The 52,934-nt window shown below is 71.1% G+C and carries 62 protein-coding genes and 3 pseudogenes (1 of these 65 running past the window's edge); 30 read left to right on the top strand and 35 right to left on the bottom strand.

The genetic code is table 11. From position 1 onward, the window contains the following. The 4 genes from lysA to ACZ3TS_RS25055 form a co-directional block, all read left to right on the top strand. A protein-coding gene (lysA, locus tag ACZ3TS_RS25070) for a diaminopimelate decarboxylase (RefSeq protein WP_467621771.1) crosses the window boundary here: on the top strand, positions 1–872 show its 3' portion. The gene continues 460 nt to the left of window position 1, outside the view; the window shows 872 of its 1,332 coding nt (coding positions 461–1,332); its start codon lies off the left edge, out of view; it ends in the stop codon at positions 870–872. 99 nt (positions 873–971) lie between these two features. Then, the gene (gene kdpF / locus ACZ3TS_RS25065; RefSeq protein ID WP_063797361.1) at positions 972–1,061 is read left to right on the top strand and encodes a K(+)-transporting ATPase subunit F; all 90 of its coding nucleotides are present in this window, start codon (positions 972–974) and stop codon (positions 1,059–1,061) included. Further along, positions 1,061–1,357: a hypothetical protein gene (locus tag ACZ3TS_RS25060; protein WP_467621769.1), complete on the top strand. Its 297-nt coding sequence runs from the start codon at positions 1,061–1,063 to the stop codon at positions 1,355–1,357. Before kdpF ends, ACZ3TS_RS25060 begins: the two co-directional genes overlap by 1 nt. 137 nt (positions 1,358–1,494) lie before the next feature. Further along, positions 1,495–1,884, top strand: a complete 390-nt coding sequence (locus ACZ3TS_RS25055; protein ID WP_467621768.1) for a luciferase domain-containing protein — start codon at positions 1,495–1,497, stop codon at positions 1,882–1,884. Here the strand turns inward: ACZ3TS_RS25055 and ACZ3TS_RS25050 are convergent, their stop codons facing one another. After that, on the bottom strand, positions 1,885–2,331 hold the full coding sequence (locus ACZ3TS_RS25050) for a PaaI family thioesterase (RefSeq protein ID WP_467621766.1): 447 nt from the start codon (positions 2,329–2,331) through the stop codon (positions 1,885–1,887). It lies immediately after the preceding gene. Between the two features lie 65 nt (positions 2,332–2,396). On the opposite strand from ACZ3TS_RS25050, the gene ACZ3TS_RS25045 reads away from it, so the two are divergent. Further along, complete coding sequence (locus tag ACZ3TS_RS25045) at positions 2,397–2,822, top strand: MarR family winged helix-turn-helix transcriptional regulator (RefSeq protein WP_467621764.1); 426 nt, start codon at positions 2,397–2,399, stop codon at positions 2,820–2,822. Between the two features lie 16 nt (positions 2,823–2,838). Here ACZ3TS_RS25045 and ACZ3TS_RS25040 read toward each other — a convergent pair whose 3' ends face one another. Both ACZ3TS_RS25040 and ACZ3TS_RS25035 read right to left on the bottom strand, forming a co-directional pair. Beyond that, the gene (locus tag ACZ3TS_RS25040) at positions 2,839–3,183 is read right to left on the bottom strand and encodes a hypothetical protein (RefSeq protein ID WP_467621763.1); all 345 of its coding nucleotides are present in this window, start codon (positions 3,181–3,183) and stop codon (positions 2,839–2,841) included. Further along, positions 3,180–3,683, bottom strand: a complete 504-nt coding sequence (locus ACZ3TS_RS25035) for an inorganic diphosphatase (RefSeq protein ID WP_467621760.1) — start codon at positions 3,681–3,683, stop codon at positions 3,180–3,182. Before ACZ3TS_RS25035 ends, ACZ3TS_RS25040 begins: the two co-directional genes overlap by 4 nt. 225 nt (positions 3,684–3,908) lie before the next feature. Between ACZ3TS_RS25035 and ACZ3TS_RS25030 the strand changes: the two genes are divergently transcribed. Continuing rightward, positions 3,909–4,373: a TIGR03668 family PPOX class F420-dependent oxidoreductase gene (locus ACZ3TS_RS25030; RefSeq protein WP_467621758.1), complete on the top strand. Its 465-nt coding sequence runs from the start codon at positions 3,909–3,911 to the stop codon at positions 4,371–4,373. A gap of 43 nt (positions 4,374–4,416) precedes the next feature. Further along, complete coding sequence (locus ACZ3TS_RS25025) at positions 4,417–4,842, top strand: CBS domain-containing protein (RefSeq protein WP_467621755.1); 426 nt, start codon at positions 4,417–4,419, stop codon at positions 4,840–4,842. Between the two features lie 54 nt (positions 4,843–4,896). On the opposite strand, the gene ACZ3TS_RS25020 is transcribed toward ACZ3TS_RS25025, so the two are convergent. Further along, entirely contained in the window at positions 4,897–6,099 is a 1,203-nt protein-coding gene (locus ACZ3TS_RS25020; protein WP_467621752.1) for a hypothetical protein, read from the bottom strand. 546 nt (positions 6,100–6,645) lie between these two features. Further along, a complete protein-coding gene (locus tag ACZ3TS_RS25015; RefSeq protein ID WP_467621750.1) occupies positions 6,646–6,846 on the bottom strand; it encodes a hypothetical protein in 201 nt (66 codons plus the stop codon). A gap of 377 nt (positions 6,847–7,223) precedes the next feature. Between ACZ3TS_RS25015 and ACZ3TS_RS25010 the strand changes: the two genes are divergently transcribed. Both ACZ3TS_RS25010 and ACZ3TS_RS25005 read left to right on the top strand, forming a co-directional pair. Further along, positions 7,224–7,919 carry a PAS domain-containing protein gene (locus tag ACZ3TS_RS25010; RefSeq protein WP_467621747.1) on the top strand — a complete coding sequence of 232 codons (696 nt, stop codon included), beginning with the start codon at positions 7,224–7,226 and terminating at the stop codon, positions 7,917–7,919. An 88-nt stretch (positions 7,920–8,007) separates the two neighbouring features. Continuing rightward, positions 8,008–8,496 (top strand): phosphatase domain-containing protein, encoded by a 489-nt coding sequence (locus ACZ3TS_RS25005; RefSeq protein WP_467621744.1) that lies wholly within the window; start codon positions 8,008–8,010, stop codon positions 8,494–8,496. Positions 8,497–8,506: 10 nt separating this feature from the next. On the opposite strand, the gene ACZ3TS_RS25000 is transcribed toward ACZ3TS_RS25005, so the two are convergent. After that, positions 8,507–8,722 carry a dodecin gene (locus ACZ3TS_RS25000; protein ID WP_467621742.1) on the bottom strand — a complete coding sequence of 72 codons (216 nt, stop codon included), beginning with the start codon at positions 8,720–8,722 and terminating at the stop codon, positions 8,507–8,509. A 199-nt stretch (positions 8,723–8,921) separates the two neighbouring features. On the opposite strand from ACZ3TS_RS25000, the gene ACZ3TS_RS24995 reads away from it, so the two are divergent. Both ACZ3TS_RS24995 and ACZ3TS_RS24990 read left to right on the top strand, forming a co-directional pair. Then, on the top strand, positions 8,922–10,178 hold the full coding sequence (locus ACZ3TS_RS24995; protein ID WP_467621739.1) for an extracellular solute-binding protein: 1,257 nt from the start codon (positions 8,922–8,924) through the stop codon (positions 10,176–10,178). A 563-nt stretch (positions 10,179–10,741) separates the two neighbouring features. After that, the gene (locus tag ACZ3TS_RS24990; protein WP_467621736.1) at positions 10,742–12,550 is read left to right on the top strand and encodes a heavy-metal-associated domain-containing protein; all 1,809 of its coding nucleotides are present in this window, start codon (positions 10,742–10,744) and stop codon (positions 12,548–12,550) included. Between the two features lie 331 nt (positions 12,551–12,881). Here ACZ3TS_RS24990 and egtD read toward each other — a convergent pair whose 3' ends face one another. The 4 genes from egtD to egtA are packed head-to-tail and all read right to left on the bottom strand — an operon-like array spanning position 12,882 to position 17,261. Next, positions 12,882–13,844 carry an L-histidine N(alpha)-methyltransferase gene (gene egtD, locus ACZ3TS_RS24985; RefSeq protein WP_467621733.1) on the bottom strand — a complete coding sequence of 321 codons (963 nt, stop codon included), beginning with the start codon at positions 13,842–13,844 and terminating at the stop codon, positions 12,882–12,884. After that, positions 13,841–14,632, bottom strand: coding sequence for an ergothioneine biosynthesis protein EgtC (gene egtC / locus ACZ3TS_RS24980; RefSeq protein WP_467621731.1), 792 nt, complete (start codon positions 14,630–14,632; stop codon positions 13,841–13,843). Before egtC ends, egtD begins: the two co-directional genes overlap by 4 nt. Then, entirely contained in the window at positions 14,632–15,948 is a 1,317-nt protein-coding gene (egtB, locus tag ACZ3TS_RS24975; protein WP_467621728.1) for an ergothioneine biosynthesis protein EgtB, read from the bottom strand. Before egtB ends, egtC begins: the two co-directional genes overlap by 1 nt. After that, complete coding sequence (gene egtA, locus ACZ3TS_RS24970; protein WP_467621726.1) at positions 15,945–17,261, bottom strand: ergothioneine biosynthesis glutamate--cysteine ligase EgtA; 1,317 nt, start codon at positions 17,259–17,261, stop codon at positions 15,945–15,947. Before egtA ends, egtB begins: the two co-directional genes overlap by 4 nt. Positions 17,262–17,561: 300 nt before the next feature. On the opposite strand from egtA, the gene ACZ3TS_RS24965 reads away from it, so the two are divergent. Next, on the top strand, positions 17,562–18,392 hold the full coding sequence (locus ACZ3TS_RS24965) for a TIGR02452 family protein (protein WP_467621723.1): 831 nt from the start codon (positions 17,562–17,564) through the stop codon (positions 18,390–18,392). Between the two features lie 9 nt (positions 18,393–18,401). Here ACZ3TS_RS24965 and ACZ3TS_RS24960 read toward each other — a convergent pair whose 3' ends face one another. From ACZ3TS_RS24960 to ACZ3TS_RS24950, 3 genes are all read right to left on the bottom strand, one after another. Next, on the bottom strand, positions 18,402–18,848 hold the full coding sequence (locus ACZ3TS_RS24960; protein ID WP_467621721.1) for a type II toxin-antitoxin system PemK/MazF family toxin: 447 nt from the start codon (positions 18,846–18,848) through the stop codon (positions 18,402–18,404). Positions 18,849–18,930: 82 nt separating this feature from the next. Further along, entirely contained in the window at positions 18,931–19,605 is a 675-nt protein-coding gene (locus tag ACZ3TS_RS24955; protein WP_467621719.1) for an antitoxin, read from the bottom strand. A 99-nt stretch (positions 19,606–19,704) separates the two neighbouring features. Next, positions 19,705–20,409, bottom strand: a complete 705-nt coding sequence (locus tag ACZ3TS_RS24950; protein ID WP_467621717.1) for an SDR family oxidoreductase — start codon at positions 20,407–20,409, stop codon at positions 19,705–19,707. 106 nt (positions 20,410–20,515) lie between these two features. Here ACZ3TS_RS24950 and ACZ3TS_RS24945 point away from each other — a divergent pair, with 106 nt between their 5' ends. From ACZ3TS_RS24945 to ACZ3TS_RS24935, 3 genes are read left to right on the top strand one after another with little or no spacing between them, the layout of a single operon-like run. Next, positions 20,516–21,022, top strand: coding sequence for a winged helix-turn-helix transcriptional regulator (locus ACZ3TS_RS24945; RefSeq protein WP_467621715.1), 507 nt, complete (start codon positions 20,516–20,518; stop codon positions 21,020–21,022). Between the two features lie 38 nt (positions 21,023–21,060). Next, entirely contained in the window at positions 21,061–21,480 is a 420-nt protein-coding gene (locus ACZ3TS_RS24940; protein ID WP_467621712.1) for a hypothetical protein, read from the top strand. Further along, positions 21,387–21,764 (top strand): zinc-binding dehydrogenase, encoded by a 378-nt coding sequence (locus tag ACZ3TS_RS24935; RefSeq protein ID WP_467621883.1) that lies wholly within the window; start codon positions 21,387–21,389, stop codon positions 21,762–21,764. Before ACZ3TS_RS24940 ends, ACZ3TS_RS24935 begins: the two co-directional genes overlap by 94 nt. Before the next feature lie 42 nt (positions 21,765–21,806). Here the strand turns inward: ACZ3TS_RS24935 and ACZ3TS_RS24930 are convergent, their stop codons facing one another. Further along, positions 21,807–22,730: a LysR family transcriptional regulator gene (locus ACZ3TS_RS24930; RefSeq protein WP_467621709.1), complete on the bottom strand. Its 924-nt coding sequence runs from the start codon at positions 22,728–22,730 to the stop codon at positions 21,807–21,809. A 140-nt stretch (positions 22,731–22,870) separates the two neighbouring features. Between ACZ3TS_RS24930 and ACZ3TS_RS24925 the strand changes: the two genes are divergently transcribed. The 3 genes from ACZ3TS_RS24925 to ACZ3TS_RS24915 all read left to right on the top strand — a co-directional run bounded on the left by ACZ3TS_RS24925 (position 22,871) and on the right by ACZ3TS_RS24915 (position 25,258). Next, complete coding sequence (locus ACZ3TS_RS24925; protein ID WP_467621706.1) at positions 22,871–23,173, top strand: muconolactone Delta-isomerase family protein; 303 nt, start codon at positions 22,871–22,873, stop codon at positions 23,171–23,173. 236 nt (positions 23,174–23,409) lie between these two features. Beyond that, positions 23,410–24,570 carry a YbfB/YjiJ family MFS transporter gene (locus ACZ3TS_RS24920; protein WP_467621880.1) on the top strand — a complete coding sequence of 387 codons (1,161 nt, stop codon included), beginning with the start codon at positions 23,410–23,412 and terminating at the stop codon, positions 24,568–24,570. Between the two features lie 82 nt (positions 24,571–24,652). After that, positions 24,653–25,258 (top strand): GOLPH3/VPS74 family protein, encoded by a 606-nt coding sequence (locus ACZ3TS_RS24915; protein WP_467621703.1) that lies wholly within the window; start codon positions 24,653–24,655, stop codon positions 25,256–25,258. A gap of 27 nt (positions 25,259–25,285) precedes the next feature. On the opposite strand, the gene ACZ3TS_RS24910 is transcribed toward ACZ3TS_RS24915, so the two are convergent. Next, positions 25,286–25,981, bottom strand: coding sequence for an SDR family oxidoreductase (locus ACZ3TS_RS24910; RefSeq protein ID WP_467621700.1), 696 nt, complete (start codon positions 25,979–25,981; stop codon positions 25,286–25,288). Between the two features lie 373 nt (positions 25,982–26,354). Here ACZ3TS_RS24910 and ACZ3TS_RS24905 point away from each other — a divergent pair, with 373 nt between their 5' ends. Together ACZ3TS_RS24905 and ACZ3TS_RS24900 are read left to right on the top strand one after the other, a co-directional pair. Next, positions 26,355–26,492, top strand: coding sequence for a hypothetical protein (locus ACZ3TS_RS24905; protein WP_467621698.1), 138 nt, complete (start codon positions 26,355–26,357; stop codon positions 26,490–26,492). 180 nt (positions 26,493–26,672) lie between these two features. Continuing rightward, positions 26,673–27,653, top strand: coding sequence for a D-cysteine desulfhydrase family protein (locus ACZ3TS_RS24900; protein ID WP_467621696.1), 981 nt, complete (start codon positions 26,673–26,675; stop codon positions 27,651–27,653). A gap of 85 nt (positions 27,654–27,738) precedes the next feature. On the opposite strand, the gene ACZ3TS_RS24895 is transcribed toward ACZ3TS_RS24900, so the two are convergent. Together ACZ3TS_RS24895 and ACZ3TS_RS24890 are read right to left on the bottom strand one after the other, a co-directional pair. Then, the gene (locus ACZ3TS_RS24895) at positions 27,739–27,969 is read right to left on the bottom strand and encodes a hypothetical protein (RefSeq protein ID WP_467621694.1); all 231 of its coding nucleotides are present in this window, start codon (positions 27,967–27,969) and stop codon (positions 27,739–27,741) included. 26 nt (positions 27,970–27,995) lie between these two features. Beyond that, entirely contained in the window at positions 27,996–29,423 is a 1,428-nt protein-coding gene (locus ACZ3TS_RS24890) for an amidase (protein ID WP_467621691.1), read from the bottom strand. 146 nt (positions 29,424–29,569) lie between these two features. Here ACZ3TS_RS24890 and ACZ3TS_RS24885 point away from each other — a divergent pair, with 146 nt between their 5' ends. Together ACZ3TS_RS24885 and ACZ3TS_RS24880 are read left to right on the top strand one after the other, a co-directional pair. Then, entirely contained in the window at positions 29,570–30,616 is a 1,047-nt protein-coding gene (locus ACZ3TS_RS24885; RefSeq protein ID WP_467621688.1) for a LacI family DNA-binding transcriptional regulator, read from the top strand. Between the two features lie 126 nt (positions 30,617–30,742). Beyond that, complete coding sequence (locus tag ACZ3TS_RS24880; RefSeq protein ID WP_467621685.1) at positions 30,743–32,176, top strand: aldehyde dehydrogenase family protein; 1,434 nt, start codon at positions 30,743–30,745, stop codon at positions 32,174–32,176. Between the two features lie 3 nt (positions 32,177–32,179). Here the strand turns inward: ACZ3TS_RS24880 and trxA are convergent, their stop codons facing one another. Continuing rightward, complete coding sequence (trxA, locus tag ACZ3TS_RS24875) at positions 32,180–32,548, bottom strand: thioredoxin (protein ID WP_467621683.1); 369 nt, start codon at positions 32,546–32,548, stop codon at positions 32,180–32,182. 121 nt (positions 32,549–32,669) lie between these two features. On the opposite strand from trxA, the gene ACZ3TS_RS24870 reads away from it, so the two are divergent. After that, a complete protein-coding gene (locus ACZ3TS_RS24870) occupies positions 32,670–34,100 on the top strand; it encodes a dihydrolipoyl dehydrogenase family protein (RefSeq protein ID WP_467621680.1) in 1,431 nt (476 codons plus the stop codon). A gap of 140 nt (positions 34,101–34,240) precedes the next feature. Here ACZ3TS_RS24870 and ACZ3TS_RS24865 read toward each other — a convergent pair whose 3' ends face one another. After that, positions 34,241–34,903 carry a peptide deformylase gene (locus tag ACZ3TS_RS24865; protein ID WP_467621678.1) on the bottom strand — a complete coding sequence of 221 codons (663 nt, stop codon included), beginning with the start codon at positions 34,901–34,903 and terminating at the stop codon, positions 34,241–34,243. Positions 34,904–35,007: 104 nt separating this feature from the next. Between ACZ3TS_RS24865 and ACZ3TS_RS24860 the strand changes: the two are divergent. Then, a pseudogene (locus ACZ3TS_RS24860) lies at positions 35,008–35,598 on the top strand (PepSY domain-containing protein); the annotation flags it as partial. Positions 35,599–35,817: 219 nt separating this feature from the next. Here the strand turns inward: ACZ3TS_RS24860 and ACZ3TS_RS24855 are convergent. The 3 genes from ACZ3TS_RS24855 to ACZ3TS_RS24845 all read right to left on the bottom strand — a co-directional run bounded on the left by ACZ3TS_RS24855 (position 35,818) and on the right by ACZ3TS_RS24845 (position 37,179). Beyond that, on the bottom strand, positions 35,818–36,165 hold the full coding sequence (locus tag ACZ3TS_RS24855; RefSeq protein WP_467621676.1) for a tetratricopeptide repeat protein: 348 nt from the start codon (positions 36,163–36,165) through the stop codon (positions 35,818–35,820). Positions 36,166–36,244: 79 nt separating this feature from the next. After that, complete coding sequence (locus ACZ3TS_RS24850) at positions 36,245–36,688, bottom strand: MarR family transcriptional regulator (protein ID WP_467621673.1); 444 nt, start codon at positions 36,686–36,688, stop codon at positions 36,245–36,247. Continuing rightward, positions 36,685–37,179 carry a MarR family winged helix-turn-helix transcriptional regulator gene (locus tag ACZ3TS_RS24845; RefSeq protein ID WP_467621672.1) on the bottom strand — a complete coding sequence of 165 codons (495 nt, stop codon included), beginning with the start codon at positions 37,177–37,179 and terminating at the stop codon, positions 36,685–36,687. The genes ACZ3TS_RS24850 and ACZ3TS_RS24845 overlap by 4 nt, the downstream gene beginning before the upstream one ends. Before the next feature lie 170 nt (positions 37,180–37,349). Between ACZ3TS_RS24845 and ACZ3TS_RS24840 the strand changes: the two genes are divergently transcribed. After that, the gene (locus ACZ3TS_RS24840; RefSeq protein WP_467621670.1) at positions 37,350–38,315 is read left to right on the top strand and encodes a pirin family protein; all 966 of its coding nucleotides are present in this window, start codon (positions 37,350–37,352) and stop codon (positions 38,313–38,315) included. A 155-nt stretch (positions 38,316–38,470) separates the two neighbouring features. After that, entirely contained in the window at positions 38,471–38,689 is a 219-nt protein-coding gene (locus tag ACZ3TS_RS24835) for a hypothetical protein (RefSeq protein WP_467621899.1), read from the top strand. Between the two features lie 187 nt (positions 38,690–38,876). Here ACZ3TS_RS24835 and ACZ3TS_RS24830 read toward each other — a convergent pair. From ACZ3TS_RS24830 to ACZ3TS_RS24785, 10 genes and pseudogenes are all read right to left on the bottom strand, one after another. Beyond that, a pseudogene (locus ACZ3TS_RS24830) lies at positions 38,877–38,969 on the bottom strand (hypothetical protein); the annotation flags it as partial. A gap of 52 nt (positions 38,970–39,021) precedes the next feature. Then, a pseudogene (locus tag ACZ3TS_RS24825) lies at positions 39,022–39,387 on the bottom strand (AMP-binding protein); the annotation flags it as partial. Positions 39,388–39,450: 63 nt separating this feature from the next. Then, positions 39,451–40,665, bottom strand: coding sequence for a cytochrome P450 (locus ACZ3TS_RS24820; RefSeq protein ID WP_467621667.1), 1,215 nt, complete (start codon positions 40,663–40,665; stop codon positions 39,451–39,453). Next, positions 40,662–41,897: an NAD(P)-binding domain-containing protein gene (locus ACZ3TS_RS24815; RefSeq protein WP_467621666.1), complete on the bottom strand. Its 1,236-nt coding sequence runs from the start codon at positions 41,895–41,897 to the stop codon at positions 40,662–40,664. Before ACZ3TS_RS24815 ends, ACZ3TS_RS24820 begins: the two co-directional genes overlap by 4 nt. Beyond that, positions 41,894–43,129, bottom strand: coding sequence for an NAD(P)/FAD-dependent oxidoreductase (locus ACZ3TS_RS24810; protein WP_467621877.1), 1,236 nt, complete (start codon positions 43,127–43,129; stop codon positions 41,894–41,896). The genes ACZ3TS_RS24815 and ACZ3TS_RS24810 overlap by 4 nt, the downstream gene beginning before the upstream one ends. After that, a complete protein-coding gene (locus ACZ3TS_RS24805) occupies positions 43,096–43,290 on the bottom strand; it encodes a ferredoxin (RefSeq protein ID WP_467621664.1) in 195 nt (64 codons plus the stop codon). Before ACZ3TS_RS24805 ends, ACZ3TS_RS24810 begins: the two co-directional genes overlap by 34 nt. A 207-nt stretch (positions 43,291–43,497) precedes the next feature. Then, a complete protein-coding gene (locus ACZ3TS_RS24800; RefSeq protein ID WP_467621662.1) occupies positions 43,498–44,241 on the bottom strand; it encodes a TetR/AcrR family transcriptional regulator in 744 nt (247 codons plus the stop codon). Positions 44,242–44,376: 135 nt separating this feature from the next. Beyond that, entirely contained in the window at positions 44,377–44,568 is a 192-nt protein-coding gene (locus tag ACZ3TS_RS24795; protein WP_467621660.1) for a hypothetical protein, read from the bottom strand. Positions 44,569–44,828: 260 nt separating this feature from the next. Further along, positions 44,829–45,023, bottom strand: coding sequence for a hypothetical protein (locus tag ACZ3TS_RS24790; RefSeq protein WP_467621658.1), 195 nt, complete (start codon positions 45,021–45,023; stop codon positions 44,829–44,831). A gap of 56 nt (positions 45,024–45,079) precedes the next feature. Continuing rightward, a complete protein-coding gene (locus tag ACZ3TS_RS24785; RefSeq protein ID WP_467621656.1) occupies positions 45,080–45,391 on the bottom strand; it encodes a hypothetical protein in 312 nt (103 codons plus the stop codon). A gap of 143 nt (positions 45,392–45,534) precedes the next feature. Here ACZ3TS_RS24785 and ACZ3TS_RS24780 point away from each other — a divergent pair, with 143 nt between their 5' ends. Beyond that, on the top strand, positions 45,535–45,753 hold the full coding sequence (locus tag ACZ3TS_RS24780; protein ID WP_467621654.1) for a hypothetical protein: 219 nt from the start codon (positions 45,535–45,537) through the stop codon (positions 45,751–45,753). A gap of 102 nt (positions 45,754–45,855) precedes the next feature. Here the strand turns inward: ACZ3TS_RS24780 and ACZ3TS_RS24775 are convergent, their stop codons facing one another. Continuing rightward, positions 45,856–47,670: an ABC transporter ATP-binding protein gene (locus ACZ3TS_RS24775; RefSeq protein ID WP_467621651.1), complete on the bottom strand. Its 1,815-nt coding sequence runs from the start codon at positions 47,668–47,670 to the stop codon at positions 45,856–45,858. A 529-nt stretch (positions 47,671–48,199) separates the two neighbouring features. On the opposite strand from ACZ3TS_RS24775, the gene ACZ3TS_RS24770 reads away from it, so the two are divergent. Next, positions 48,200–48,442 carry a hypothetical protein gene (locus ACZ3TS_RS24770; RefSeq protein ID WP_467621648.1) on the top strand — a complete coding sequence of 81 codons (243 nt, stop codon included), beginning with the start codon at positions 48,200–48,202 and terminating at the stop codon, positions 48,440–48,442. A 242-nt stretch (positions 48,443–48,684) separates the two neighbouring features. On the opposite strand, the gene ACZ3TS_RS24765 is transcribed toward ACZ3TS_RS24770, so the two are convergent. Next, positions 48,685–49,476: a CAP domain-containing protein gene (locus tag ACZ3TS_RS24765; protein WP_467621645.1), complete on the bottom strand. Its 792-nt coding sequence runs from the start codon at positions 49,474–49,476 to the stop codon at positions 48,685–48,687. 477 nt (positions 49,477–49,953) lie between these two features. After that, positions 49,954–50,994: a C40 family peptidase gene (locus ACZ3TS_RS24760; RefSeq protein ID WP_467621643.1), complete on the bottom strand. Its 1,041-nt coding sequence runs from the start codon at positions 50,992–50,994 to the stop codon at positions 49,954–49,956. A gap of 308 nt (positions 50,995–51,302) precedes the next feature. On the opposite strand from ACZ3TS_RS24760, the gene ACZ3TS_RS24755 reads away from it, so the two are divergent. Continuing rightward, positions 51,303–52,088, top strand: a complete 786-nt coding sequence (locus ACZ3TS_RS24755; protein WP_467621640.1) for an SDR family NAD(P)-dependent oxidoreductase — start codon at positions 51,303–51,305, stop codon at positions 52,086–52,088. Positions 52,089–52,305: 217 nt separating this feature from the next. Then, entirely contained in the window at positions 52,306–52,851 is a 546-nt protein-coding gene (locus ACZ3TS_RS24750) for a hypothetical protein (RefSeq protein WP_467621637.1), read from the top strand. Positions 52,852–52,934 lie beyond the last annotated feature (83 nt).

Raw genomic sequence — 52,934 nt, 5'->3', positions numbered from 1 at the left:
TCGGCCCGGACGGTCACCAGAAGGTCATGGTCCGCGTGGTGCCCGGCATCAGCGCCGGCGGTCACGAGAAGATCCGTACCGGCACGGACGACCAGAAGTTCGGCCTGTCCATCGCCGACGGTTACGCCCAGCACGCCATCGCCCGGATACTCGACCAGCCGCAGCTCCGACTCACCGGTCTGCACTGCCACCTGGGGTCGCAGATCACGAGTGTGAAGCCGTATCTGCTCGCGGTGCGTCGCATGGTGGGACTCATGGCCCGGCTGCACGAGCAGCACGGCCTGGTTCTTCCCGAGCTCGATCTGGGCGGAGGCCACGGCATCGCGTACCGCCCCGGTGAGCAGGCCCTGGACCTCACCACGCTGGCCCGCAAGGTCCGCGTGGAACTGAGCGAGGCGTGCGCCGCGGCGGGGCTTCCCGTTCCCCGCCTGATGATCGAGCCGGGCCGCGCCATCGCGGGTCCGGCAGGCATCGCCCTGTACCACGTATTGTCCGTCAAACGCACGGGCGAGCACACGTTCGTGGCCGTCGACGGCGGCATGAGTGACAACCCGCGCCCCGCGCTGTACGGCGTGCGCTACGCGCCCCGGCTCGTCGGCCGGCACAGCACCGCGCCCATGGCCCCCATGACCGTGGTGGGCCGCCACTGTGAGGCGGGTGACGTCCTTGCCACGGACGTCGAACTGCCGGGCGACGTCCACCCCGGAGACGTGCTGGCCGTCCCGGTTGCGGGCGCGTACCACCTGTCGATGGCCTCCGGCTACAACCTGGTGGGACGGCCGCCGGTGGCGGCCGTACGCGACGGTCACGCCCGCCTCCTGGTGCGCCGGGAGTCCCTGGACGACATCCGCAGCCGGGACGTCGGTCTCTAGCCGCTCGGCTTCCCCGATCCACCTCCGGGCGAGTCGACGGCCCGGCCCTCGCCCGGAGGTGCCCCAAGCCCTGTGCCGAGTACTACGTGTGAGGTCCTTGTGACGGCCGAGAACGTCGTGGGGCTGATCGTCGCCATCGCCCTGCTGGCCTACCTGGTGGTGGCTCTGATCAAGCCGGAGCGCTTCTGATGAGCGCGCCCACTCCCGTGAGGGAGGAACCCGCGGACACCGTGACACCACGCGCCGCGGGCCCGTCGCGCCGGATAGGCGCCGGCCTGCTCGACCCCCAGCAGTTGTGGCCGGCCCTGCCCGCCGCTCTGCGCAAGCTCGACCCGGTGATGCTGGCCCGCAACCAGGTCATGTTCGTCACCGAGATCGGTGCCGCCCTGACGACGGGCCTCGCCATCACGCACCCGGACCGTGTAGCCGGGCGCACAGGCGGGCGAGGAAGGGGAGACTGTCGTCGACCGTCCGCCCAGCCGTGACGACTGCCGTACCGGCTGAGTGCGTGAGCACCGCTGCAGGCAACGGTGCGAGTCGCTCCCTCCCCGTCAACCTCACGTCCCGGTTACAGAACCCTCAACCTCTGGTGTCGGCGCGGTGAGGAGACGACGATGGGGGCATGACTCTGGCCCAGCGCGCCCTGGAGCGACTCGACGCCTGGCCCGACCTCACGGCGGGTCCGGCCAGTTGCGGTACGGGGCGGGCGCTCCGCTCTACGCACAGTGAGATCGTCCACTTCCACACCGACCACGAGGCGGACCTGCACCTCACCAGTGGGGCCATCCAGCGCATCTCCGGCGACCTCGCGGAGTCGACCGCCATCCGCATGGTGCCCGGTTCACGATGGGTGACCGTGCACCTCGACTGCGACGCCGACGTGGACCTGCTGTTGAGCCTGGTCAGCATGGCGCTCCAGGCGCACCAGACGCGGCCCAAGGCCGCCCGCCGGCCCGAGACGTGCAACTTCCGTCGCGTGACAGTGCTTCCACGTGGATCCCGCCCGAGGTGATCAGCTGACGCTGATGTCGATCTCGTTCGCGGACGCCGTCACCGCGATCGTGCCCTGGGCCACCGCGCACAGCTTCTCCACGCCCGTGTCGTCCACCGTGGACAGGTCGCAGCGGCAGACGACCCGCGTGCGGCCGGCCCGCACCACCCGGGCGTGCGCGCGCAGCACATCGCCCGTGGCCGGCCGGAGGTAATCGATGGTGAAGCCGGAGGTGATCAACCCGTTGCCCACCACGCTCCCGGCCGCGAACGTCAGTGCGTTGTCCGCCGCGTAGCCGAGCACACCGCCGTGGACGAAGCCGTACTGCTGGCGCAGTTCCTCGCGGATGTCCAGTTCCAGCGTTGCCTCACCGTCGCCGAAGGCCACAAGCCGGGCGCCGAGCAACACGCTGAAGGGTTGCGCCTCCAGCACCTTCCGGGCCAGAGCCAAGTCCAGAACGACGGTCACACCCAGCTCACTTCACCAGTGAAGTGAGGATGGCGTCCGCCGCGAGTGTCTGTCAACATCGGGCCATGCCCGAGCCCGACCAGCGTCTCTTCTTCCTCCTGCAGCGGGCGGCCCACCAGCTGCGCACCACCGCGGACCGGCGACTGCTGGCCGCCGCCGGGGTCACGACCGCACAACTCGGCGCCCTGTTCGCGGTCCACGACCAGCCGGGCATCACCCAGCAACAACTCGCCCGGACCCTCGGGCTGCGCGAATCGGCGATCACCGGGCTCGTGGGGCGCCTCACCGCGTCGGGGCTCGTCGCCAAGCGAACCCACCCACACGAACACCGGGCGGTCGTACTGGAGTTGACCGAGGCGGGGAGCGGCGCCCTGCAGTCGGCCCGGCCGGAGATCGACCGCTTCAACACGGAGTTGCACGCCCTGCTCGGCGCCGACGGATTCACCAGGACGGCCGCGGCTCTGCACGACCTGGCCCACTGGCAACCCTGAAGTCCGCCGGCGAGCCCTACGCGGACGTCTGTGCGCCCGGTGCCCCACGTGAGGAGGAGTGCCGCAGGTGCGGAAGATGCATGTGCCGGACACGGCGCTCACGGACGGCGTGCTCGGCGGCGCGTGCCCGGGCCGCGAGTTCGGGCGCCAGGACGTGCACCTTGCGGCCCTCGCAACCGGGACAGTCCGCGTTGCCCACGGGTGACTTCCGCACCCGGCCCCTCTCGTCCACATACGCTCGGGAGGTCAGTCCGCTCGGGGCGGTGAAGTACGTGACCCGGAAGACGGCGTCCCAGGTGTGTCCGCAGTCCAGGCAGACGAAGCTGAACGTCGCGGCGGCGGATGTGGGATCGGCCGTCATGATGCGGGTCCTTTCACCGGGCCCGCAGTGGCGCGCCTGCGGGACGCGTCGATCTCCGCGTACGCCTGGTCACGTCCCTCCCAGTGGGAGCCCTCGACCGACTTGCCCGGCTCCAGGTCCTTGTAGACCTCGAAGAAGTGGGTGATCTCCAGCCGGTCGAAGACCGGGACGTCGTCGACGTCCTGCACGGCCGCATACCGCGGGTCGTGTGCCGGGACGCAGAGGATCTTCTCGTCGGGGCCCTTCTCGTCCCTCATGACGAACATGCCGACGGCACGGCACTCGATCACGCAGCCGGGGAAGGTGGGGTCGCCGACCAGGACCAGGGCGTCGAGCGGGTCCCCGTCCCCGCCGAGAGTGTGGTCGATGTACCCGTAGTCGGCCGGGTACTGGGTGGAGGTGAACAGCATCCGGTCCAGGCGCAGGCGGTGCAGTTCGTGGTCCATCTCGTACTTGTTGCGCGACCCCTGGGGGATCTCCACGATCACGTCGAATTCCACGACGGCCTCCTTGCCCGGTCGGTCGGCAGGCCGGTGTGCTTCCAGGGTGCTCCGGCCCGGTGCCTCCGACATCCGGGGCGTGTGGCCCGCCTCTCCGGGCGACCGCCCCGACAGAGGGTGAGACGGTGTAAAGAGCCGGAGGTCGGGTACCCGTCAGCGTCGGAAAGCACACCGGACGGAAACGGGTACGTCGCCGACGCCACCGATCCGGGAGGAGGAGCGGCAGTGCCGCGAATGGCAGAGGACGAGGCACGGCGGCGGTTCGCCGGGTCCAGGGTCGCGCGGCTGGCGACGGTGGATCCCACGGGTCGGCCCCATCTCGTACCGGTCGTGTTCGCCCACCACGGCGACGACGGGATCGTCATGGTCGTCGACCGGAAACCGAAGAGCTCCCAGCGGCTCGCACGGCTGCGCAACATCGCCGTGCATCCGGCCGTGTGCCTGCTCGCGGACGCGTACGACGAGGACTGGGACCAGCTGTGGTGGGTACGGGCCGACGGAGGCGCCCGTGCCGTGCAGCCCGGCGCGCCCGCCGACCAGGAGCGCGACGAGTACCGGGCCGCCCTCGCGCTGCTGACACGCAAGTACCCCCAGTACCGGGACTGCCCGCCCGACGGACCGGTGATCGTGGTCGCCGTACGCCGATGGAGCGGCTGGCGTGCCGCTTCCGAACCCCATGCGGCCGGATGAAAGGGCTGGGCAGTACTCCGACGAGACGATCCGGGAGGTTTCCATGACCAGGCAGATACGTGACGTGATGTCCCGTGGCGCGGTCGCCGTCGAGCCGATGACCTCCGTGGCCCGGGCGGCCCACCTCATGCGCGACCAGGACGTCGGCGACGTCCTGGTGACCTACGACCGCGACCTGTTCGGACTGCTCACCGACCGGGACATCGTGGTCCGGACGGTCGCCGAGGACCGCGACCCCCACACCACCACCGTGGGTTCCGTGTGCACCCGTCCGCCGGTGGTGACGCTGACGCCCGACGACACCACCGACCACGCGGCCGAGCTGATGCGCAGGCACGCCGTTCGCAGGCTGCCCGTCGTCGAAAGCGGTGGCTGCCCGGTCGGCGTCGTCAGCCTGGGCGACCTCGCCGCCACGGAGGATCCCCAGTCGGCCCTGGCCGACATCAGCAGGGCCGACCCGAACCGATGAGGGGGGTCTGTCGCGAGGTCACCGTGGGGCCCTGACCGGCCCGCCTTCCGGGGCTCACAGGGGCGTGTGGCTGGCCGTCAGGAGATAGGTTCCGTAAGCCACGGAGAGCACGGCGAGGGCTGCGCCGAGCAGAAGGGCGTGCCTCGGACGGACTCTCCAACTCCGTGCGAAGGCGAGCGCGAGCGGGATCAGCAGTGGGAACGCGGGCAGCAGGAAGCGGGGTTTCGACGCGTACGGGCCGGAGCCGCACACAGTGATCAGGACGAGTACGCCCGCGTAGACGATCAGCGCCAGTGGGACACGGTCGATGCACAGCAGGCAGAACAAAAGGACGGCCGCCGTGACGATGACCAACGCCAGCGGGTAGACGATCCGGCCGCCGTGCAGCAGCAACGACTTGAGGAAGTGCAGCGATCCGGCGCCGAAGTCGAAGCGGGACTCCCAGGCCCGCTGCACCGTGAAGTAGCCGCCCAGCAGGTCGCCCGTGTGGTCGCCGACCCAGAGCATGAAGCCCACCCAGCCGAGGGGCGCGATCGCGGTGCCGATCCACAGCCCCAGCGGGACGCGGCCGCGCCGCATGATGATCTCCCGCACGGCCACGACGCCCACCGCCGCGGCCACGGCGAAACCGGTGGGCCGGGCCAGGCCCGCCAGAGCAGCGAGCGCGCCCGCCCAAAGCCAGCGGCCTTTCAGCACGGCGTACAGGGACCAGGCGGCGAGCGCGGTGAGCAGGGACTCCGTATAGGCGATGTCGAGGACGACGGCGTGCGGCAGGGCGCCCCACACGCCCACCAGGGTGGTCGCGGCCGCTCGTCCGTACAGGTGATGGCCGATCGCGTAGATGCCGTACGCGGCCACCCCCGCGGCGCTCCACGCGATCAGCAGCGCGGCGGCGCCCGGCGAGAGCGGAAGCACGGTGGACAGGGCACGGATGAGTCCCGGGTAGAGCGGGAAGAATGCCCAGTCCCGCTGGACGGCACCGGTGGAGGCGATGACATGGATGCGGGTGCCGTAGCCGTACTCGGCGATGTGCAGGTACCAGCGGGAGTCCCAGGAGCGGGCCAAGCCCTTGAGCAGCGGCTGGCCGGCGAGGTGGTTCGCCAGGGCGATCGCGGCGATACCGGCGAGGCGGATCGAGGTGAACAGGGCGAGGGCCTGCGCGGCACCGGGCAGGAGCCTGTTCTGCAGGGGGAGGCGGACGCGAGGGGCTGCGTCCCCGTCGCGTTCGGCGACGGGGACGGGCGGGATTGCGTTCACATCTTGACCCTGTGATACCGGCATGCGGTCCGCAACGTGAGGGTTGGCCATGGTTGGGTGATTTACCACTGCTGTACGAGAATCTGACGTGGCCCAGTGCTGAAGCCGGTGAAACATCGTCAGCCGAATGGCCTGGGGTCCCCGCGGTACCGTCCTGGGCGGCCGGGTGCGCCTCGGCCGTCAGCCGGTGTGCCAGGTGACGAACACAGTGGTGGCCGGTGGGCGAACGACCTTCGCTCTCCCCGACCTGCGCGGCCGTGTGCCCCTGCATCAAGGACAGGGCCCCGGAGCCGCCTCCCCGGCCCTCACCCGGAGGTGGCTGACATGGTGGGCGTCCGGCAGCGGTGTTCCGGCGGCGTCGGCCGTGGGCTCCACATTGGCCTGCCCGGTGGCGCCGACGAAACCGTCCGTCTCGGTGGCGTCGACGAAGTTGACGAGACCGGAGGGAACCGACGACGCCCCTCGTCCCGCCGGCCGGGCAGGTCCGGCCGGTCCCGCCGACCTGGCTGGTCCCGCTGGTCCGGCCGGACCCTGAGCCCCGGGCTGCTAGGTCCGGGACCAGGACAGTGGCCGTTCACGCCGGCGGCACTCCTCGGCGTCCGACACATAGCGCAGAGCACCGGTGCGCTCGTCGTAGCAGGCGTGGATCACGTCGTCGGAGCCCGGCCGCTCGGGCGGGGGCGGGTCGGCATGGGCGGGCAGACCGAAGAGCGCGAGCGAGCCCAGAGCGGAAACCGCTCCTGACACGGCCTTCACCCGCAGGCGCACCCGGCCTGTCGCGGCATGAGATCTGAGACGGAACGCGTGGCCTCCGCGAGAGGTGACGAGACGTCAGGCGGCTCCGCCCGGACAGGGGTGGCCGGGCACGCACCGCGCCATTGGGCCAGGTCCCGTGGGACCCGATGGGTGAAATCGAGCAGATCGTGTCATCACCCCGTGGCACGGTCGGGCGACGACACGGCGACGTACACCCACTTGGATCCGCCGCGTTGTCTCGGCCGATGCCTCCCCTGGTCCCGGAGGCCCGGAAGCCCGGGCTGGACGCCCGAACGCCACCTTCACCAAGATGAGAGGTGTCCACACCAGCCCTGTGGCCAGGGCGCGGAGCCAGAAGGAGGAGGCACGTGGATCCCCGGCAGCAGCGCGCGCCTCTGCCGACCGCCATGTCCCCGATACCGGACAGCGGCGCGGCGGTCTTCTGGCGCAACCGCGCGCTGGGCCTGTTCGACCGGCTCCCGCTGCCTACGGCGTACTGCACGACCGACGGCACGATCCTGCGGGTGAACGCCGCGATGGCGGGGGAGTGGGGCACGCTCGCCGGACCGTGGCGCGGACGCAGCATCCTCGATCTCTTCCACCCGGAGACCAGGGACCAGCTCTGCGCCGTCACCGAGGCGATTCGGCTGCACCGCAGGTCGCGGTACACCCTCGCGGTCCGCTGGACCACCGCGACCGGTGTGGAGCGCCAGGGCGAGATGATCGTGGACCTGGTCGGCGAGACGTCCGCCGACGCGCCGGACCTGCTGCTCATGCTCCGCATCGACGAGGACCGCCCTGCCCCGCGGAGCGACGCCGCCGCTTCGGAGGTCAAGGCGGACGAGATAGAGGCCCGGATCCTCGCCCTGGCCGCGGCCGGTTCCACGACGGGACAGATCGCCTCCGCCGTAGGCCTGACCGTGGACGGTGTGAACTACCACTTCAAGCAGCTGTCCCGCCGCTGGGGCGTCACCGGCAAGGCGGCCCTGGTGGCACGCGCGTATGTCGAGGGCGTCCTGGCGCCCGACGCGTGGCCGCCGGCTCCCGCGCGGCGAGGCGGCTGAAGGTTCGGCGAAGGGGTGGTGCTGGGCCGGGCGCCGTCCCGTGCCCGTGAGAGTCTGCCGCGTGGCAGCCCGCCTTAGAGTGGGCCGGGTGACGCACAACAGCCGACCGGTCGCCGTATTCGATCTCGACAACACCCTTGCCGACACCGCGCACCGGCAGCGCTTCCTGGAGACGAACCCGCGTGACTGGGACGCGTTCTTCGCGGCCGCGCCGAAGGATCCCCCGCTGGCCGAGGGCGTCGCGCTCGTGCTGGAGAGCGCGGAGGAGTGCGAGATCGTCTATCTGACCGGGCGGCCCGCGCGCTGCCGGCGCGACACCTTCGACTGGCTCTCCGCCCATGGGCTGCCCGAGGGGCGCGTGTACATGCGGTCCAACGGCGACCGCAGGCCCGCCCGCCTCACCAAGCTGGAGATCCTCCGCGAGCTGGCGCGCGGCCGTGAGATCCGCGTGCTCGTCGACGACGACGAACTCGTCTGCCAGGACGCGCAACGGGCGGGCTTCACGGTCGTACGCGCCCGCTGGGCCTCTCCCTCCGCCGCACTGAAGGACGCGCAGGAGCGGGAGGGGCGTACCTGACGGGTCCCGGCTACTCGCCGTCCTCCAGGCGGAAGCCCACCTTCAGGCCGACCTGGTAGTGCTCGATCTCCCCGTTCTCGATACGGCCCCTGACCTGCGTGATCTCGAACCAGTCCAGGTTGCGCAGGGTCTGCGAGGCACGGGCGATGCCATTGCGGATCGCCTGGTCGACACCCTCGGGCGAGCTGCCGACGATCTCGGTGACCCGGTAGGTGTGGTCGGTCATGCGGGTGCTCCTCTCGGCGTGGCGGCTGTGTCACACGTCACTCCACGGTGCCGTATGGTGCGGCGGACCGCGAGACATGGGGCCACCCCTTGATCTCTGCATTGGTCCATACCAAAACCCGGAGCACCCGCACGAGCCTCACGCTCGTCCCTCACGTCGGGCCCATGTCCCTTGTCCGCAAGGCAGAACAGGACCCTCCGTGAGACGTCGCCTCCTCGCCCTCGTCTGTGTGTCCGCCTTCCTCCTGACCGTGTGCGGCGTCCTGCCCGGCGGCGGGACCGAGCGGCGGACCGTGACGGTGTGGCTGATGAAGGACAGCGCGTCACCCGCGTTCCTCGACCGGTTCACCCACGACTTCGAGCGGACCCACGGCGACCTGCGGCTCGACATCCGCATCCAGCAGTGGACGGGGATCGGTACGAAGGTCCAGTCGGCGCTCGAGCGGACCGACGGCGGCGGCCCCGACGTCATCGAGGTCGGCAACACCCAGGTCGCACAGTACGTCGAAGACGGTGGGCTGCTCGATCTGACACTGGAGTCGATGCGCGACTGGGGCATGGAGCACTGGCTGCCGGGACTCGCCCAGCCGGGCAGCTTCGCGGGGCACCAGTACGGCATTCCGTGGTACGCCGCCAACCGTGTCGTCATCTACCGCAAGGACCTCTTCGCCCGGGCGGGTATCACCGAGCTGCCGAGGACGCGCACCGCGTGGCTCGCCGACACCGCGAGGCTCAACTCCCACGGCGATCAAGGCATTTACCTGGCAGGTCAGGACTGGTACACCCTGTCCGGATTCATCTGGGACGAGGGGGGCGACCTTGCCGTACAGACCTCGACGGGCCGTTGGGAGGGCACGCTGCAGACGCCTGCTGCGCTGCGCGGCATGGAGTTCTACCGGCAGCTCCAGGCACTGGGCTCGGGGCCCGTCGGCGCCGACGAGGAACATCCGCCGCAGGCCGGGGTGTTCACCCAGGGGCGTGTCGCGCAGATCGTGGCCGTGCCCGGACTGGCGCAGGCCATCGTGCAGAAGAACCCCGAGCTGAAGGGCGAACTGGGGTACTTCCCCATCCCGGGCAAGACGGCCGCGAGGCCCGGAGCGGTCTTCACCGCGGGTTCCGACCTCGTGGTCCCCGAGAACACCGACGACCGCCCCGGCGCCACGGCCGTCGTCGCCGCCCTGTCCGGCACGGCCTGGCAGACCGAGCTGGCACGCACGATGAACTACGTGCCCAACAAGACCACCCTCGCCTCGGCGGTCGCGGGCGAGGAGGGCGTCGCGGCGATGGCGGCCGGCGCCGCACAGGGCCGGGCGACGCCCGCCGCGCCCGCCTGGGCGGCCGTCGAGGCGGACAACCCCATCAAGACGTACATGACCAGGGTGCTGTCAGGCGCGGACCCGGCGACCGAAGCGGCCCGCGCCTCGCACCGCATCACCCGGATACTCGCCGACGGCTGAGCGCGTGCGGGCGTCATCGTTCTGGGCCACGACGACCTGCGCGAGGTGGGCCTGCACGATGAATGAGCACGGCGGCCAACCGGGTGATCTGCTCGATGACGCACGCGAGGCGGTCCGCGACGTCCCAGCACCTGGCCGAGCCGCGGGCCGCGGGGCCCGTGAGCACGCGGCGGGAGGGCACACGGATCCACTACCGGGCGGCGCGTGTGCGCGGTCTTCTGGAGGAGGCACAGTCGGTGCCCAAGCCCGACGGCACGCGTCGGGGCCGGACGCCGCAGGAGGCGAGGAGCCTGCGACAGCCACTCAGGAGCGGCCCGCCGTGGTGTGAGCGGCGCTGGGCGGCCTGCGGTGGGCCGGTAGCCGCACCGTGACGAGAAGGCCGCGTCTGCCTTCCCCGTGCCTTGACGTTTTCTGATCCTTGGTTGTCCGCCGTCGAGGTGTGGGTCGGGCGTGGCGGGTACCCGTTCGGCGTGGCTGCAGGCGTGGCGTCCGTTCTCACTCGGCCGGGTCGGATTCTGGCCCGGACGGTGTCCTCGGGCCAGGTGCACGGAACCCTGCCGGCCGTGACCCGCGCCGGGGTTCAGGGAGCGCGGGTGCTGGGCAGGGCGGGCGCCCGCACGGCCGCAAGTGTGGGGTCCGCGTCGGTCAGGACGGTCGGCGGGGTGACGACCGGGGTGACCAGGGCGGGTCTGCACGTCGCCGAGGGCACGGGGCGTGTCGCGGCGTCGGCTGCCCGGCACGGCGGCTTCATGGCCGCCGAAATACCCGAGCGGGCCGTACGGGCGGGGCGTGCTCTGGTCGATCTTCATCCGCGGCGGCACATCCGTCGCGTCTGGACGGGTCACGGGCGTGCGCACATCGAGGTACGGGGGCTTGCGCCCGGTGCCCGCAGGCCGGAGCGGCTGGTCGGCGCTGTGACCCGGTCACTGCGATCGCTCAACGGGGTTCGGTGGGCCGAGGTCAATGCCGTGACCGGCCAGGTCCTGCTGTCGTTCGACGAGCGGAGCGTCGGCATCGACCGGCTTCTGGAGACGGTCAGGGCGGCCGAGGAGGCCAACGGCGTGCAGGACGCGGACTTCCCCTGGGCGCAGCCCGTCACTCCGGGCGACGACGTGCCGGTCGCGGCTGCGGTGGCGGAACTGCTGGTCGACTGCGCCGCGGTGGCCGCCGGAGTCCTCCAGAGTGTCTTCCGTCTGCCGTCGCTGCCCCGGACGGTGCCCGCCGCGGTGGCTGCGCTGGAGCTCGAGCGGGCGCTGCGCAGGCCCTTGGTGCGGTGTATCGGGCCGCACGAGACGGATCTGCTGCTGTCGTTGGTCAGCGCCACCGTCAACGGGCTGTGCGGCGGCTTCGCCATGCCGGCCGTCGACATGGCGGGCCGGGTGCTCCTGCTCGGCGAGATCCGCGCACGGCGCCAGGTGTGGGAGCGGCGGGAGAAGGACCTGTGCCCCGGTCCGGACTGTGTACCGCACACCCGGCCGGCGCGGCACCTGCGCGGCACGGTCCGGCCGCCCGGACCGGTTGAGCGGTGGGAGGAGCGGCTGGCGCCGTTCGCCCCGCTCACCGCCGCGGCGGTACTGGCGGTGACGCGCAGCCCGGGACGGGCGGCGGACGCGCTGCGCGCCGCTGTGCCCCGGGCCGCCCGCTATGGGCGGGAGGGCTTCGCGGCGGCGGTCGGACGCGATCTGGCCAGGCGTGGTGTCGTGCCGCTCGACCCGGCGGCGCTGCGCATGCTCGACCTGGTCTCGGCCGTCGTGATCGACTCGGCCGTCCTGGTGAACGACCGGCAGGCCCCGGAGGGCGGCCCGCTGAACCCGCTGGCTGAGCCACTGCTGGCCGAGGCGCGCTCCACTGGAGCGCGCGTGGTGCTCACCGAGGACGAGCGCATCTGTGCCCTGCTGTCTCCGGCCGACCAGGTCGTCGGCATGGGTGAAAGTCTCACCGACCGAGTGTGCGAGCTGCGGAACCAGGGCGAGGGCGTTCTGGTGGTCTCGGGTACGGACGCGGAGGCGCTGGCCGCCGCGGACGTCGCGGTTGCGGTGCCCGACGCACCGGGCGCCGAGGCGTCCTGGTCGGCGGACCTGGTCTGCGCGGACGGTCTGGCCGACGCCTGGTGCATCCTGCGCGCGGTGACCGCGGCCCGAACGGTCTCCCGAGGTGCCGTCAGGCTGGCGCTCGCGGCGTCCGTGGTGGGGACGCTGTTCGCCGTCGCCGGGCGCAGGCGCGGTACGTTCCAAGCGCTCGCTCCCGTGCACGCCGCGAGCCTCATCGCCCTGCTGTGGGCCGCGGTGGCGGCTCGTCGCGTCACCCGCGGCCCCGCCCCCAAGGCTGTCGAACCGCCCACGTCGCCGAGTACTGCGTCACCGAGCCCGTAGGTACCGCAGCGCGACCCCGATCACGACGGAGTGCGGGCCACCGTCGACCTGGTCCGTGACCGAGGCGACGAGACCCATGTCCGCGCGCTGCTGTCGCGGCCCTCGGCAATGACGGGCTCGCGCCCAGCGGGCTGCGGGTGCGCCGCGACGGCGAGCAGAGCACCGCGCCGCGGGCGGCCTGCACCTGGACGACACGCCGGGCGGCCTCCCTCCGTCAGGCTGCCCGCCGCGACGTCGCGCTCGCCGCCTCGCGAAGCGGGATACTCGAAGACGTCATCGCCGCCGACGGGCGCCTGCCCTGGACCGTCGTACGCCCGGGACGTGCCGCTCCTCAGCGCGCCACGCTCAGCGACAGCGCGAACCTCCCCTCCGCGTCCGTCCACCAGTGCTCCAACTCAAGCCCGGCAGCGGCCAGTTCGCTACGTACACCGTCCTTGCGGAACTTCGCCGACACCTCCGTGCGCAGTTCCTCGCCCTCCGCGAAGTCGACCGCCAGGTCGAGCGCGGGGATCTTCACGCTCTGCGCCGTACGTGCCCGCAGCCGCATCTCGATCCACTCGTTCCCGGCGTCCCACAGGGCCACATGCGCGAACGCGTCGAGGTCGAAGTCGGCGCCCAGCTCGCGGTTGACCACGGCCAGCACGTTCTTGTTGAACTCGGCCGTCACCCCGGCCGCGTCGTCGTAGGCCGCCACCAGCACCGACTCGTCCTTCACCAGGTCCGTGCCGAGCAGCAGCGCGTCCCCGGGTGCCAGCAGGGACCGTACGGACGTGAGGAACGCCGCCCGTTCGGCCGGCACCAGGTTGCCGATCGTGCCGCCGAGGAACGCGACGAGCCGCGGCCCCGGCGTGTCCGGAAGGGTGAGGCCGGCGGTGAAGTCGGCGATGAGCGCGTGGACGTTCAGACCGGGCCGTTCGGCGATCAGCGCGTGCCCCGCCTGGGTGAGTGCGCTCTCGCTCACGTCGACCGGCACATAGGTGTCCAGCCCCGTCAGCGCGTCCAGCAGGTACCGGGTTTTCTCGGACGAGCCGGAGCCCAGCTCGACCATCGTGCGGGCGCCGGTCGCGGCCGCGATCTCCCCGGAGCGGGCGATCAGGATCTCCCGCTCGGCGCGCGTGGGGTAGTACTCGGGCAGCTCGGTGATCTTTTCGAACAGGTCGCTGCCGTGCGCGTCGTAGAACCACTTCGGCGGCAGTGTCTTGGGCATGTGGGTGAGGCCGTGCAGCACGTCGGCGCGCAGCGCGGCGTCCGTGGCGTCCTCGGGAAGGGTGCGGGTGAGATGGAACGGGCTCACGTGCTGGGCTCCTCGGGTGGTGCGGATGCCATGTCGTCGTGGAGGTCCTTGAGCGGGGTCAGCAGGACGTCGGTGCGCGTGGCCGCGAGCAGCGTGCGGTCGGGCACCTCCTGCCAGTGCGGGTCGTCGTCGTAGGGTTCGGAGGCCACGACGGTGTGGTGGCCGGGCTCGGTGAGGTACCAGAGTGTGTCGCCCCACGCGGTCGCGGTGATCGTCTCGCCGTTGGTGAGCAGCAGGTTGAGCCGGGATGCGGGAGCCGCGGCGGCGATCTCCAGCACGGTGTCGGCCAGCGCCTGACCGCTCTCGTCACCGGTGCGCAGCCGGTTGAGCACGAGCGCCCACACGAGCGCCGAGTCGGTGCGCGCCTCCAGCGACAGCAGCTCGGCGGGCGGAAGCGTCCGGGTGAGGCCGGCGACCGAACGGGGCCATCCGGCCACGGCCCCGTTATGGCTGAACAGCCAACTGCCCGCGGCGAACGGGGCCGCAGCGGCCTCTCCGGCGGCACACCCTTCAGTGGCGTCACGTACGGCGGCCAGGAACGCGCCCGAGCGTACGACCCGCGCCAGATCGGCGAAGGACGGGTCGCTCCAGATGGGCCCCATCCGGCGGTAGCGGGCCGGCACCGGATCCCCCTCGGCGTACCAGCCCACTCCGAAACCGTCGGCGTTGACCGTCCCATGGCGCTGCTTCCGCGGTGCCCACGACTGCCGGTACAGGCTGTGCCGGGGCTCCACGAGGCGTCGGCCGAGCGGCTCCTCGGGTCCCAGGAAGGCGAGGTGACGGCACATCAGGCGTCCCTGGCCGTGCGGAACCCGGAGAAGATCTGCCGCCGGATGGGGTAGTCCCAGTTGCGGAACGTGCCGCGGCAGGCCACCGGGTCCACGGCGAACGATCCGCCGCGCAGCACCTTGTACTCGGGCCCGAAGAACACCTCCGAGTACTCCTTGTACGGGAACGGCGTGAACCCCGGGTAGGGCAGCAGGTCGCTCGCCGTCCACTCCCACACGTCACCGATCAACTGCCGTACGCCGAGCGGTGAGGCGCCCGCCGGGTAGCTGCCGACCGGCGCGGGCCGCAGATGACGCTGGCCGAGGTTGGCGTGCTCGGGTGTCGGGTCGGCGTCGCCCCACGGGTAGCGCCGGGAGCGGCCCGCTTCGGGGTCGTGCCGTGCCGCCTTCTCCCACTCGGTCTCGGTGGGCAGTCGGCGCCCCGCCCAACGCGCGTAGGCGTCCGCCTCGTACCAGCACACGTGCAGGACGGGTTCGTCGGGCGGTACCACCTCGGTGACGCCGAAGCGCCGCCGGAGCCATTGCCCGCCCTCGCGGCGCCAGTACAGCGGGGCCTCGAGGCCGTGGGTTTGGACGTGGGCCCAACCCTCCGGGGTCCACCAGCGCTCGTCGCCGTAGCCGCCGTCCTCGATGAACGCCTGGTAGGCGGCGTTCGTCACCGGGACGGCGTCGATGTAGAAGGCGGGAACGAGACGCTCGTGTGCGGGCCGTTCGTTGTCCAGAGCCCATGGCTCGGTCGAGGTGCCCATGGTGAACGGGCCGCCGGGGACGAGGACTTCGGACGGTCCGGTGTACGCGGGCACGGGGGCCGGGTCGGGAGCCGTGAGCGCCTGGGGCCCCTTGCGGAGCTGATGGGTGATCAGCATCGTCTCGTCGTGCTGCTGTTCGTGCTGGGCGATCATGCCGAAGGCGAAGCCCGCCTCGGTCAGGCGCCGTCCCTCGAATCGGGTGCGCTCCAGCACGTCCAGGGCCCTGCCGCGCACTTCGGCGGCGTAGTGGCGGGCCTCCTCGGGCGGCAGCAGCGGGAGCGAGGGCCGCTCGGCGCGCGGGTGCTCGAAAGCGTCGTATATTCCGTCGATCTCGGGTCGCATGGCCTCGCGTCCCGCGACCGTCCGCAGCAGCCACAGCTCTTCCTGGTTGCCTATGTGTGCCAGATCCCAGACCAGGGGCGACATCAGCGGGGAGTGCTGCGCCATGAGGTCGGATTCGTCGACGCAGGTGGTCAGGAGCGCGGTGCGGTCGCGGGCCGTGGTCAGCGCGTCCAGCGCGCGCTCCCGGAGCTTGTCGGGGTCTGTCGGTGACAGGTCGTCGGTCATGTGCGGATGTCCTTCCCGTGGAACCGGGTGTCCTCCCCGCCGGAACGGGTGTCCTTCCCGTGGAGCTCGAGCAGCAGATCGTCGGCCGGGCAGCGGCCCCGGGCCACATAGCGGTCGGTGAACTCCGCGACGGCACGCCGGACGCCGTCGGTGGCACCGAGCCGGGGCAGCGCCTCGGCCGCGGCCGCGAAAGTGGCGACGGCGGCCTCGTGCAGCTCGGGGTCGGTGAGACCGTCGCGGGCGGCAGCGACCCACAGCGGATTGCACGGAGCCGGCAGCGAACCCGCCCGCTCGGCGAGGGGTTTCACGGTCCGGTAGGCGGTCTCGGCAGCCTCTGGGTCGTCGAAGAGCGCGGTCGTCACGGCGAGCGGCACGATCCACCCGTCGTCGCCCGGCTGGGCGTCGATCATGCGGAGTTCGAGATGGCCGCGGGGCCGTATCGGCGGGAACAGGGTCGTGAGGTGGTAGTCGAGGTCGCGGCGGTCGGGCGGTTCGGCGGACCGGGTCCAGTCCCGGAAGCTCAGGCCGTCCGGCACACGCCAGGGACCGGACTCGGCCCGGACGCACATCACGGGCGCGTCCATCACATGCCGGGCCCACGCGGCGCGCGGGTCGCCGCCGAGGGGCGGAGCGCTGCTGCGCCCCGGCTCCATGGCGGCCCACAGGGACTGCCGCGTCGAGCGCCAGCCCGTGGGCCGGCCCCGGGACAGCGGCGAGTTCGCGAACGCGGCGACCAGTACCGCTCCCAGCTGGTGCGCCAGCCACCAGCGCCGCCCGTGCCCGAGGGGGCCCGGCTCCTCGTAGCCGGCGTCCACACACACCTGGACCGAGGCGGACGAGCACATCATGGACCGCCCCTCGGGGCCGGTGCGGTCGAGGTAGCGCTCCATGGCGTCGTAGCGCGGCTCATGGAGGTAGCGGCGGGGCGGGTTCCACGGATCGTGGCCGTAGCCGCTGAGACCTATGTCCGCTTCGCTCAGCAGCGCGCGGACCGCGTCGAGGTCGGCGGAGACGGTCCCTATGCACTCCATCAGGGAGGCGGCCGGAGCGGAGCTGAGCTCCAGCTGGCCGCCGGGTTCGACGGTGAGGGCCGAACGCAAGGGCAGGGACCGCAGAGCGGTGTAGGCCGCTCGGAGATGTTCGGGTGGTACCGGGAGCCACGGTTTCCGCAGCTCGTGGACGAGCCATTCCACCTCGACACCGATCGAGCGGGGCGGCCCGGTCTTGAAACAGATGCCGCGGACCAGCGCCTCCACCTCGGCGTCGGTGACGGCGGAGCGGCGCTCCGTACAGTCACTCACCGAATCGGACATGTCGGGATCCTCCTGAGATTCCACCATGCCTCCGACCCGGTGTCTGATCGTCCGGGCCGGTATCGCTCGTCCCACCCAAGCCCCTCGCGTGGCTTCGCACAAGGGTGCACAGTGCCGCTTTCCGGTGTACTTGCTTCCTGTTCGTCGGGGCGGAATCGGTTGTTCTCGGGGCCGGGAAACTCCGTTGCGGCGTACGACCAGGATCGCTCACCATGCGTTCATGAGCACGACGGGGGAGACCGGCGGTGCGCCGGACGAGGCCGTGCGCGACGCTCTCACGGCGCCCACGGGGGTGGCGCCGTGAGCGCGCGCCTGCGTGGGATCGCGCGGCGGACGGAGGAGATCGTCGCGGCCGGTGCCTACCGCACGTCCGACGGACGTACGGTGACCATCGCCGCGGCGGTCGATGCCGCGCGCACCGGCACGCGGATGTTCGGACCGGACCCGGTGGAAACGCCGCGGGCCGTGCCGGTCACCACGGCCTTCGAGGTGACCGGAGAGAGCAGCCTGGAAGCGGCCCGACGCCTCATCGGCCGTTCGGGTGAACCGGTGGCCGTGCTGAACTTCGCCTCCGCGCGCAACCCGGGTGGCGGCTTTCTGAACGGCGCTCAGGCACAGGAAGAGGCCTTGTGCCGGGCCTCCGCGCTGTACGCGTGCGTCCGTGAGGTGAGGGACTTCTACGATCATCACCGGACGCACCGTGACCCCTTCTACACGGACCGCGTCATCCATTCACCCGCCGTGCCCGTCTTCCGTGACGATGGCGGACGTCTGCTGGACGAGCCGTACACGGCCGGTTTCCTGACCGCGGCGGCACCGAACGCGGGGGTGGTGGTGCGCAGGGCGCCGGAACGCGGTTCCGAGTTGCCGGGCGCCCTGGCGGCACGGGCCGAGCGGGTCCTGGAGACGGCGACCGTCTGCGGCTACCGGCGGCTGGTGCTGGGCGCATGGGGCTGCGGAGTGTTCCGGAACGACCCGGCGCAGGTGGCCGGGGCGTTCCGTGACCTGCTGGTCAAGGGGCGGTTCGAGGGGTACTTCGAGGAGGTCGTCTTCGCCGTGCTCGACCGTATGCCGAGGGCGACGACGAGGACTGCTTTCGAACGCGCTTTCGCGGACGTGTGCGCTCCGTGACCCCGGTGCTCAGTTCCAGCCGTACCGCTCCCGCAGCCGGTGCACGACGAGGTTGAACCGCATCCGGTCCAGCGCGCATGCCTCGCGCCGCATCCCGTCCTCGTGCAGCCGCAGGACGCGGTCGACGTCCACCCATGAGTCGCGCCCCGACCGGTCCCAGGGCCCGCTGCCGATCGGCACCCACTCCCGGTCGCCGTCGTGCCGCTTGCTGGACAACTGCACGGCGAGGAGGGTGCCGGCCGCCTCTCGGGCGACCACGAGGACCGGGCGGTCCTTGCCACGCCCGTCGTTCTCCTCGTACGGCACCCAGGTCCATACGATCTCCCCGGGGTCCGGGTCGCCGTCGTGTGCGGGGGAGTACTCGGTCCGCACCCGCCCCACCTCGCGGGGGTCGGCCTCGGTGGTCGCGGAGTGGCCGTAGCGGCCGGGGATCTCTTCGTCGGCAAAGGCAGTCACGCGGCTCACGTTAGAGCGTCGCCGTCGGCCCTCGTCGAGCGGGTCGACGGTCCTGAAGCCGCGTCAGTTCGTCGCCTCAGCGCTACGGCTGGGGCGGGTTGTCCCGGTCCTGCTGGGACCGCATCTGTTCCCTGAGTGCGTCCGGGCCCTTGTCGACCTGACCGGTCATGCCCTGGGGCTTCTCGTCGACGTAGTCGCCCGCCCTGTCGGCGCCCCTGCGCGTCTGCTCCTCGTGGCCCTTCAGCATCCGCTTGAGCTTGTCCATCACGGACATCGTGGCCTCCTTGCGGTTTTCCCCCTTCCTCCAGCATCGGGGTCCCTGGCCAGGACCGCATCCGCTGCGCCTCACGGACACCAGCGCCTGATCGCCACCGCTGCGACATCGTCGGTGAGCCGGCGATGAGCGTGGGCGGTGAGGTCGTCGTGGAGCAGTGAAGCTGCGGAACGCGACGATCAGGGCCGTGACGAGTATCAGAGCGGCGATTTGTGCCTGGATGTTCTCCGTGGTGAACACACCGCGTGCCACGCCGATGTGGATCTGGGCTCCGACGGCCAGGATGCCGCTCAGCGTCGTCGGACGAGGGCCGGCGAACGCGGCGGTGATGGCGGGAGTCGCGACCAGCAGGGGACCCAGGTGGATGTCCGGCGGTGCCAGGATGTCCACCGTGCACACGGCGGCGATCAGACCCAGCGGGATCAGCGTGAACGCCCGACTGGATCTCGACCCCCGCAGGCCCAGCGGTACACCAAGGGTCACACGCCATGGTCTCACCGCCCCCTTCACCGCACCAACATGCCTGGTCGGCGGGGCGTTACGGTGCCGCCCCCGGCCCGTTGACGTAGGGGGACGGCCGGGTCAGAAGCCGATGTCGTGCAGGCCCGCGATCCCTCCGGCGAGCGCGGCACGGGTCCGCCTGGTGAAGTCGTCGACGAGGATTTCGTCCGCGTCGTTCTCCAGCGCACGCAGCGTCTGCTCGGCCACCTCGTCCGCCCCGATCTTGGGGGCGTCGACCCCCGCGCTGAGGTCGGTGTCGACGAAGCCGCAGTGCACGCCCACGACCAGTGTCCCCTGCTTGCGCAGACCCTGACGGAGCGCGTTGGTCAGCGACCACTGGGCCGCCTTGGAGGCGGCGTAGCCGGGTGCCGCCTCCATCGCCCACCAGGAGGCCGCGGAGAGGACGTTGACCAGTGCCCCGCCGCCGTTGGCCGCGAGGATCGGGGCGAACGCACGGGAGACCGACCAGGTGCCGAAGTAGTTGACCTCCATGGTCGTGCGGGCCGCGTCGAGGTCCCCGTCCAGGAGCTGCGTGCCGCCGCTGCCCTGGCCGGCGTTGTTGATCACGATGGTGACGTCCTGGGCCGACTCCGCAGCCGCCGCGATGCTGTGAGGGTCGGTCACATCCAGGTGGAGCGGTGTGAGCCGGGGATCGGTCACGGTCTCCGGCCGGCGCACCGCCGCGTACACCTTCGCGGCACCGCGGTCGAGCAGGGCCCGGCTCAGGGCCGCGCCGATCCCCCGGTTGGCACCCGTGACCAGAGCTGTTTCTCCATTGATGCGCATGGGTCGGCTCCTTGACTCCGGGACGGGTCGATCCCGCCTCGAGCTGAATTGGTTTATCCAAGCTAACACGTGGTTTGGATTATCCAAGGCATGTACGTTTGGTCGTATGGCCAGAGCGAAGCGACCCGAGATCACGCCCGACCGGCCCCGCTGCTCGATCGAGCGCAGCCTGGCGCTCCTCGGGGATCGCTGGACCTTGCTCATCATTCGGGAGGCCACAGCCGGGGCGACCCGTTTCAGCGACTTCCGTGAGGCCCTCGGTGTCGCCACCGACCTGCTGACGCAACGTCTGGGGGCACTGGTGGAGGCCGGCGTCATGGAACGCCGCGCCTACCGGGAGCCGGGCCGGCGGGCTCGCTTCGACTACCACCTGACCCCGGCCGGGCGCGACCTGACGGTGGTGCTCGGCGCGCTTCAGCAGTGGGGAGACCGGCATCGCCCGCCCGCGGACGGACCCAGCGCCCTGCGTCGCAGCCGTACGACGTTGCAGCTCCTGGATGTCGCGTTCGTGGACGGCAGCGGCACGGCCGTCGATGTCGCGGATGTGGAGTTCGTACTGAGGGACGCTGCCCGTGTGTCGGCGCAGGCGGGGGAGGGTGAGCTGTCCGGCTGACAGCCGGAGGCGGTCGGTGGCTGCCGTCCGGTTGACGGGTGCCTGCCGCCGGCTCGGGCCAGACCGGAACCACCCTCGACGGCGGCTACGCCGAGGTGGTGTACGCGCGATCCAGCGGGCTCGTCCGCATCCCCGACGGCCTGACCGCCGTCGAGGCCGCGCCGTTGCTGTGCGCGGGCCTGACCACGGTCATCGCCCTCCAGCAGGAATCCACCCGGGCGGGTGCCCTGGTGGCCGTCCAGGGCATCGGCGGACCGGGCCATCTCGCCCTGCAGTACGCCCGCAGTCTCGGCCACCGCGTCGCCGCCATCGCGCGGGGGAGTGACAAGGAGAAGCCGGCGCGGGAGCTGGCGCCCACGAATACATCGACAGCACCAGCCAGGACCCCGCCGCGGCGCTGCGCGACCTGGGCGGAGCGGCGCTCATCGTCGCCACCGCCGCGAGCGGCTCCTCCGTGAGCCCTCTGGTCGACGGCCTGGCACCGGGCGGGAAGCTGGTCGTGGTCGGCGCCGCGCCCGACCCCGTCACCGTGTCCACGGCGAGCCTGATCTTCGGCACGCGCACCATCACCGGCAGCCTCACCGGGTCGTCCGTCCAGAACGAGGACAACCTCGCCTACAGCCTCGCGCACGGCATCCGGCCCGCCACGGAAACCATGCCGTTCGAGCGGGCGATGGACGCCTATGAGCGGATGCTCTCCGGCAAGGCCCGCTTCCGCGTGGTCCTCGACGTCGCCTCCTGAGGCACCTGCGGTCCAAGGCGCGGGCGCGGCACCTTGGTTGGTTCAAACCTTGTGGACGTCGTCGTCGGGCAGCCAGGCGTCCGGGGTGTGGATGCCCAGGTCGCCCACCCCCTCGGTCAGCGCGTCGACCACGGCCCGGACCGCGGCGCGCTCGTCATCGCCGCGCCAGACCAAGGACCAGGTCCAGTAGACCTTCGGCGCGATCAGGGGGCGACGCACCAGATCGGGCGGCAGGGGAGTGCTCTGGCCCTTGGGAGAGTTGACCACCGGACGGCGGCTGCGGCGGACGTGGTCGAAGAACGCGGGACCGGTGACGCCGCCGTCGGTGATGCGGACGGCACGAGCGCCGGTGTCCTCGCACAGCCGCCGGGCGAAGGTGTTCCAGGACGCCCAGGACGTGGTGTCCGCGTCGAGGAGAGCGGTCGTGTCCCGCACCCGCACGTCGGTGTCGTCGTCGCCGCTCGAAACGGCGTACAGCCGGTCCGCGCCGATGAGCCGGGCCTTGAGGCCCAGGCGCTTCAGTTCCTCGGTTCGTATCCAGCACACGGCCACGTCGAGGCTGCCGTCGGCGACCCGGGCGGCCTGGGTGTGGGAGGGCGCGACCCAGGCGTCGACGTGCAACTGGGCCACGGTGGCGGTACGGGCGGTCAGGTCCGGGGGCAGCCAGTTGACGTAACCGAGCCGTACCGTCGCGGATCCGGCAAGGCAGCCGGCGCGGCGCTTGAGGTCGTCGGCCCGTTCCACCAGGGCGCGGGTGTGCGGGAGCAGGGCCGCTCCGGCCGGGGTGAGGGACACCGAACGGCGGTCCCGGTCGAACAGCCGTACACCGAGGTCGCGTTCGAGCGCCTTGATCTGCTGTGACAGGGAAGGGCCGGCGATCAGCAGCCGCTCGGCGGCCCGGCCGAAGTTGAGCTCCTCGGCGACCGCGAGGAAGTACCGTAGTTGGCGCAGTTCCACGCTCGCCATGCTACGTCGGTGGGAGGCTGCGCCTACCAGCAGCGAGCCAACCGGTCGTGGCGTTCTGCCTGGTGACGGGCGCACGATGGGGTCATCGCAACGCCCCGGCATTCCGACATCCCGGAGCGCCCACCTTCTTGGAGAAGACCATGCGAGAGTTCCTGGTCGAGATCACCACCGTGGTTCCTGAGGGCACCAGCCAGGCGGAGGTCGACCGCCGTCGCGCCGCCGAAGCCGTCCGCGCCGGAGAACTGGCCGCCACCGGCAACCTCGTACGGCTGTGGCGTCCGGTCGGCGAGATGCGCAGCTACGGCATCTGGCGCGCCGCCGACGAGGAGGAACTGCACGAGAAGGTCCTCGGCACGCTGCCGCTGCGCCCGTGGATGACCCTCACCGTCACGGCCCTCGAATCGCACCCCAACGACCCGGGCCGCACCGATTCCACGTCCTGACCCCTGCTCCACCGGGCATCCGACCGCCACCCCGTGACACGTCCGCGAAGGGTGCGAGGGCAGGCCACGCCCGCAGACATCGGCCCCTGAACAGTCACCCCGAGGACTTCGTCATGCGTGCGCGAATCCAGCGCCCTTCACCGGCCGGAAAAGACACGGCACCCGCCGGGACAGACCCCTCGTCGCACTCGCCCTGGGGCCACGTCGCCCGAGCCGCCGCGGCGCTCGCGGCAGGCATGGGGGTCGGCCGGTTCGTCTACACACCGATCCTTCCGCTGATGCACGCCCAAGCCGGGCTGTCCGCAAGCGCGGGCGCGAACCTCGCCACCGCCAACTACGTCGGCTACCTCGTCGGGGCCCTCACCGGCATCCTGGCCCCTGCGCTGGTCCGCTCACGCCTCGTCCTGCGCGGCTGTCTGATCGTGCTGACCGTCGCCCTGGCCGGGATGTCCGCCACGCACGGCACCGCCGCCTGGCTCGTGCTGCGGCTGCTGGCCGGCATCGCCAGCGCTCTGATCTTCGTCATCGCGGTGAGTTCCCTCCTCAGCCACCTGAGGGAGCACCCCGCCCACCTGCCCGGCTGGGCCTTCGGCGGAGTGGGCGCCGGAATCGCCCTGTCCGGACTGCTGGTCCTCGTGCTGCGCACCGTCGCCGACTGGCAGGCCGCCTGGTGGGCCTCGGCCGCACTCTGCGCGCTCCTCGCCGCCGTCTCCTGGAACCTGCGCCCCGAGGACACGCCCGCACCCGCCGCCGACGCCATGGCCAACCGGCCGAGGACGCGCGCACACCGCTGGTTCGGCGCCCTGTTCGTCAGCTACAGCCTGGAGGGCATCGGCTACATCGTCGCCGGCACCTTCCTCGTCGCCGCGATCGGGCAGAGCTCACCGGGCTGGATCGGCAGCGGCGCCTGGGTGCTGGTGGGCTTGGCGGCCGTGCCGTCCTCGGCGCTGTGGGCCCGCCTCGGACGCCGCTGGTCCCGTCCCGACCTGCTGCTGGCCGCACTCGTCATCCAGGCGGTGGGCATCGCCCTGCCGGCCCTGCTCGGGGGAGTGGCGGCGGCACTGGTCTCAGCGGTCCTGTTCGGCGCCACCTTCATCGGCGTCAGCACCCTCGCCCTGGCCGCGGGCGCCCATCTGCAGTACCCGCGCTCCGTCGCCCTGCTGACCACCGGATACTCCGTGGGCCAGGTCCTCGGGCCGCTGGTCGTGGCCCCGCTGCTCCACCACGGCTACCACGAGGCCCTGATCCTGGCCGGCGCGGTGGTGCTCGCCGCCGCCCTCGCCGCCGGCGTGCTGCGTGTCGGCTTCCCGCACCACATGGCGGTCGTACGGCACAGCGTTCCCGCAGACCGGGCCGCACCGGTGGACGCCTTTCCGGCGCCGACCGACCGCACCTGAGCCGGCCGCGCTACTGTCGGGGCTGTCGGGGCGGTCCGCTCAGCGACGTACTGCCACCGAAGCCTCTGACGTGGAGCCACGCATGACCACTGCACGGGACCTGCTGATCGTCGCCCTGGACGCTGCCCCGGGCCGTCCTGCCGAACCGGGTGATCTCTCGCTTTCGCTCGCGGGAGCCGAACTGGTCGACCTCATCGAGGCCCGGGCCATCACCCTGGACGGGGACCTCATCGTGCCGGCCGACCCACCGGTGACGGACGACCGCCTGTTGCAGGAGGCCGCGTCCTCACTCGTCCGGCAGATGCCCTACGAGTCGGTGGAGGACTGGCTGTGGCGCAGAGGGCGTGACCTGTCCTCGGCCTACCTCGCCGCCTTCGAGGAGGAGGGTCGGTTCACGCGGCAACGCCGCCGTTGGCTGCCGTCCAGGACCGGCGAAGCGGCGCTGGTGGATTCCCCGGCCCGGCGGCAGGCCACGGACCGGTGGGTCGCCGACGAGCCGGTCCTCGCGACTCTCGCCGCGACCATCGGGATCCGCGACGCGCCCGCGGGTGTACTGCCGGACGAGACCGACGAGGCCCTGGCGACGGTCCTGGCCGCCGTCGACGACGCGGTGACGGAACTGACCGCCGTACGACAACGGCGAGCCATCGAGAAGGCTGCCTTCGACAACATCTGGCGTGGCCCGTGAGGCGCACGGCAGGCGGTCGCCGGGCCTTCAGAGGGCTTCGGCGTCGAGGGGGCGGCACAGGTTCGCCTTGACCTCCCTCGTGCGCTCGTCGGCGAGGACCTCGACCCGGTTCTCTGCCAGGGCGCGCATGGTCTGCTCGGCGACGTCCTCGGGAGTGATCTTCGGTGAGTCCGCCCAGGCGGCCAGGTCCGTCTCCACGAAGCCGGCGTGCACTCCGACCACCAGGGTGCCCTGGTCGCGCAGGCCCTCGCGCAGCGCGCCGGTCAACGACCATTGGGCCGCCTTGGACGCCGCGTACCCCGGCCAGCCGGACCGGCCGACCCAGGAGGCCACCGACAACATGTTCACCAGTGCACCGCCCCCGTTTCGGGCCAGGACGGGAGCGAAGGCGCGGGCGACGGCCCAGGTGCCGAAGAAGTTGACCTCCAGCGCCTCGTGGGCACCGTCGAAGGAGCCTTCGAGGAGCTTGGTCTCCCAGCCGCCGACGCCGGCATTGTTGATCACAATGGTGACGTCATCCGCCGTGGCGGCGGCCGCGGCGACCTCGTCGTGCTTGGTGACATCCAGACGCAACGGCGTGACGTCCTTGGCTTCCACGCTCTGCGGGTCCCGCGCGGCGGCGTAGACCTTGGCCGCGCCGTGGTCGAGCAGGGCGCGGGCGAACGCCTTGCCGATACCGCGGTTCGCGCCCGTCACCAGGGCTACCGATCCATTGATGTCCATCGCTCTTCCTTCGGTCCGCACTGTCCCCAGACCACCATCGCGCGCGGCACGACGGTCTGCACCCGTGGAACGTCAGGGGCGCGGGTGCAAGCCGCCGATGAAGCCCTTCAGTCGTCGATGAAGCCGTTCGGGGCCGAAGCCCTGGAAGAGGGCCTCTTCCGTGAACAGCTCAGCCATCGCGTCCACCTGTCACCGTCTTGACTGGTGACGCATCGACCTGTCAACATCGTCACCAGACGAACCGGGAACGGTTCCCACGGAGGATCGCGGACGCAGCCTCCGTTTCCAGACGGCTTCGGTCCACGATCAAGCAGAGGAGAGCGGTAAGACCCGGGAAGACGAGAAGCAGCGTCCGGACTTTGCAGAGGCGGCCATGCGCCGTGCACGCTTCGGGAAGCTTCCGGAGCGCATTCGCCTTGAAGACATGGTGGAAGAGAGGCCGGCCACGGTGCCGGATCCGGCGAAGAACACCTCCAACGCCGACGAGTGGCTCGTACGCACCTGTCTGTGAGCCGAGCGGTCGCCGCTGCGCCGCGGTCGGCCTCCTCGAACCCTCCGAACCTGGGATTCCCATGAAGACACCCAAGAGCCTTAAGATCCTGACGTCGATCATCGCGGTGGTTGTGATCGCCTTCGGCTGTTTCGCGCAGGTCTTCTGACGCGTTCCGGCGCCACCGAGCCTGGAGATTCCGTGAGTGACAAGATCGCCCTTTCGACGTGGCCGACTCCGCTGGAACCCGTGCCCCGGCTGGCGGCGGCCCTGGGGCTGGGCGAGGAAGACCTCTGGATCAAGCGGGACGACCTCATCGGCCTCGGAGGCGGCGGCAACAAGGTCCGCAAGCTGGAGTGGACCGTCGGTGCCGCCCTGGCGGAAGGCGCGGACACGCTGGTCACCACCGGTGCGGCACAGAGCAACCATGCCCGGCTCACGGCGGCTGCGGGGGCCCGCCTGGGACTCGACGTCGTGCTCGTCTTTCCCGGCACACCCGACGGCGCCGCGAACGGCACCGGGAACCTGGTGCTCGACAGCCTCTTCGGGGCGAGGATCTTCTGGGCCGGAGACGGCGATCCCAGCACCCTGGCCGATGTCGCCGACGACGTCTGCCGACGGCTGAGCGGCGACGGGGCCCGCCCCTACCTCATCCCCTTCGGGGGTTCGAGCCCTCTGGGGGCACGGGGATACGTCGAGGCCGGCGAGGAACTCGAAGCCCAACTTCCCGCGCTGGACCACGTCGTGGTGGCGCTCGGTTCAGGCGGCACCATGGCCGGACTGATCGGCGCACTGGGGGAGCGGCGCGTCCTGGGCGTGCACTGCGGAGCGGTGACCGAGCCGGCCCTCACGGTGGCCGACCTCGCGAGTGTCCTCACCCACCGCAGCATCGGCCCGGACTCCTTGCGTATCCGCACCGACCAGGTGGGTGCCGGATACGGAGTCCTTCACGACCCCGTCCTGGAAGCGATGCGGACGGCAGCCAGCACGGAAGGGATCGTCCTGGACCCCGTCTACAGCGGACGCGCCATGGCCGGACTCATCGCCGCCGTCCGGGACGGCCACATCCGCCGGGGCGAGCGCACCGTGCTCCTCCACACCGGCGGACTTCCGGGGCTGTTCGGACACGCCGAGACCGTACGCCGCTCGGTGGCGGCGCTGCACGCCTACCGGGCCGGTTGAACCTGTCCCGGAGCAGAACGTGCGTCGGGCGTACGGAACCCAACGCCCGTACGCCCGAAGCGTCAGTGCCTCAGCGCGCAAGGACTCACCCCTCGTCCGTCTCCACCTTGACGAGATCCTGCAGGCCGGCTATCAGGCCGAGCGCGACAAGGCGGCCGCCAAGGCGCGCCAGGCCGGTCCGCTCGCCGACGCAGGGGCCCGGCAGGAGGTCGTGGTCGGCGCCGCCGCGCACCCGGACGATCACCTCGCCGACCAGCCCGGGCCCGACGGTACCGGTGACACGCCCCATCAAGCCGACCATCGACGCATCGTCCATGGTCACAGCGTACGGCCCGAACACGCCTACGACACGGCCCGTGCGTCCGTGGCGGCTCCGTGCGGCGGCCACAACTCGTGCCACCCGAGGTCCGCCTCCAACTGGGCGGCAAGCGACACCAGAAGCGGCTCGCTGCCAGCCGGGCCGAGCAACTGCGCACCCACCGGCAGCCCTTCGTCGACGAAGCCCGCGGGGATGTTCACGCCGGGCCAGCCCAGCACGTTCCACGGCCATGCGTAGGGGCAGGCGGCGATCATCGCGCGATCCGTGTTCCAGCCGTTCATGTGCGCCAGCGTTCCGATACGCGGAGGGGGAGCGGCCGTCGTCGGCGCGAGGATGACGTCGTACGTCGTGAAGAGCGCCCCCACGCGCCGGTGCAGCGTCGCCTCAGCCCGCCGCGCCACGCGCAGCGGAGCCCCGCCGAGCAGCCGGCCCAGGCGTGCGGCGTCGCGGGTGCGCCGATCGAGCAGGTCCGGGCGGGGTACGACGCGCACCCAGTCAGCCACGCCGGCGGTCGCCCGCGGCACGAAGGTCAGCCCGATCTGCCCGTACCGCGGTTCCGCCTCCTCGACGACGTGCCCGAGCGCGGCCAGCCGCTCCGCGAGCGTGAGCACCCGCTCCCGTACGCGGGGATCGAGCCGGGCGGGCAACGCCGTGAACGGCGGCTTCAGTGAGAGCGCGATCCGCAGCCGGCCCGGGTCGCGCCCCACTGCGGCCGAGACGTCGAGCGCCGGCGGCCGGTGCAGGTCGTCGTCGTGGTTGCCGCTCGCCGCGTCCAGGAGCAGCGCCGCGTCCGCGACCGTGCGGGCGAGCGTGCCATTGACCGTGATGCCATGGAAGGACTCGGGGCTCGGCCAGGTCGAGATCCGGCCGCGCTGAGGCTTGATGCCCACCAGATGCGTCCAGGCGGCGGGGATACGGACCGACCCGGCGCCGTCCGATCCGAGCGCGGCCGGCACCAGGCCCGCGGCGACCGCCGCAGCGGACCCGCCGGACGAGCCACCGGGGGTGTGGCCGAGGTTCCAGGGGTTGCGGGTGGCGCCGAAGGCGGGCCCCTCGGTGAAGGGCCACTGGCCCAGCTCACAGGTGTTGGTCTTGCCGACGATCACGGCCCCGGCCGCTCGCAGCCGACGTACCGCCTCGCCGTCCTCGGCCACCGCCGGGAATTCCCCCGGGCAGCCGAACGCGGTCGGCTCGCCCGCCACGTCCATGTCGTCCTTGACGGCCACCGGCACCCCGAGCAGCGGCCGGCGCACCCCGGCCGCCAGCTCCCTGTCGGCGGCCTCCGCCTCGGCGAGCGCGGCTTCGGCGCGCACCAGGCGGAACGCGTTCACCGACGGCTGGGCCGCCTCGATCCGGGCCAGCGCGCGCTCCACCACCTCGCGCGATGTCACCTCACCCGCGGCGAGTGCACGGGCGCACTCGGCCAGTGCGGGAGTGCGGTCGGAAGCCATGGGGGACACCTCCGCGAGTCCGTCGTCTACCGAACGGTAACCTGTGGCCGCGCCGCCCGGTAGCGGATGCGCAACTTCCCTTGTGAGAGCGGGCGTTGCGACCCCGTCCGCACCCGGCGGCGTTCCCTTGCGGTCGTTCTGCAAAGATGCGGTATGTCATGGTGCAGCCACCGGAACAGCCCGCCCCCTCGTCGCCCGCGCCACCTGCTGTGCCGACGAGTGCCGATGTGGCACGTCTGGCCGGTGTCTCGCGAGCGACCGTGTCGTACGTCCTGAACAACACCAGCGCCGTACGCATCAGCGAACCCACGCGCCGCCGCGTCCACGAGGCCGCGGAGGAGCTCGGGTACGTCCCGCACGCGGCCGCCCGCAGTCTGCGCGCCGGACACAGCCGCATGGTGCTCATGCCCTCCCCGAACGTGCCGGTCGGCCCGCTCTACAGTCAGTTTTTCAACGAACTGCAGTGGGCCCTCAGCCGTCTCGACTACACGGTCGTGCAGTACGGCAGCATCGGACTGCACGGCGACGAGGCCGCCCGCGCCTGGGCCGAACTGCGGCCGGTCGCGGTCATCGTGCCCGGCGGTGGCCTCGGCCCGCAGGGCGTGCACGTCCTCAAGCGTTCCGGTGCGCGCGCCGTCGTCACGCTCGGCCCCGAACATGTCGAGGGGGCCCACGCGCTGCTCCTGGACCATGACGGGGTCGGGCACAGCGCCGGGGTGCACCTGCTGGCCAGGGGGCGCCGCCGGGTCGGTGTGGTCGTCCCGCGGGAGTCCGGCCTGGAGTTCTTCTCCACACCCCGGCTCGAAGGGGTGCGGCGGGCCCTGGAGGGTACGGCGGCGACCGTCACAGAGCTGCCGCTCGCGTACGAGGAGGAGGCCGCCGCCCGGCTCGCAGCGCGCTGGCGCTCACTGGGCCTGGACGCCGTTTTCGCGTACAACGACGAGTACGCGATGCTGCTCATGCGTGCCCTGCAGGACGAGGGCGTGGGCATCCCGGACGATACGGCCGTGGTCGGCGCCGACGACCTGATGCTGGGGCGGCTGCTGCGGCCGCGGCTGAGCACCGTCCATATCGAACTGCCGTCCGGACGTGACCTCGCCGAGCTGGTCGACCGCCTGGTGCGCGATCCTGGAGGAGTGCCGGAGGTGCATGAGGTGCTCGGAGCGCGGATCGTGCACCGGGAATCGAGCTGAGCTCCGAAGACGCGGCGTACGCGCCCACGCTCGCCCGGCAGCCGAACCGGGCGGCGAGGACGCGGTGTCCCGCGGCAGTTGCCTTCACGCCGTGATGACCGCCCGGCGACCGATCGGAGAGCCGTCATGCTGCTCGACCCGAAGTCCTGGCAGTCCCACCACCTGACCGGCGCCGAGTACGTCGTCACCGAGCCGGCCACCGGCGACACGCTCGGCACCGTCACGCTCGCGTCCGAACTGGACGTCGCGATCTCCGCTCGGGCCGCCCACCTCGCCCAGGTGCCCTGGGCCAAGGCCCCGCACTTCCACCGCGCCGCCGTGCTCCGCAAGGCCGGCGACCTGTTCGCCGCACACGCCGGGGAACTGCGCGACTGGCTCGTGCGTGAATCCGGCTCGGTCCCGGACAAGGCCGACTTCGAGCTGCACGTCGCCGCGCAGGAGTGCTACGAGGCGGCGGCACTGGCGTCCCGCCCCACCGGCCAGGTCTTGCCCTCCGAAGCACACCGGCTGTCGTACACGCACCGTGTCCCCGTCGGCGTGGTGGGCGTCATCGCGCCGTTCAGCGCCCCGCTGATCCTCGCCATCCGTTCGGTCGCACCGGCACTCGCGCTCGGCAACGCCGCCCTGCTGAAGCCGGATCCGCGCACCGCCGTCTGCGGGGGTCTTTGCCTGGCAGCCGTGTTCGCCGAGGCAGGACTGCCCGAGGACCTGCTGCACGTGCTGCCGGGCGAGGCCGACGTGGGCCAGGAACTGGTCGCCGACCCGCGGATCCCGGTGATCTCCTTCACCGGGTCGACGGCCGCCGGCCGCGCGGTCGGGGAGGCCGCCGGACGCCACCTCAAGCGGGCCCATCTGGAGCTCGGCGGAAACTCGGCGCTGATCGTCCTGGAGGACGCGGACCTCGACACGGTGATCTCCGCCGCCGCCCGGGGATCCTTCTTCCACCAGGGCCAGCTCTGCATGACGACGGGCCGTCACCTCGTCCACACGTCGCTGTACGGGGAGTACGTCGAACGGCTCGCGGCCGAGGCCGACTCACTCGTCGTCGGCGATCCGTACCGCGAACAGGTGCACCTCGGCCCGCTCATCGACGGCACCCAACTCGAGAGGATCCTGGGGCTCGTTGAGGCGAGCACCGCCCGCGGGGCAAAGCTCGCGGCGGGCGGCACGCACCGTGGCCTGTTCTACCGCCCGACGGTGCTGGCGGGCGCCGACGACGCCACGCCCGCGTACACGGAGGAGGTCTTCGGGCCGGTCGCGCCCGTGCGTGCCTTCCACACGGCGGAAGAGGCCGCCACCCTCGCATCCGCAGGGCCGTACGGCCTCTCCCTGGGAATCGTCACCAGGGACACCGCGCGCGGCCTCGAGCTGGCCGAACGCATCCCCACGGGCATCGCCCACATCAACGACCAGACCGTCAACGACGAGGCCGTCGCACCCTTCGGGGGGAGAGCCGCCTCCGGGACCGGCGCCCGCTTCGGCGGCGAGGCCAATCTGGATGCCTTCACCGACCTGCGCTGGACGACGGTGCGCGCAGAGGTGGCGACGTACCCCTTCTAGGCGTCACTCGCCGTTCTGCTCGGCGACCGCCTTGCGCACCTCGTCCATGTCCAGCTTGCGGGCCTGCCCGATGACGTCGTCGAGGGCGGCCTGCGGCAGGGCACCCGGCTGCGCGAACACGGCGACCCGGTCCCGCACGATCATCAGCGTCGGGATCGACTGGATACCGAAAGCCGCCGCCAGCTCCGGCTGCGCCTCGGTGTCCACCTTGCCGAACACAAGGTCCGGGTTCTCCTCGGCGGCCTTCTGGTAGACCGGGGCGAACTGACGGCACGGCCCGCACCAGGAGGCCCAGAAGTCGATCAGGACGAAGTCGTTGTCCTGGACCGTCTGGTCGAAGTTCTCCTTGGTGAGCTCCACGGTGCTGCTCATGGCGTTGTTCCCTCTTCCTGGTGTCGGGGCTGAGCCGCTGTCCACAACGGCGACACAGGGTCATGTATTCCGCGCGCGTACCCGTGTGGCCATGGCGCACACCAACAACCAGACTGTCCCCATGACGGAAACGGAATCCATCGCCTACGACGTCGTGGTGCTCGGTGCCGGGCCCGTGGGGGAGAACGTCGCCGACCGCACCCGTGCGGCCGGCCTCTCCACCGCGGTCGTGGAGAGCGAACTGGTCGGCGGCGAGTGCTCGTACTGGGCGTGCATGCCCAGCAAGGCCCTCCTGCGCCCGGTGATCGCCCGCGCCGACGCCCGCCGCGTCCCCGGCCTCGACCATCTGGTCCAGGGCCCCCTCGACGCCCCCGCGGTCCTGGCCCACCGAGACTACGAGGTGTCGCACTGGAAGGACGACGGCCAGGTCGCCTGGCTGGACGGCATCGGGGCCGACCTGTACCGGGGCCGGGGCCGGCTGGCCGGGCCGCGCACGGTCACGGTGACCGGCCCCGACGGCGAGCAGCACGTGCTCACCGCCCGGCACGCGGTCGCCGTGTGCACCGGCAGCCGCGCCCTGCTGCCCGACCTTCCGGGACTCGCGGAGGTGAACCCATGGACGAGCCGCGAGGCGACGAGTTCGAAGACCGTCCCCGGACGGCTGGTCGTCGTGGGCGGCGGCGTGGTCGCGACCGAGATGGCCACGGCCTGGCAGGCCCTGGGCTCCCAGGTGACCGTCCTGGTCCGAGGCAAGGGCCTGCTGTCGCGCATGGAGCCCTTCGCCGGGGAACTGGTCGCCGAGGCACTCACGGAGGCGGGCGCTGACGTACGCACCGGCACCTCGGTCGAGTCGGTACGGCGCGAGGGCGGCACCCTCGTGGTCGTCACGGACGCCGGCGACCGCATCGAGGCGGACGAGATCCTCTTCGCCACCGGCCGGGCACCCCGGACCGAGGACATCGGCCTCGAAACCGTCGGCCTGGAGCCCGGCTCCTGGCTTGCAGTCGACGACACGCTGCGGGTGACGGGCAGCGAGTGGCTCTACGGGGTCGGCGACGTCAACCACCGCGCACTCCTCACCCACCAGGGCAAGTACCAGGCACGCATCGCCGGCGCGGCCATCGCGGCCCGGGCGGCGGGCGTCCCGCTGCTGGAGACGGACCCCTGGGGCGCCCACTCCGCGACCGCCGACCACGCGGCGGTCCCGCAGGTGGTCTTCACCGACCCGGAAGCGGCGGCCGTGGGCCTGTCCCTCGCGGAGGCCGAGCAGGCGGGCCACCGGGTGCGGGCCGTCGACATCGACCTCTCGCACGTCGCGGGGGCGGGCCTGTACGCCGACGGTTACCGCGGCCGCGCCCGCATGATCGTGGACCTGGACAGCGAGACCCTGCTCGGCGTCACGTTCGTCGGACCCGGCGTCGGCGAACTGATCCACTCCGCCGGCATCGCGGTGGCGGGCGAGGTGCCGGTCAGCCGCCTGTGGCATGCGGTGCCGTCGTATCCGACGATCAGCGAGGTGTGGCTGCGCCTGCTGGAGGCCTACCGGGGCTGACACCGACGAAAAACACACGACCGGAGGAACGGCCGACAACCCCTACGGCCGCACCCGACATCCCGCCGACCCGTTGAGGACGGCAGGGCGCCCGCGGCATGCAACGCACGCCGGGGGCGCCTTCACCGTCGTGGGTCTCCTCAGCCGGGCAGCCCGAACCCCAGCGCCGCGGCCGCCTGTTCGGGCGTGGGCTGCGCCCACCGCGCCGCCACCTCCTCGTTCGACGACAGCGAGCGCAACTCCGCGCGATCCAGATAGAGCGTGCCGTCCAGATGGTCCGTCTCGTGCTGGACGATGCGCGCCGGCCAACCGGTGAACTCCTCGTCCACGACGGCCCCGTGCTCGTCCTGCGCCCGCAGCCGCACCCGGGTGTGCCGGGCCACCACGGCCTGCCAGCCCGGAACGCTCAGACAGCCCTCGAAGAACGCGGCCCGTTCGGTGCCGACGGCCTCGTAGGACGGGTTGACGAGCACCCGGAAGGGCTGCGGCACCCGCCCGCGCGCGAGGCGGATGTCCTCGGGCACAGGTGCCGGGTCCTCGATGACCGCGATCCGCAGCCCGACCCCGACCTGCGGCGCCGCGAGCCCCACGCCCGGAGCCGCGTGCATCGTCTCGCGCAGGGCTTCGACGAAGCGGGCCAGGAGCGCGGGCGGCAACTGGCCGTCGAACGGCTCGGTGCCACGGCGCAGCACCGGGTCACCGGCGGCGACGATCGGCAACGGGCCACCGGCGGCCAGGAGTTCATCGACCCGGTCGGCGATCGGGCGGTCGTTGGGGTTCGTGCGGTCGACTTCGGATGGCATCGCGCCAGCATGACAGGCGGAGCGTGAGGCGGCCGGGTCGGCCGGGTGTTCCTGTGGCAGATGTCACCGCGCTCGGGGCGGACTTGTGGCGCACGTCACGAAGCTCGCCGCACGATTCCGCGGCCGGCGGCGGTGGCGAGCACGGCGTGGGCCTCGACAAGGTCCTCGCCGCCGCCCGCGCCAAGGGCCTCACCGATCCCGTCGAGATCGTCCCGCCCGCCGACGCGTCCTCCGCGTACGTCGTCAAGCAGGTCCAGCGCAGCTGGCCCGAGAAACAGGACTCGGTCGCCGTCGACCCGGCCACAGGCGAGGTCACCGACGTGCTGCGGTTCGCCGACTACCCCGTGCTCGCCAAGCTGACCCGCTGGGGCATCGACCTGCACACCGGCGTCCTCTTCGGGATCGTCAACCAGATCGCCCTCATGGCCCTCGCCCTCTCCCTGGCCCTGCTGAGCGTGTGGGGTTGTCGCATGTGGTGGCCGCGTGGCCGGGCGGGTGCGTTCGGACGGCCGATCCCGCGCGGCGCCTGGCAGCAGGTCCCGCCGCAGATCCTCGTGCCGTGCATGGCGGCCGTTGCGGTCCTCGGCTACTTCGTGCCGCTGCTCGGCGTCCCGCTGGCGGCCTTCCTCGTGGTGGACGTCGTCCTCGGCGAGATCGCTCACCGGCGGGGCAGGCGCACCCAACAGGCCGGGTAGCGTGGTCCGATAGCGGATGCCGGAGGGCGACGGTCATGGGACAGCGCCACGATGCGCGCCGGGGATCCCGGCGGCGCGGACAGGGCGAGCTGGAGGTCCAGGCCCTCGAGGCGCTGAGCGAGGCCGACGGCCTTCTCGTGAACGACGGCCCGTGCCCGGATGAACCGGGCACGGGCCGTCGGTGTCCTCACTCTTCTCCGAGCACCCGATTTCCTAGGGTCAGACCTCGGCGAAGTCGCCGACGAGCGCCGAGGCGATCCGCAGATGCGGCTCCGCCTCGTCGTGGCGCCCCTGACGCTGGAGAGTGCGCCCCAGCAGCAGCCGGGCGTAGTGCTCCACCGGGTCGCGCTCCACGATGGTGGTCAACTCAGCCTCGGCGCCGCGCAGTTGGGCCGAGTGGTAGTAGGCGCGCGCCAACAGCAGCCGCGGGCCGGTCTGCTCCGGCACCTCCGCGACCAGCCCCTTCAGGACCCGTGCCGCGGCGTAGTAGTCCTTGGCGTCGAAGAACATCCGCGCCCGCTCCCAGCGCTCCGCGGCTGCTCCGTGGTCGTAGTACGTCGTCTCCACTCGAGACCTCCTCACGGCGCCGACAACGGATCCTGATGGTTGAATATTCCACGACTACGGTCGGTCGTAGGAGCGCGCGCTACGCGGCCACCGACTCGGCGTTCGCCCGCTCGAGAACCAGCGACAGCACCCGCCCCGCGGTCTCCATGTCCTCCTGCGGGATGCCTGCGTAGAGCCGGGAGGCGATCTCGTTGCCGCCGGCCTGGATGTCCTCCAACAGCTCCCGGCCGCTGCTGGTGAACGACACCTGCCCGTCGACGGACGCGTCCAGCAGCTTGTCGGCGAGGAGATTCTCGATGGCCGCGTCGACCGACTTCTCATCGACGATCTTGAGTGCTTCGATCACCAGGGCCACGAGCGAGGCACGCTCGAGGTGCCCGCCGTTGTCCGCGAGCTTCCGGAGCGTCGTCGACTGGGTGAAGGTGGTGCCGGTGCGGGCGAGGACGCGTTCCAGGAGAGCGCGGCTCGCGTAGTGCGTGAGGCCTATGAGCTGACCGTTGACGACGGGCGTGGGGTTGGTCATGACTGCTCCTCTTCGATGCCGCCGCTGCCGGCGGCGGACGGGTCGAGCGGTGTGTCGAGCAATGTGCGCAGCTCGCGCACGAACTCCTTGGTGCGGGCGCTGTCGAGGCCGCCCAGGGGCAGAAGGAACTGGTCGTGCAGCCGCTGGACCACCTGGATCGCCTGCCGTGCGACCTCGCGCCCGTGCGCGGTGAGCGAGAGCTGCACGGCCCGGGGGTCCGCCGGATCGCGGTTCCGGTCCACGAGACCGGCCGCTTCCAGGACGCGGGCGAGTTTCGATACGTAGAGCGCCTCGAGCCCGGTGTGGTCGGCGAGCTGCCGCTGGCTGGGACGCCGGCCGGAGCGGTACATGCCGAACAGCGTCGCGACCAGCGAGTACTGGGCATGTGTCAGGCCCAGGGGAGCCACGGCCCGGTCGACGGCTACGCGCCACTTCATGGAAAGCCGCCAGACGAGATAACCGGGCGTTGCGCCCTCGGGTGCTGCATTCATGGCAGATACTATACATGGCTATCATAGCCATGGCTGCTATTTCGGTTCGGGGCCGGTGAAGGGCGGAGGCTCATCACTACGACACTCGATGTCACGTGCGATTCAAGAGCGCCTTGACGGGCGAGTGGATGGCCTGACGCGGGCGCTTGCGCGGGGCTAGGTTGGGCGGCATGAGCAATCTTGATCGCGAGGCGGTGCCCGCCGTGTGCGGTGGCCGCGGGTTCGTGGTGGCAGAGCCGGTGCGGGAGCTCCTCAGTCCGCGCCGGGTCCGGCTCGGCGAGGCGACGGAGGTCCGCCGGCTGCTGCCCAACCTGGGCCGTCGCATGGTGGGTGCGTGGTGCTTCGTCGATCATTACGGCCCTGACGACATCGCCGAAGAGCCCGGCATGCAGGTCCCGCCGCATCCGCACATGGGCCTGCAGACGGTCAGCTGGCTGCACGAGGGCGAGGTGCTGCACCGCGACTCGATCGGCAGCCTGCAGACCATTCGGCCGCGCCAGTTGGGGCTGATGACCTCGGGCCGGGCGATCAGCCACTCCGAGGAGAGCCCGAAGCCGCACGCGCGCTTCCTGCACGGCGCGCAGCTGTGGGTCGCCCTGCCGGACAGCCACCGGCACACCGAGCCGCGCTTCGAGTACCACCCCGAGCTGCCCGTGGTCACGGCACCGGGCCTGAAGGCCACGCTGATCCTCGGCGAGGTCGACGGTGCGATGTCACCCGGTACGACGTACACGCCGGTTGTGGGCGCCGATCTGGCTTTGGAGGCCGGTGCGGACGTACGGCTGCCCTTGGAGACGGACTTCGAGTACGCGGTCCTGTCGATGTCCGGTGAGGTCCACGTCGACGGCGTCCCGGTCCTGCCGGGCTCGATGCTCTACCTCGGCTGCGGTCGCACCGAACTCCCGCTGCGGGCGGAGTCGGAGGCGGGCTTGATGCTCCTGGGCGGCGAGCCGTTCGAGGAGGAGCTGATCATGTGGTGGAACTTCATCGGGCGGACGCAGCAGGAAATCGAAGAGGCTCGGAAGGACTGGATGGAGGGGGACCGCTTCGGTCAAGTGCACGGCTACGACGGCGGTCGGCTGTCCGCTCCCGAACTCCCGCCGGTGCCGCTGAAACCGCGGGGTCGAGTGCGCTGACCTGGGGTGATGCACCGCAGCCTGCTGCAGGACGGGCGGCTCAGTTCCGATCCCTCAGGTCCATCCTCGGCCGGACCGACGACCTGACGGCGTCCCAGGAGGACCCGGACCTGCCGCCGACCTTCCCCCTGCTTGACCCGCCGGAGCCCGACCGGATGCGCCGCATCACGATGCGGCCGTTCGGGCCTCCGCACAGCCCCGACCGGGTCAGCGGCATGCGGGACGAGATCACCGCCATCGTCTCCGAGCTCATCGACGGGCTCCGGGGCAAGGACACGGCCGACCTGGTCGACGAGTTCGCGTATCCCTTCCCGATGACGGTGATCTGCTGGCTCCTCGGCGTGCCGCGCGAGGACGAGACGAGCTTCCGCTGATGGTCCGACATGATCGTCGCCCAGTTCGACAACCCCGGCGACATAGGGGCAATACCGGACGCCGCAGTGTCCGCCGCAGCCGGTTCCGGACGTCTGACCGTCCGTCACGGTAGGGTGGCGGCGGGTACTGCGGCCCACGAACCCACACTTCGCCTTCCTCGCCCGGCCCAGCCCGCCGCCCGTCGGGCGTGGTGACGAGGACCTCGACGCCCCTACCTGGCCGGCCGTCCGTGCCTGCCAGCCGGTCGTCGTCGTCGCCCACCGACCCCCAGGAGAGCATGGGGCACTCGGTGAGTCCGTAGCCCGCCAGGATGCCCGCGCCCGCCCAGCTCCTGCTTCACCTCCCGGTGCAGTGCCGCCGACTTGGACGTCCCCCCGCTCAGGTACGCCTTGGCGTCGGGAAACAGCGGGGTCTGCTCGGGATGGACCCGATGGTGGGCGAGGTAGGCGCGGATGAAGGGCACCCCCGAGCCGACATACGTGGTGCGGTGCTTGCGCTGCCGCTCGATGTCCCGGGCGGGGTCGAACGTCTCGCCGATGACCAGCGTCGCCCCCGTGCGCAGCGAGGACATGAAGTGCACGGGCCCCGCGATGTGGGCGACCGGTATGAGGAAGCTGACCGTGTCGTCGGGTCCGAGTCGCAGCGCGTCGTCCACGGTGCGCGACGCCGCCATGATGGCGCTGTCCCGGTGCTTGACCCCCTTGGGGTCGGTAGGGGTGGGGCCGGTCCCGTCCGACGGGTCATCGGGGGTGGCGGAGGGTCAGCGGGTGACCATGAGCTTGCGGACGCCGTAGTTGGTGCCGGTGAAGTCCATGGGGACCTCTTCCAGCGGGGTGGCGAGGCGCAGGTTGGGGAAGCGCTGGAAGAGCTTGGGCAGGACGGTCTTCAGCTCGGCTCGGGCGACGTTCTGGCCGAGGCAGGCGTGGACGCCGTAGCCGAAGCCCATGTGGCGGGCCATCTTGCGGTCGATGTCCAGGGTGTCGGGGTCCTGGAAGGCGCGGGGGTCGCGGTTGGCGGCGTTCATGGCGACCACCACGAGGTCGCCCTTCTTGATCAGGGCGCCGCCGATCTCCAGGTCCTCCTTGGCCACCCGGCCCAGGCCGAACTGGACGATGGTCAGGTAGCGCATGAGTTCCTCGACGGCGCTGCCGATCTTCTCCGGGTGCTCAACCAGGTCCTTGCGCTGCTCGTCGTGGGTGAGCATGGTGAGCGTGGACAGGCCCATCATGGCGGCCGTGGTGTCGTGCCCGGCGAACAGCAGCAGCACGCCGAGGCCGATGAGCTGCCGTTCGGTCAGCATCGCGTCCTCGCCCTCGGCCTTGTTGATCAGCTCGGCGAGGATGCCGTCGGTGGCGCCGGTGCGGCGCTTGTCGGCGACCAGGTTGGTGATGTAGTCGATCAGCCAGTGGGCGCCCTTGTCGCGTTCCTCGCGGCTCTTGCCCATGTCCATCAGGTCGACGGTGGCCTCGTGGAAGCCGTCGCGGTCCTCGTAGGGAACGCCGAGCAGCTCGCAGATCACCAGACACGGGATGGGCAGCGCCATGGCCTGGACGAAGTCGAAGGTCTCGGGCCCGGCGGCGATGGCGTCCAGGTGCTCGTCGACGATCTTGTCGATGTAGGGCTGGAGCTTGTTCTGTACGGCCTTGGGGGTGAAGCGGGCGGTGAGCAGCCGCCGGTAGGCGCCGTGCTCGGGCTCGTCCATCATCACGAAGCCCGCGTCGAACGGCGCGGGCTCGCCGGCCTCGGCGACCTCACCCTCGGGGGTGTCGTGGCGCGGACGCTTCGCGCTCATCCGGGGGTGGTTGAAGACCTGGCTCCCTTCCTCGAAGCGGGTGACCAGCCAGCCGGTCGAGCCGTTGGGGAAGCGCACCTTGACGATGGGCTGGTCCTCGCGCAGCTGCGTGAACTCCGCGGGTGGGTCGAGGGGATTGGCGGGGTCGCGGGTGACGGGCTGGTCGATGAGTGCCTCGGTCATTTCTGCTCCTGGTGGGGGGAGTTGGCGTCGATGGCGGCGGTGATGCCCGCGTGGGTGGCGGTGGCCTTGCACCAGCCGGTGTAGACGGCCAGGTGGAGTGCGGCCTCACGGAGCTGGTCAGGGGTCAGCTCGTTGTTGACCAGGCCGCCGTTGGCGATGATCTGGATCAGTTCCGGGCGGCCGACGGTGGCGGCGACGCCGAGGGTGAGCAGTCGGCGGTCGCGTACGGACAGGCCCTCGCGACCCCAGACCTGGGCGAAGAGGTATTCGACTGTCTCGTCGGTGAAGGGGTCGCTGCTGCCCTGGACCATGGTGCTGAAGCCGGGGCCGTAGACCTGGTCCATCATCTCCAGGCCGTACTGGTGCAGGTCGCCCTTCGCCCGGGTGGGCTGCTCGCCCAGTTCGAGCGTATGCCGGGCCCGGGTGCGGGCAACCTCGACGAGTGGGACGTCGACGCCGAGCGTGGCGGCCAGGTCGCGGGCGGCGTCGAGGTCCTTGGTCATCAGCGGTTCGATCTGCCGGCCGACGGTCCCGGGCAGGGCGCCGTCGGGGCCGTGCATGCGCAGCAGCTGCAGCAGGGTGCGGCCCTCGGGGTCCGCGGTGTCGATCACCTCGGCCAGCCGGGCCGGATCCACACCCGCGGCGCGGGCCAGCGCGGCGGCCTCGGACACTGTGCGCCAGCTGCCGTAGGTGATGACATTGCGGGCGATCTTGGTGGCCATGCCGGCGCCGAGCGGGCCGCAGTGCACGACTTTCTTGGCCCATGCGTCCAGCACGGGCAGCGCGGCGTCCACGGTGGACTGGTCTCCGCCGAGGATGGCGACCATGCCGTTCTCGGCGGCCTTGTCGCCGGGGGTCACCCCGCAGTCGAGGAAGCCCACGTCGTGCTGGGCGCAAAGGGCCCCCAGTTCGTGGACGACCGGCAGGGCAACGGTGGCCTGCAGGACGATGGTCAGCCCCGGGTGCGCGGCCGACAGCAGACCGTGCTCACCGCCGATCACCTCCCGGGCCTGGTCGGCGTTGACGACGGCGACCATCACCACGTCGCTGGCCTTGGCCACCGCGGCGGGGGAGCCCAGCGGGTCCGGGACGCCGGCCAGGTTCGCCGAGGCGTCCGGGCGGATGTCGTAGACCGCCGGAACGCGGCCGCTGCGGGCCATGCTGACGGCGACGCCGCCGCCGATCATGCCAAGGCCGACCACGCCGGCCCGGAGGTCCTGACTGTTCGTCATGCCGCGCTCCTCGCGTTGAATTCGGCCGCTTCGGTCACCTGGGCGCGGTAGCCCCGCAGGGCCCGCACCATGTTGATGCCGACTGCGGCGCAGACCCGGCCGTCCTTGCCGTAGAGGGCGACCAGCTTGCGCTCGGCGAGGCTGCCCTCGACGATGCGCACCTCGTCGGCGCCGCGGGTGCGGCCGTAGATCTGGATCTTCAGGTCGTACTGGTCGGACCAGACGTACGGGACCGTTTCGAAGGGGGTCGCGTGCTCCGGCCCGGCCAGGATGTTGCGGGCGACGGCCAGGCCCTGCTCGGCGGCGTTCGTGCGGTGCTCGATGCGTACCGGCTCACCGGTGCGCGGGTGCGGCCACGCGGCGACGTCGCCGGCTGCCCAGACCCCGGAGCCGGCGTAGAGCCTGGCGTCGCACTCCACCCCGTTGCCGACCGGGACGCCGCTTCCGGCGAGCCATTCCACGTTGGGCTGCGCGCCGATGCCGACCAGGACGGCGTCCGCGGCGATGGTGCGGCCGTCGACGAGACGGACCCCGGTGGCCCGTCCGTCGGCCGTGAGGACCTGGTCGACCAGGACACCGGTCTCGATGCGTACGCCATGCTCGGCGTGGACGGCGCGGAGCATGGCTCCCAGGTCGTCGCCGAGAGCGTCACCCATGGGCTGGGCGGTGTCGGTGACCAGGGTGACCTCGCAGCCAAGGCCGCGGGCCACGGCGGCGGCCTCGGCGCCGACGAAGCCGCCGCCGACCACCACCAGGTGCGGCTTCGCGGCCAGGTCCTCGCGCAGGGCCAGGGCGTCCTCCAGGGTGCGCAGGACGTGCACCCCGCTTATCCCTTCGGTACCGCGCAGGCGGCGGGCCCGGGTGCCCGTGGCCACCACGAGGGCGTCGTAGCCGACACGGCTGCCGTCGGCCAGGGCGACCTCGCTCTTGCGCGTGTCCAGAGCGACGGCACGCGAGCCCAGCTGCAGGTCCAGATCGAGTGCTTCGACGGCCTCGGGGGCGCGCAGCTGCAGGCGGTCGGTGTCCCACTCGCCGGACAGCAGCTGCTTGGACAGCGGTGGCCGGTCGTAGGGGAGATGCGCTTCCTCGCCGATGAGCGTCACCCGGCCTGTGTAGCCCTCGCGTCGCAGTCCCTCCACGACACTCAGGCCGGCCGCCGAGGCGCCGACGACGGCGATCCGGGAAGGGGTTCCGGTGCTCACTGCTGCACCGCGATCGCGGCCGCCGGGCAGACCGCGGCGGCCTGACGCACGTTCTCGTACTGCTCGGCCGGCGGGTTGGAGTCGAGCAGGATCACGATGCCGTCCTCGTCCCGCTGGTCGAAGACGTCCGGCGCGGCCAGCACGCACTGGCCGGCACCGCAGCACTTGTCGAAGTCGATGGAAATCTGCATGGGGATCTACCTCCGTCAAGCCCCTTTGAGGGGCGACGCGGGTCAGGCACCAAGAACCCGTTGAAGCCGTTGCCTCAGTAACCTAACTAAGTTCAGAAGCGACTGTACTCCTGAGGCGGGAGGGCGGCAAACGGCCTCGTGTGAGCCGGCGCACAGGTGTTTTTATGTGTTCATGACAACCGCGCGGAGCCCGAAGGGGCCCCTGGCCTACGGCTGCCCGTCCCCCTGCTTCGGGCCCGACAGGAGGGCTTTGATGTGGCGCGAGGCGGCGGTCTCCGCGGGGGCTGACGGGAAGGGTGGCGAGGCGCCCGGCGTACCGGCGACAAGCGAGTTGACCAGCCCGTCTGCCAAATGCAGTGTCAGGGCTTCCGTCGACTCGTCACGGAACATGCTGTGGTGGAGCGCCGCCATGCCGTGCAGTCCGGCCCACAGTGTCTGCGCCGCCTGCTCGACCGGCAGGGACAGTGCGTACCCGGCCTCCTGGCATCTTCGGAATCCGGCGCGGAGACTGGCCGAGACGTGGCGGGCCGGGTGGCCACTGATCCTCGATACCTCGACCGTCGGCTGACGCACTTCGAACATGAGCCGGTACTGGCCGGGGTTGCTCATCGCAAACAGGCAATAGGCGTGCGCCTGTGCCTGCAGCCGGTCTCGGGGGTCCGTGCCGCCGGCCTCATCGGCGGCGGCCATCTGCGCGACGAGCTCGTCGTATCTGTCTGCCAGGGCTGCCCACACCAGTTCGGTCTTGTCGGCGAAGTGCAGGTAGATACTCGGAGCCGAGATCCCCACCTCTTTGGCGACCGCGCGCATGGTCAGCTTGTCGGCGCTGCCCCACTCTGCAAGCAGATGTTGGACCGCGGCCACGATCTCCCGGCGTAGCTGCTCGCCCTGGCCGCGCCGGTTGCGCGTCCGTCCGCTTCCCGCCCCGGTATCCGCTGACCGTGTCGCCATCAGTTGCCCTTTCTCTCTGGCCACAGCCTAACCAGGCGAAACATCGGATTCGGACACGTCGGTGCGAGCTGCCCGGCTGCTTCCACCGTGCCTCGTCCCCCCGTGAACCCTGCGCTCGCATCGCTGCTTACGGCTCTACCCGGTCCTGCTCTGCGCCAGTCCGCCGTCCACCAACAGCCGGATGTGCCCGTCGGCGACCTCCAGGCGATCGACGTCGGCGTCGCTGCGGGTCCGGGTCTCGAGGGCGATCCGCAGCGCGGCGGCCACGCAGGCCGCCGCCAGGCCGGCCTGCGGCGAGGAGGGCTCGTGTCCGGTGCGGGCCGCCAAGGCGCCCGCCAAGTCGCGGTCGGCCCGTGGACCACCTGCAGCCAGACTGCGTGCAGCGCCGCGTCCTCCAGAACGGCGGCGATGAACTGGCGGGCGTACGGGGCGCGCTCGTTGTGCAGCAATGCCGCCTCGAAGGCGGACCGTAGCGAGTCGGCCAGCGGCTCGTCCGAGTTGCTGGGTTTTCTCAGCGCCAGTGAGCTGGTGATCGACCGGGTCGGCATCGAGCGATCATCCGGCCTGGGACAGCCGCTCACCCTGGCCTACTTGCCAAGAGAGTCAGGGGGTCGATGGCGTTCAGGGCCGTGCACGCCCAATGGGGGACCGTCTTCGCGCACCTGCCCGATCAGGGCGCGGGCCGTGTAGGGGCCGGAACCGGTGATGGCGGCGGTGACGGGGCTCGGGTGTTCGGGGTGCTTGTCGAAGCGGGCGTGGGCGTTGAGGGCGGGGTGCGGCATGCGGGCTCGATTCGCCGGCCCGGTCGGCGCGTAGCCGACCGGAGCGGGGGCTGTGACTAGCGGGTGGTTCGGGCCGCGGCAGCGGTGGCGCGTGGCGGCGGCCCGGCCCGGGGGATGGCCGGCGTACGTGGTGCACGCGGCGTCGGCGGTGTGTTCGGGGCGGTGCGCTGCCAGCGGGCGCGCAAAGCGGTCAGGTCGGCCAGGGTGCGGCGGCTGCCGGTGATGAGCTGGTGGGGAGTGTTGGCCGGGTCGTCGGTGAACGCCTGGATCCGCTGAGCGACGCCATGGGCGCGGGCGAGCAGGGCGCGCTCAAGGATCTTCTCGCCCCAGTACTCGGGGGAGCCGACCGGTGTCGAGACGAGGCCCATGAGGTCGGCCGGGGCGATGACCTTCGCGAGGAGGCCGCGGTGCTGGGCCTCCCACAGTACGGTGACTGCATCGACGGGATCGCCGCGGTGGGCGAGTGCGGTCAGGCATTGGAAGAGGCGCCGTGCAGGAGCAGGGCGAAGTCTTGCCCGGATACCACGGCGAGGCCGCCTACCTCATCGGTCGCTGCCTACTGGTCGCCCGGTGCGGTGGCGGCCCCCTGGGCAACGCATGCCGCCACGTCGTGACGGTCGTGGCCCATCCCGGGCTACGGGAACCGGCCGACCGGGTGCTGAAGACGGTCGGAACCCTCCGCACGTCAGCCGGGGCGGACTTCGGCACAGCGGGATTCCGCACACGCTGAGCAAGCTCCTCCCACTCCCGGCACCGCGTTTCCCGCCGTGCCGGGAGTCCGCTTGCTGACTGGGCCCCTGGCGGGCTCAGGGACGCACCGACGGGTTCGCGTTCAGTGCAGGTCCGCCGCCGCGGGGGTCTCGTCGAGGAAGCCGCCCGACTGGTGCTGCCACAGCTTCGCGTAGGCCCCGTCCGATGCGAGCAGTTCCTGGTGCGTTCCCTGTTCGATGATCCGCCCGCGGTCGAGGACGACGAGCCGGTCCATGTTGGCGACCGTGCTCAGCCGATGCGCCACCACGAGCGCTGTCCGCCCCTCCATGAGCCGCCACAGCGCTTCCTGGACGAGGACCTCGCTCTCGGAGTCCAGGGCGCTGGTCGCCTCGTCGAGCAGCAGGATGGGCGCGTCGCGCAGGAGCGCCCTGGCGAGAGCGACCCGCTGGCGCTGTCCGCCGGACAGCTTGACGCCGCGCTCGCCCACCATGGTGTTGAAGCCGTCCGGCAGCGCGTCGGCGAACTCCGTGACGTGCGCCGCCTCGGCTGCGCGTCGGATCTCGGCGTCGGTGGCGTCCGGCCGGGCGAACGCGATGTTGTCCCGCAGCGTGCGGTGGAACATCGCCGGGTCCTGCGGAACGTAGGCCATCAGGCTGCGCAGGTCTGCCTGGCGCAGCCTGCTGATGTCCTGACCGCCGATCAGGATCCGTCCGGCGTCGATGTCAGCCACCCGCAGCAGCAGCCGGGTGAGCGTCGTCTTGCCCCCGCCGGACCTGCCCACAAGACCGATCTTCGCGCCACTGGGGACAGCCAGGTCGAGGCCCTCGAAGAGCGGCTCCGCGCCTGCGTGGGCAAAGGTCACTTGCTCGAAGCGGACGTCGGCGGCCTTGCGCAGCAGCGGCTCCGGCGACGCCGGGTCGAGCACGGTCGGTGGCGTCAGCAGCAGTTCGGTGAACTGCGCGGCCTCTGTCATCGAGCTCTCCAGGCGGCGATAGATCTGGTTGAACTCGAACATGATCCGCGTGGCGTTGCTGTAGTAAGTGAAGGCGACCACGACGGCCTCGACGCCGTGGCTGCCCCCGCCGAGCGTGACGGCGAGCAGCAGGCCCAGCGCGTTGGTCAGCACGGACATCGGCGCGACCAGTGTGTCGATGCGCAGGTTGCCGTAGTCCCAGGACCTCAGCATGAGCCGCCGCGACTCGGCGACGCGGGACCGGTGCTCGGCGGCCTCGCGTTCCTCGGCGGCGAACGCCTGGACCGTGTCCATGTTCATCAGGCTGTCGGCTACGTGGCCCGACACCCGGGCGATCGCCTCCTCACGTTGGTCGACGAGCGACTGGCGGCGCCGGATGAGGGGCACCACGCACAGCGCCGTCAGTGCGATCATCGCCAAGAGTCCGACGACGAGCAGCGGTTCGTACTGCCACAGTACGACCGCCCCGAACACCAGCGGCACGAAGCTGCCCACGACCGAGAACGTCAGCGTGTCGACGAACTCCTCGAAGCGGGAGGCGAAGCTAAGGACCCGCTTGGTCAGCGACCCGGCGAAGTTGTCGTGGAAGAACGCGGCGTCCTTCGCGAACAGCTCGTCCATGCCGATCACGTAGAGGTGCTCGATACCGAGGGCGTCGAGGCGGTTCAGGCAGTGCAGGCCGATGCGCCACAGCGTCTCGGCCAGCAGCAGTACGCAGGCGAAGCCGAGGACGTAGGGCAGCGTCGAGCCGAGGGCGATACTGCCGTCGCCGGCGATCCGGCCGACGAGCTTCCCGATGACCAGCGGCGCGATGTAGTTGATGCCGATGTTGCCCAGCGCCGGCAGCAGCATCGCGGGCACCGTCAGACGCCGGAGCCGGGCCAACTCCCGTCCGTAGTAACGAAGTGCGAGGAGCACCGAGCCCTTGCCCGGCCGACCCTCGCGTGATCCGATCAATCCCATTCCAACCCCGTGTCGTGTACGGCAGCGCGTCGCATGCTTCTGTGAGCAGATGCCGATGTTCCACCAGCCGCGCGGAGCTTCGGTTCGAGTGCGCCTTCGCTCGGGGTGAGCTCCGGCGTGAGGGCATGACGACGGAGCCCCCACGCGGCTCTGGCGACGCTTCACGAGTACGAGGGGGCAAGGAACCGCAGTGTCGCGCGGCGGCGCCCGCGGAGTCCATGCGTTTTTCTCGGTCGGCCGCGTGGACAGCCCGCTGTGGCATCCCGGTGGCCCGGCCGGGGGGCTCAGGGGCGCGGCTGGCCGTCGGCTGACCGGCTTCCGTGCGCGAGCACTCTCCCGTCCCTTTTGCAGACGGCTCTGGCTGGGCTCCACCGGGCGCCCCAGCCGCCAGGCCAACGGCGCGGCGCGCAGTGAGTCGGTGAAGTCCTGTGTGCGGCCGGGCCCATCCCGGTGGCTGCGGATCCCCCGTGGTAGTAGTGCGTACGGGTTCGGTCAGGACCCGGATCCTGAAGTAGACCCCGGTCGGCCGGTGCGAGTCGGACTCGACACCGCTCACGTCGACGCCGCGCGCGGTGAGTTCGGCCAGGACGCGGCGCCCGGACGGATCGTCGCCCAGGGCGCTGAGCCAGGCGGCGCGGCGCCAAGCGGCTGTCTCCCGAAGCGGTCGCCGAGTGGACCGATCACCGGCACGGTGGCGAAGCCCAGCAGCGAGCCGTACACGATCGCGTCCGTGGGCACGGACCGGCCGACGGCGAGATCGGTGGCGATGTAACCGACGAGGGACGTCTGGACCAGCCCGGAGCTGCCCGCCTGGCCGAAGCGCAGTCCCAGGGCGAGGAAGAAGGCCTTGCCCTTGCGCTGACGGACGCCGGCCGCCAGGACGCTGCCCCGCCGCTCGTCGGAGTCGGCGATGGCGGACTCGACCTCGCCCCGGGCCTGTGTCAGGGCGAAGCTGAGCAGGCAGGGCAGCCGCCGGCGCAGGGGTGTGCCGAGAACCCGTTGCCCTGCTCTCGCCTACCGGGCAGTTCCGAAGTCCTGGGTCCAGTAGTCGTTGGGCTGGGCGAGACCGACGCCGATCTCCTTGAACGAGCAGTCGAGGATATTGGCCTTGTGGCCGGGGCTCGACATCCAGCCCGCCATGACCTGCTCGGGAGTGGCGTAACCGTAGGCGACGTTCTCGCCGTAGGTGCTCCAGTTGTAGCCGGCACTCGTGATCCGGTCGCCCGGGGAGGAGCCGTCGGACCCGGTGTGCGACATGTTCCGGTGGGCCGCCATGTCCTCGCTGTGTGCCTGTGCGACCTTCGTCAGGGTCGCGTTCAGGGTCACGGGCGAGCAACCGACCTTGCTGCGCTCGGCGTTGACGAGTTGCACGATGCGAGCGGCGGTTCCGGACGCCGTGGCGACGGGCTTCGGGGTGCTCGGCGACGTGGGGGCCGCGGATGCGGAGGTGGTGGCCTTCGGAGTGCTGTGGGACGGGGTGGTCCTGGGCTTGGGGGCCGTGGTCTTCGTCGTGCTGGAAGGCGAGGGGGTCCTGGGCTTCGGCGCGGTGGTCTTCGGGGTGCTCGCAGTGACGGTCGGTGTCTTCGATGCTGTCGCAGTGGGCTCGTTGTCGTTCCAGCCGCCGTTCCAGCCCGCGTTGTTCCAACTGTGCTTGGCCACGTTCTTCTCGGCGCTGGAGAACTGTTTTCCTCCGCTGTCCCCCCAGTCGGAACAGGCCAAGGCAACGGACGGCACGCCCACGGCGCCCACGGCGACGGCAGCGATGACTATCCGCCGGTAATGCGTCTCTTTGCGATGCTTCCCCATGCGTGACCTCACTCGGTAGTCGCCGAGCGCCCCTGGTGCGGCTTGCTCTGCGCGGACTCCGCTCCTGAACTGCGGAGACGTCGTGCGGTTCGTCATTCTCAGGACGGCTTCACATGGAGCGCAAAGGGCTCTTCTACTACCTTGCCTCGTAGGCCGGGATGGCTCTTGCAGTGGGCGTCGAGGCGTGCTGGTCCGGCTCCTGCGGGCCTTGGCGGAATTCTGTTGGCCCGTCAGGAGCCTTTCGGATTCAAGGGACGGGTCACATGGCAGAGCGGATGGAATGCCGTCGCGCATGGTGCGATATGCGGCTGCACCAAGCCGGACAAATCCCATATGTCGCCAGAGCCGCATCTACTATTCAGCATGCTCAGCCCTTGAAGTTGATGTGACGGATGTCACGAAACCGTAGCTTCCGGTTCTACGGGCGAGCAGGGCGGTGATCCCGCAGCCGTAAGCCCCGTCCCGATGGGGAGCCGGTCAGACGCGGACGCCGAACATGAACGGTCCGCCGATCGTGCCCATCGACTCGTACCGGACGACCGTGCCGGTGCGCGGGGCGTGCAGGATCTGGCTGTTGCCCGCGTAAAGACCCACGTGGTGAAGGTCGTTGAAGAAGAAGACGAGGTCGCCGACCTTGAGGTCGCTCGCCGAGTAGATGCGGGTGCCGGCGTTGGCCTGCGCCTCGGAGGTGCGCGGTATGGAGACGCCGGCCTGGGCGTAGGCCCAGGAGGTCAGACCGGAGCAGTCGAAGGAGGAGGGGCCGGAGGCGCCATAGACGTAGGGCGATCCGATCTTGCTCTGGGCGGCGGAGAAGGCCGCGGCGGCCCGGCCGGAGGCGGCGCTGGCGGAGCCGCTGAGGGCGGTGCGCGCGCTGTCCCGGCTGGCGCGGCTCTGCTCGGCCTGGAGAGCCGCACGCTCCTGGGCGGTGAGGCTGTTGAGGAGCTTCTGCGCCTCGGCGAGCTTGGCCTGGACTTCCTTCTTCTTCTTGCCGAGTTCGGTCCGGGTGGTGGCGAGGTCCTTGAGCTTGTCGGTGGCTTCCTGCCGCTCCTGGGCCAGCTCGCGCTGCTTCTCCTGGATCTTCTTCAGCGCCTCGACCTGCTGGCTGCTCAACTGGTCGAGGGTGGACGCCTTGTCGAGGTAGTCGTCCGGGTTCGAGGAGAGGAAGAGCTGGAGGGAAGGGTCGATGCTGCCGGTGCGGTACTGGGCGCTGGCCATCGTGCCGATGCCGTCGCGCAGCTGGTTGAGCTCCTCCTGGCCGCGGGCGACCTTGTCCTGCAGGGTGGAGATCTCCTTCTGGAGCTTGTCCTGCTTCTCCTTGGCCCCGTTGTACTTCTCGGTGGCCTTCTCCGCCTCTTCGTAGAGGTTGTCGACCTTGGACTTGACCTCGTCCTTGCTCGGCTTCGCGGCGGGGGCGGCGTTGGCGGCCTGCGCGCTGATGGCCACGGCTGCTGCGGCGGCAGTGGTGAGCACGGTCACACGTGCGCGGCTCGGCTGCTTGGGTCGACGGTGGGACGCCACGGGGGCGAGCTCCTTCTTCCTCCAGCCGCCTACCGACACGCCGGCGGGCGGTGCCCCTCCACCGTCACCCACCCTTGTGAGTGATCACCCGTGCGGAGGTTCGAAGCCCGACCCTAGTGATTCTCTTGTGATTAGTTCAAATCTTTGCATGGGAATTCTCTGTCGCCGCGTGGATCACTTGCGCTGAAATCACGTGCGGTGATGCCAACTTGACGGTGCGTTGCGTGAAGACCGACCCAATTACGGCATCACCGGCCGAGGTTGGCACTTGGCGCGTACGTCGCCCTTGGGGCGTACGGCGCACTCGTGTGGTGTTCACCGGCGCCGGATCCGGTATCGGGCGGGCGGTCGTCACCCGCTATGTCGCCGAAGGCGCACGCGTGGTGGCAGTGGACGTGGCCGACACCGTCGAGCAACTGGGCGAGGAACTCGGGGACACAGTAGTCCCGGTGGTCACGGACGTACGGTCCTGGGAGGGCAACGTCCGTGCGGCCGCGGCCGCCAGGCAGACCTGGGGGCGTATCGACGTCTTCGTCGGCAACGCGGGCATCACGGACGCGGTCAGGCCACTGGAGGAGATCCCGGGGGAACGGCTGACCGACGCCTTCCACGAGCTGTTCGGGGTGAACGTGCTCGCACCGATGCTCGGCGTACGGGCCGTGGTCGACGACCTCGTGAAGTCCCGCGGATCCATCATCCTGACCGGCTCGTTCGCAAGCTCCAACGCCGCGGGCGGCGGTGTGCTGTACACGGCGTCCAAGCACGCCGTGCAGGGGCTCGTGCGGCAGCTCGCGTACGAACTCGCACCGGACGTCCGGGTCAACGGTGTGGCACCGGGAGTGGCGCCGACCCGGCTGCGCGGAACGACGTCCCTCGGTCAGACGGCCGCGGACTCGGTCCTGGAGGGCACCCGGGAGGTGCTGCCCTTGCAGGAGGTACCGGACGTCGACGCGTACAGCGGGATCTTCACCCTGCTCGCATCGCCGTCGCAGTCGGCCGCGATGACCGGAACCATGGTCACGGCCGACAGCGGACTGTCGATCCGCGGGTTGGCGCGCCCCGGCGGCCGGGTTCCGGGCACGGAGAAGCGGTGAAGGGAGGGCGCGGCGGCTGGGCCAGACCGGACTCCCCGGGACGCCGCGTCGCCGGCCGCAGAGCCGATATCGGTGACTAGTGGACATTCGTGGCGACTTCGAGAAGGCAGGCAACCTCGATGGTCTTCTCACCCTTTTCACAGGTGACACACAAGAGTCGCCTGTGACGAGAGCAAGGCGCGCACAGGTGCTCCGGAACACGCGGAACGAGGAACCGATGACCAGACCTCACTCGCACGCCTTAACGCGTTCGGCGTTCATAGCCGCCGCGGCCCTCACTGTCGGAGCCGCCGCAACCCTCGTCGCGCCCGGCGCGAACGCTGCCGCCCCCTCGGGGACACCGAAACTCAGACTGATCGCCGCCTCCTCCTCGGTGACCCTTGACCGTTGGGAGGGTGAACCCGGGGTCTACCTGGACCTCGGTACCTATGTCGCCGTGGACGGGGGTCCGCTCGAGTTCAAGGTGACGCGCAAGTCCTACGACGACCCCGTTGTCGCGTCCCAGATCATCCACTCCGGCAACAAGACCCGGAGCAAGGTCCTGCCGAAGGGCCTGCTGAAGGACTTCTCGGGTCTGCCGGACTTCCTCACCATCAGCATCAGTGATCAGTCGGGCAAGAAGGTGGCCGACACCACGCAGTCGTTCTGCCCGAACAACCGCGCGGGCCGTATCCGGCCGGATGCCCCCGGCACCTCGAAATACCCCGGCGGCTGCTCCGACAACCCGTTCACGCTCGGCGGGGTCTGGGGCCTAGACGAGTAGTTCCGATGTGATCAGTGGTCGTAGGCGATCAGCGACCGGGTGACCGGTGCACCGATCTTGTTGTTGTGCCAGATCCCGGCGGC

The sequence above is a fragment of the Streptomyces sp. NPDC022910 genome (genome assembly GCF_055561075.1).
Note: the sequence above shows the minus strand (reverse complement) of the source record. Positions and strands in the feature narration are given on the sequence as shown.

Coding starts and splice junctions, on each gene's coding strand:
- ACZ3TS_RS25060 (WP_467621769.1), top strand. CDS start 1,061: ATGAGCGCGCCCACTCCCGTGAGGGAGGAACCCGCGGACACCGTGACA.
- ACZ3TS_RS25055 (WP_467621768.1), top strand. CDS start 1,495: ATGACTCTGGCCCAGCGCGCCCTGGAGCGACTCGACGCCTGGCCCGAC.
- ACZ3TS_RS25045 (WP_467621764.1), top strand. CDS start 2,397: ATGCCCGAGCCCGACCAGCGTCTCTTCTTCCTCCTGCAGCGGGCGGCC.
- ACZ3TS_RS25040 (WP_467621763.1), bottom strand. CDS start 3,183: ATGACGGCCGATCCCACATCCGCCGCCGCGACGTTCAGCTTCGTCTGC.
- ACZ3TS_RS25025 (WP_467621755.1), top strand. CDS start 4,417: ATGACCAGGCAGATACGTGACGTGATGTCCCGTGGCGCGGTCGCCGTC.
- ACZ3TS_RS25000 (WP_467621742.1), bottom strand. CDS start 8,722: ATGACCGACCACACCTACCGGGTCACCGAGATCGTCGGCAGCTCGCCC.
- egtC (WP_467621731.1), bottom strand. CDS start 14,632: ATGTGCCGTCACCTCGCCTTCCTGGGACCCGAGGAGCCGCTCGGCCGA.
- egtB (WP_467621728.1), bottom strand. CDS start 15,948: ATGACCGACGACCTGTCACCGACAGACCCCGACAAGCTCCGGGAGCGC.
- egtA (WP_467621726.1), bottom strand. CDS start 17,261: ATGTCCGATTCGGTGAGTGACTGTACGGAGCGCCGCTCCGCCGTCACC.
- ACZ3TS_RS24950 (WP_467621717.1), bottom strand. CDS start 20,409: ATGCGCATCAATGGAGAAACAGCTCTGGTCACGGGTGCCAACCGGGGG.
- ACZ3TS_RS24945 (WP_467621715.1), top strand. CDS start 20,516: ATGGCCAGAGCGAAGCGACCCGAGATCACGCCCGACCGGCCCCGCTGC.
- ACZ3TS_RS24930 (WP_467621709.1), bottom strand. CDS start 22,730: ATGGCGAGCGTGGAACTGCGCCAACTACGGTACTTCCTCGCGGTCGCC.
- ACZ3TS_RS24925 (WP_467621706.1), top strand. CDS start 22,871: ATGCGAGAGTTCCTGGTCGAGATCACCACCGTGGTTCCTGAGGGCACC.
- ACZ3TS_RS24920 (WP_467621880.1), top strand. CDS start 23,410: ATGGGGGTCGGCCGGTTCGTCTACACACCGATCCTTCCGCTGATGCAC.
- ACZ3TS_RS24915 (WP_467621703.1), top strand. CDS start 24,653: ATGACCACTGCACGGGACCTGCTGATCGTCGCCCTGGACGCTGCCCCG.
- ACZ3TS_RS24910 (WP_467621700.1), bottom strand. CDS start 25,981: ATGGACATCAATGGATCGGTAGCCCTGGTGACGGGCGCGAACCGCGGT.
- ACZ3TS_RS24905 (WP_467621698.1), top strand. CDS start 26,355: ATGCGCCGTGCACGCTTCGGGAAGCTTCCGGAGCGCATTCGCCTTGAA.
- ACZ3TS_RS24895 (WP_467621694.1), bottom strand. CDS start 27,969: ATGGACGATGCGTCGATGGTCGGCTTGATGGGGCGTGTCACCGGTACC.
- ACZ3TS_RS24890 (WP_467621691.1), bottom strand. CDS start 29,423: ATGGCTTCCGACCGCACTCCCGCACTGGCCGAGTGCGCCCGTGCACTC.
- ACZ3TS_RS24885 (WP_467621688.1), top strand. CDS start 29,570: ATGCGGTATGTCATGGTGCAGCCACCGGAACAGCCCGCCCCCTCGTCG.
- ACZ3TS_RS24880 (WP_467621685.1), top strand. CDS start 30,743: ATGCTGCTCGACCCGAAGTCCTGGCAGTCCCACCACCTGACCGGCGCC.
- trxA (WP_467621683.1), bottom strand. CDS start 32,548: ATGAGCAGCACCGTGGAGCTCACCAAGGAGAACTTCGACCAGACGGTC.
- ACZ3TS_RS24870 (WP_467621680.1), top strand. CDS start 32,670: ATGACGGAAACGGAATCCATCGCCTACGACGTCGTGGTGCTCGGTGCC.
- ACZ3TS_RS24865 (WP_467621678.1), bottom strand. CDS start 34,903: ATGCCATCCGAAGTCGACCGCACGAACCCCAACGACCGCCCGATCGCC.
- ACZ3TS_RS24850 (WP_467621673.1), bottom strand. CDS start 36,688: ATGACCAACCCCACGCCCGTCGTCAACGGTCAGCTCATAGGCCTCACG.
- ACZ3TS_RS24845 (WP_467621672.1), bottom strand. CDS start 37,179: ATGAATGCAGCACCCGAGGGCGCAACGCCCGGTTATCTCGTCTGGCGG.
- ACZ3TS_RS24840 (WP_467621670.1), top strand. CDS start 37,350: ATGAGCAATCTTGATCGCGAGGCGGTGCCCGCCGTGTGCGGTGGCCGC.
- ACZ3TS_RS24835 (WP_467621899.1), top strand. CDS start 38,471: ATGCGCCGCATCACGATGCGGCCGTTCGGGCCTCCGCACAGCCCCGAC.
- ACZ3TS_RS24820 (WP_467621667.1), bottom strand. CDS start 40,665: ATGACCGAGGCACTCATCGACCAGCCCGTCACCCGCGACCCCGCCAAT.
- ACZ3TS_RS24815 (WP_467621666.1), bottom strand. CDS start 41,897: ATGACGAACAGTCAGGACCTCCGGGCCGGCGTGGTCGGCCTTGGCATG.
- ACZ3TS_RS24805 (WP_467621664.1), bottom strand. CDS start 43,290: ATGCAGATTTCCATCGACTTCGACAAGTGCTGCGGTGCCGGCCAGTGC.
- ACZ3TS_RS24800 (WP_467621662.1), bottom strand. CDS start 44,241: ATGGCGACACGGTCAGCGGATACCGGGGCGGGAAGCGGACGGACGCGC.
- ACZ3TS_RS24790 (WP_467621658.1), bottom strand. CDS start 45,023: ATGCCGCACCCCGCCCTCAACGCCCACGCCCGCTTCGACAAGCACCCC.
- ACZ3TS_RS24785 (WP_467621656.1), bottom strand. CDS start 45,391: ATGGGCCTCGTCTCGACACCGGTCGGCTCCCCCGAGTACTGGGGCGAG.
- ACZ3TS_RS24775 (WP_467621651.1), bottom strand. CDS start 47,670: ATGGGATTGATCGGATCACGCGAGGGTCGGCCGGGCAAGGGCTCGGTG.
- ACZ3TS_RS24765 (WP_467621645.1), bottom strand. CDS start 49,476: ATGGGGAAGCATCGCAAAGAGACGCATTACCGGCGGATAGTCATCGCT.
- ACZ3TS_RS24750 (WP_467621637.1), top strand. CDS start 52,306: ATGACCAGACCTCACTCGCACGCCTTAACGCGTTCGGCGTTCATAGCC.